At 70.2% G+C, this 56,319-nt stretch carries 52 protein-coding genes and 2 pseudogenes (2 of these 54 running past the window's edge); 28 read left to right on the top strand and 26 right to left on the bottom strand.

Annotation, left to right across the window (positions count from 1 at the left end; all coding sequences use genetic code 11):
* Positions 1-102, top strand: the 3' end of a protein-coding gene (locus ACWD26_RS12575) for an SRPBCC domain-containing protein (RefSeq protein ID WP_451269056.1). The gene continues 333 nt to the left of window position 1, outside the view; only the last 102 of its 435 coding nucleotides appear in the window; the start codon falls outside the window, past its left edge; it ends in the stop codon at positions 100-102.
* 309 nt (positions 103-411) lie between these two features.
* Here ACWD26_RS12575 and ACWD26_RS12570 read toward each other — a convergent pair whose 3' ends face one another.
* The 5 genes from ACWD26_RS12570 to ACWD26_RS12550 form a co-directional block, all read right to left on the bottom strand.
* Positions 412-819, bottom strand: a complete 408-nt coding sequence (locus tag ACWD26_RS12570; protein WP_451269054.1) for a four-helix bundle copper-binding protein — start codon at positions 817-819, stop codon at positions 412-414.
* Between the two features lie 165 nt (positions 820-984).
* Entirely contained in the window at positions 985-1,518 is a 534-nt protein-coding gene (locus ACWD26_RS12565) for a DUF4396 domain-containing protein (protein ID WP_451269052.1), read from the bottom strand.
* A gap of 259 nt (positions 1,519-1,777) precedes the next feature.
* Complete coding sequence (locus ACWD26_RS12560; protein WP_451269050.1) at positions 1,778-3,076, bottom strand: MFS transporter; 1,299 nt, start codon at positions 3,074-3,076, stop codon at positions 1,778-1,780.
* On the bottom strand, positions 3,073-4,197 hold the full coding sequence (locus tag ACWD26_RS12555) for a PLP-dependent cysteine synthase family protein (protein ID WP_451269048.1): 1,125 nt from the start codon (positions 4,195-4,197) through the stop codon (positions 3,073-3,075). The genes ACWD26_RS12560 and ACWD26_RS12555 overlap by 4 nt, the downstream gene beginning before the upstream one ends.
* A gap of 782 nt (positions 4,198-4,979) precedes the next feature.
* The gene (locus ACWD26_RS12550) at positions 4,980-5,429 is read right to left on the bottom strand and encodes a hypothetical protein (RefSeq protein ID WP_451269046.1); all 450 of its coding nucleotides are present in this window, start codon (positions 5,427-5,429) and stop codon (positions 4,980-4,982) included.
* Between the two features lie 185 nt (positions 5,430-5,614).
* On the opposite strand from ACWD26_RS12550, the gene ACWD26_RS12545 reads away from it, so the two are divergent.
* The 12 genes from ACWD26_RS12545 (at position 5,615) to ACWD26_RS12490 (ending at position 17,660) form a co-directional block, all read left to right on the top strand.
* On the top strand, positions 5,615-5,983 hold the full coding sequence (locus tag ACWD26_RS12545) for a BlaI/MecI/CopY family transcriptional regulator (protein ID WP_451269044.1): 369 nt from the start codon (positions 5,615-5,617) through the stop codon (positions 5,981-5,983).
* Positions 5,980-6,891, top strand: coding sequence for a M56 family metallopeptidase (locus ACWD26_RS12540; RefSeq protein ID WP_451269042.1), 912 nt, complete (start codon positions 5,980-5,982; stop codon positions 6,889-6,891). The genes ACWD26_RS12545 and ACWD26_RS12540 overlap by 4 nt, the downstream gene beginning before the upstream one ends.
* 147 nt (positions 6,892-7,038) lie before the next feature.
* Positions 7,039-8,064, top strand: a complete 1,026-nt coding sequence (locus ACWD26_RS12535) for an NlpC/P60 family protein (protein ID WP_451269040.1) — start codon at positions 7,039-7,041, stop codon at positions 8,062-8,064.
* A gap of 390 nt (positions 8,065-8,454) precedes the next feature.
* Positions 8,455-9,366, top strand: coding sequence for a DUF5134 domain-containing protein (locus ACWD26_RS12530; RefSeq protein WP_451269038.1), 912 nt, complete (start codon positions 8,455-8,457; stop codon positions 9,364-9,366).
* A 393-nt stretch (positions 9,367-9,759) separates the two neighbouring features.
* On the top strand, positions 9,760-10,056 hold the full coding sequence (locus tag ACWD26_RS12525; RefSeq protein ID WP_451269036.1) for a heavy-metal-associated domain-containing protein: 297 nt from the start codon (positions 9,760-9,762) through the stop codon (positions 10,054-10,056).
* Between the two features lie 106 nt (positions 10,057-10,162).
* The gene (locus tag ACWD26_RS12520; RefSeq protein WP_451269034.1) at positions 10,163-12,469 is read left to right on the top strand and encodes a heavy metal translocating P-type ATPase; all 2,307 of its coding nucleotides are present in this window, start codon (positions 10,163-10,165) and stop codon (positions 12,467-12,469) included.
* A 112-nt stretch (positions 12,470-12,581) separates the two neighbouring features.
* On the top strand, positions 12,582-13,727 hold the full coding sequence (locus ACWD26_RS12515) for a serine hydrolase domain-containing protein (protein ID WP_451269032.1): 1,146 nt from the start codon (positions 12,582-12,584) through the stop codon (positions 13,725-13,727).
* Positions 13,728-14,077: 350 nt separating this feature from the next.
* On the top strand, positions 14,078-14,527 hold the full coding sequence (locus tag ACWD26_RS12510) for a MarR family winged helix-turn-helix transcriptional regulator (RefSeq protein WP_451269030.1): 450 nt from the start codon (positions 14,078-14,080) through the stop codon (positions 14,525-14,527).
* On the top strand, positions 14,514-15,041 hold the full coding sequence (locus ACWD26_RS12505; protein ID WP_451269028.1) for an aspartate carbamoyltransferase: 528 nt from the start codon (positions 14,514-14,516) through the stop codon (positions 15,039-15,041). The genes ACWD26_RS12510 and ACWD26_RS12505 overlap by 14 nt, the downstream gene beginning before the upstream one ends.
* A gap of 273 nt (positions 15,042-15,314) precedes the next feature.
* Positions 15,315-15,869, top strand: coding sequence for a DUF6153 family protein (locus ACWD26_RS12500; RefSeq protein WP_451269026.1), 555 nt, complete (start codon positions 15,315-15,317; stop codon positions 15,867-15,869).
* 106 nt (positions 15,870-15,975) lie between these two features.
* Positions 15,976-16,641 carry a DUF305 domain-containing protein gene (locus ACWD26_RS12495; protein WP_451269024.1) on the top strand — a complete coding sequence of 222 codons (666 nt, stop codon included), beginning with the start codon at positions 15,976-15,978 and terminating at the stop codon, positions 16,639-16,641.
* Between the two features lie 140 nt (positions 16,642-16,781).
* Positions 16,782-17,660 (top strand): F510_1955 family glycosylhydrolase, encoded by an 879-nt coding sequence (locus ACWD26_RS12490; protein WP_451269022.1) that lies wholly within the window; start codon positions 16,782-16,784, stop codon positions 17,658-17,660.
* Between the two features lie 225 nt (positions 17,661-17,885).
* Here the strand turns inward: ACWD26_RS12490 and ACWD26_RS12485 are convergent, their stop codons facing one another.
* The 4 genes from ACWD26_RS12485 to ACWD26_RS12470 all read right to left on the bottom strand — a co-directional run bounded on the left by ACWD26_RS12485 (position 17,886) and on the right by ACWD26_RS12470 (position 19,997).
* Complete coding sequence (locus ACWD26_RS12485; RefSeq protein ID WP_451269020.1) at positions 17,886-18,524, bottom strand: VOC family protein; 639 nt, start codon at positions 18,522-18,524, stop codon at positions 17,886-17,888.
* Positions 18,525-18,688: 164 nt separating this feature from the next.
* Positions 18,689-19,180 (bottom strand): DUF2218 domain-containing protein, encoded by a 492-nt coding sequence (locus tag ACWD26_RS12480; RefSeq protein WP_451269018.1) that lies wholly within the window; start codon positions 19,178-19,180, stop codon positions 18,689-18,691.
* A 19-nt stretch (positions 19,181-19,199) separates the two neighbouring features.
* Positions 19,200-19,325 (bottom strand): DUF2218 domain-containing protein, encoded by a 126-nt coding sequence (locus tag ACWD26_RS12475; RefSeq protein WP_451269016.1) that lies wholly within the window; start codon positions 19,323-19,325, stop codon positions 19,200-19,202.
* A 9-nt stretch (positions 19,326-19,334) separates the two neighbouring features.
* The gene (locus ACWD26_RS12470) at positions 19,335-19,997 is read right to left on the bottom strand and encodes a class I SAM-dependent methyltransferase (RefSeq protein WP_451269014.1); all 663 of its coding nucleotides are present in this window, start codon (positions 19,995-19,997) and stop codon (positions 19,335-19,337) included.
* Between the two features lie 52 nt (positions 19,998-20,049).
* Here ACWD26_RS12470 and ACWD26_RS12465 point away from each other — a divergent pair, with 52 nt between their 5' ends.
* Entirely contained in the window at positions 20,050-20,712 is a 663-nt protein-coding gene (locus ACWD26_RS12465) for a TetR/AcrR family transcriptional regulator (RefSeq protein WP_451269012.1), read from the top strand.
* A 51-nt stretch (positions 20,713-20,763) separates the two neighbouring features.
* Here ACWD26_RS12465 and ACWD26_RS12460 read toward each other — a convergent pair whose 3' ends face one another.
* Positions 20,764-21,576, bottom strand: coding sequence for a hypothetical protein (locus ACWD26_RS12460; protein ID WP_451269010.1), 813 nt, complete (start codon positions 21,574-21,576; stop codon positions 20,764-20,766).
* A gap of 149 nt (positions 21,577-21,725) precedes the next feature.
* Entirely contained in the window at positions 21,726-22,145 is a 420-nt protein-coding gene (locus tag ACWD26_RS12455; RefSeq protein WP_451269009.1) for a hypothetical protein, read from the bottom strand.
* Between the two features lie 217 nt (positions 22,146-22,362).
* On the opposite strand from ACWD26_RS12455, the gene ACWD26_RS12450 reads away from it, so the two are divergent.
* Entirely contained in the window at positions 22,363-22,545 is a 183-nt protein-coding gene (locus ACWD26_RS12450; protein WP_451269007.1) for a hypothetical protein, read from the top strand.
* A gap of 150 nt (positions 22,546-22,695) precedes the next feature.
* Entirely contained in the window at positions 22,696-23,064 is a 369-nt protein-coding gene (locus tag ACWD26_RS12445; protein WP_451269005.1) for a hypothetical protein, read from the top strand.
* Positions 23,065-23,123: 59 nt separating this feature from the next.
* On the opposite strand, the gene ACWD26_RS12440 is transcribed toward ACWD26_RS12445, so the two are convergent.
* Positions 23,124-23,786: a TetR/AcrR family transcriptional regulator gene (locus ACWD26_RS12440; RefSeq protein ID WP_451269003.1), complete on the bottom strand. Its 663-nt coding sequence runs from the start codon at positions 23,784-23,786 to the stop codon at positions 23,124-23,126.
* A gap of 115 nt (positions 23,787-23,901) precedes the next feature.
* Between ACWD26_RS12440 and ACWD26_RS12435 the strand changes: the two genes are divergently transcribed.
* From ACWD26_RS12435 to ACWD26_RS12420, 4 genes are all read left to right on the top strand, one after another.
* The gene (locus tag ACWD26_RS12435) at positions 23,902-25,479 is read left to right on the top strand and encodes a DHA2 family efflux MFS transporter permease subunit (RefSeq protein WP_451269001.1); all 1,578 of its coding nucleotides are present in this window, start codon (positions 23,902-23,904) and stop codon (positions 25,477-25,479) included.
* Complete coding sequence (locus tag ACWD26_RS12430; RefSeq protein ID WP_451268999.1) at positions 25,476-26,909, top strand: DHA2 family efflux MFS transporter permease subunit; 1,434 nt, start codon at positions 25,476-25,478, stop codon at positions 26,907-26,909. Before ACWD26_RS12435 ends, ACWD26_RS12430 begins: the two co-directional genes overlap by 4 nt.
* A 169-nt stretch (positions 26,910-27,078) precedes the next feature.
* A complete protein-coding gene (locus ACWD26_RS12425; protein WP_451268997.1) occupies positions 27,079-27,546 on the top strand; it encodes a hypothetical protein in 468 nt (155 codons plus the stop codon).
* Between the two features lie 97 nt (positions 27,547-27,643).
* Complete coding sequence (locus ACWD26_RS12420; RefSeq protein ID WP_451268995.1) at positions 27,644-29,278, top strand: multicopper oxidase family protein; 1,635 nt, start codon at positions 27,644-27,646, stop codon at positions 29,276-29,278.
* A 163-nt stretch (positions 29,279-29,441) separates the two neighbouring features.
* On the opposite strand, the gene ACWD26_RS12415 is transcribed toward ACWD26_RS12420, so the two are convergent.
* Both ACWD26_RS12415 and ACWD26_RS12410 read right to left on the bottom strand, forming a co-directional pair.
* Complete coding sequence (locus tag ACWD26_RS12415; protein ID WP_451268993.1) at positions 29,442-31,247, bottom strand: PA domain-containing protein; 1,806 nt, start codon at positions 31,245-31,247, stop codon at positions 29,442-29,444.
* A gap of 268 nt (positions 31,248-31,515) precedes the next feature.
* Positions 31,516-32,970: an MFS transporter gene (locus ACWD26_RS12410; RefSeq protein ID WP_451268991.1), complete on the bottom strand. Its 1,455-nt coding sequence runs from the start codon at positions 32,968-32,970 to the stop codon at positions 31,516-31,518.
* Between the two features lie 158 nt (positions 32,971-33,128).
* Here ACWD26_RS12410 and ACWD26_RS12405 point away from each other — a divergent pair, with 158 nt between their 5' ends.
* Positions 33,129-34,004: an AraC family transcriptional regulator gene (locus ACWD26_RS12405; RefSeq protein ID WP_451268989.1), complete on the top strand. Its 876-nt coding sequence runs from the start codon at positions 33,129-33,131 to the stop codon at positions 34,002-34,004.
* Between the two features lie 166 nt (positions 34,005-34,170).
* Here ACWD26_RS12405 and ACWD26_RS12400 read toward each other — a convergent pair whose 3' ends face one another.
* The gene (locus ACWD26_RS12400) at positions 34,171-35,121 is read right to left on the bottom strand and encodes a hypothetical protein (RefSeq protein WP_451268988.1); all 951 of its coding nucleotides are present in this window, start codon (positions 35,119-35,121) and stop codon (positions 34,171-34,173) included.
* Between the two features lie 86 nt (positions 35,122-35,207).
* Here ACWD26_RS12400 and ACWD26_RS12395 point away from each other — a divergent pair, with 86 nt between their 5' ends.
* The gene (locus ACWD26_RS12395) at positions 35,208-36,308 is read left to right on the top strand and encodes an NYN domain-containing protein (RefSeq protein WP_451268986.1); all 1,101 of its coding nucleotides are present in this window, start codon (positions 35,208-35,210) and stop codon (positions 36,306-36,308) included.
* 461 nt (positions 36,309-36,769) lie between these two features.
* Here ACWD26_RS12395 and ACWD26_RS12390 read toward each other — a convergent pair whose 3' ends face one another.
* The 3 genes from ACWD26_RS12390 to ACWD26_RS12380 all read right to left on the bottom strand — a co-directional run bounded on the left by ACWD26_RS12390 (position 36,770) and on the right by ACWD26_RS12380 (position 41,311).
* Positions 36,770-38,209 carry an argonaute/piwi family protein gene (locus tag ACWD26_RS12390; protein WP_451268984.1) on the bottom strand — a complete coding sequence of 480 codons (1,440 nt, stop codon included), beginning with the start codon at positions 38,207-38,209 and terminating at the stop codon, positions 36,770-36,772.
* A 349-nt stretch (positions 38,210-38,558) separates the two neighbouring features.
* Positions 38,559-39,710, bottom strand: coding sequence for a DUF4365 domain-containing protein (locus ACWD26_RS12385; protein ID WP_451268982.1), 1,152 nt, complete (start codon positions 39,708-39,710; stop codon positions 38,559-38,561).
* 206 nt (positions 39,711-39,916) lie between these two features.
* Positions 39,917-41,311 (bottom strand): tyrosine-type recombinase/integrase, encoded by a 1,395-nt coding sequence (locus ACWD26_RS12380; protein ID WP_451268980.1) that lies wholly within the window; start codon positions 41,309-41,311, stop codon positions 39,917-39,919.
* A 238-nt stretch (positions 41,312-41,549) separates the two neighbouring features.
* Here ACWD26_RS12380 and ACWD26_RS12375 point away from each other — a divergent pair, with 238 nt between their 5' ends.
* Positions 41,550-42,077 carry a hypothetical protein gene (locus ACWD26_RS12375; RefSeq protein ID WP_451268978.1) on the top strand — a complete coding sequence of 176 codons (528 nt, stop codon included), beginning with the start codon at positions 41,550-41,552 and terminating at the stop codon, positions 42,075-42,077.
* 877 nt (positions 42,078-42,954) lie between these two features.
* On the opposite strand, the pseudogene ACWD26_RS12370 reads toward ACWD26_RS12375, so the two are convergent.
* The 6 genes and pseudogenes from ACWD26_RS12370 to ACWD26_RS12345 all read right to left on the bottom strand — a co-directional run bounded on the left by ACWD26_RS12370 (position 42,955) and on the right by ACWD26_RS12345 (position 46,755).
* Positions 42,955-43,850, bottom strand: a pseudogene (locus ACWD26_RS12370) (aldehyde dehydrogenase family protein).
* Between the two features lie 143 nt (positions 43,851-43,993).
* A pseudogene (locus ACWD26_RS12365) lies at positions 43,994-44,041 on the bottom strand (hypothetical protein); the annotation flags it as partial.
* 67 nt (positions 44,042-44,108) lie between these two features.
* Positions 44,109-44,543 carry a cupin domain-containing protein gene (locus tag ACWD26_RS12360; protein WP_451268976.1) on the bottom strand — a complete coding sequence of 145 codons (435 nt, stop codon included), beginning with the start codon at positions 44,541-44,543 and terminating at the stop codon, positions 44,109-44,111.
* Between the two features lie 13 nt (positions 44,544-44,556).
* Positions 44,557-44,859 carry a putative quinol monooxygenase gene (locus tag ACWD26_RS12355; protein WP_451268974.1) on the bottom strand — a complete coding sequence of 101 codons (303 nt, stop codon included), beginning with the start codon at positions 44,857-44,859 and terminating at the stop codon, positions 44,557-44,559.
* The gene (locus tag ACWD26_RS12350) at positions 44,856-45,926 is read right to left on the bottom strand and encodes an Ldh family oxidoreductase (RefSeq protein WP_451268972.1); all 1,071 of its coding nucleotides are present in this window, start codon (positions 45,924-45,926) and stop codon (positions 44,856-44,858) included. The genes ACWD26_RS12355 and ACWD26_RS12350 overlap by 4 nt, the downstream gene beginning before the upstream one ends.
* 100 nt (positions 45,927-46,026) lie before the next feature.
* The gene (locus ACWD26_RS12345; protein ID WP_451268970.1) at positions 46,027-46,755 is read right to left on the bottom strand and encodes a GntR family transcriptional regulator; all 729 of its coding nucleotides are present in this window, start codon (positions 46,753-46,755) and stop codon (positions 46,027-46,029) included.
* A gap of 381 nt (positions 46,756-47,136) precedes the next feature.
* Here ACWD26_RS12345 and ACWD26_RS12340 point away from each other — a divergent pair, with 381 nt between their 5' ends.
* Both ACWD26_RS12340 and ACWD26_RS12335 read left to right on the top strand, forming a co-directional pair.
* Positions 47,137-47,400, top strand: coding sequence for a CopG family transcriptional regulator (locus ACWD26_RS12340; RefSeq protein WP_451268968.1), 264 nt, complete (start codon positions 47,137-47,139; stop codon positions 47,398-47,400).
* The gene (locus tag ACWD26_RS12335; RefSeq protein ID WP_451268966.1) at positions 47,397-47,810 is read left to right on the top strand and encodes a PIN domain-containing protein; all 414 of its coding nucleotides are present in this window, start codon (positions 47,397-47,399) and stop codon (positions 47,808-47,810) included. The genes ACWD26_RS12340 and ACWD26_RS12335 overlap by 4 nt, the downstream gene beginning before the upstream one ends.
* 534 nt (positions 47,811-48,344) lie before the next feature.
* On the opposite strand, the gene ACWD26_RS12330 is transcribed toward ACWD26_RS12335, so the two are convergent.
* Positions 48,345-48,743: a (2Fe-2S) ferredoxin domain-containing protein gene (locus tag ACWD26_RS12330; protein WP_451268964.1), complete on the bottom strand. Its 399-nt coding sequence runs from the start codon at positions 48,741-48,743 to the stop codon at positions 48,345-48,347.
* Between the two features lie 1,004 nt (positions 48,744-49,747).
* Here ACWD26_RS12330 and ACWD26_RS12325 point away from each other — a divergent pair.
* Both ACWD26_RS12325 and ACWD26_RS12320 read left to right on the top strand, forming a co-directional pair.
* On the top strand, positions 49,748-50,734 hold the full coding sequence (locus tag ACWD26_RS12325; RefSeq protein ID WP_451269140.1) for a lysylphosphatidylglycerol synthase transmembrane domain-containing protein: 987 nt from the start codon (positions 49,748-49,750) through the stop codon (positions 50,732-50,734).
* A gap of 189 nt (positions 50,735-50,923) precedes the next feature.
* Complete coding sequence (locus ACWD26_RS12320) at positions 50,924-52,192, top strand: beta-ketoacyl-[acyl-carrier-protein] synthase family protein (protein WP_451268962.1); 1,269 nt, start codon at positions 50,924-50,926, stop codon at positions 52,190-52,192.
* 223 nt (positions 52,193-52,415) lie between these two features.
* Here ACWD26_RS12320 and ku read toward each other — a convergent pair whose 3' ends face one another.
* On the bottom strand, positions 52,416-53,450 hold the full coding sequence (ku, locus tag ACWD26_RS12315; protein ID WP_451268960.1) for a non-homologous end joining protein Ku: 1,035 nt from the start codon (positions 53,448-53,450) through the stop codon (positions 52,416-52,418).
* A 703-nt stretch (positions 53,451-54,153) separates the two neighbouring features.
* Here ku and ACWD26_RS12310 point away from each other — a divergent pair.
* Positions 54,154-56,319, top strand: partial view of an ATP-binding cassette domain-containing protein gene (locus ACWD26_RS12310; RefSeq protein ID WP_451268958.1) — the 5' portion only. The gene runs 228 nt beyond the window's last position; the window shows 2,166 of its 2,394 coding nt (coding positions 1-2,166); the start codon lies at positions 54,154-54,156; its stop codon lies off the right edge, out of view.

Genomic DNA, 56,319 nt, shown 5'->3' with positions numbered 1-56,319 from the left:
TTCACGCACATCATGGCCGATCCCTCGACCGCCGACAGCGCCTCCGGAGGCTGGCAGACGTGCCTGGACGAGCTCGAGGCGCAGCTCGAGACGGCTGGGTGACCGCCCGAGCCGGTGGGCCAGCCGCTGTCCGGCCGGTCACTGGCGAAACCAGATGGGGACGGCTGCTGCGGTGACGGTGCCGACGTGCGCTCATGGGCTCCTAAGGCAGGGACAGCAGGGGTGACGGCGGTTCCAGCGTTGTCAGTTCTCCTCATCGATATTTCCGGGCCGTTTGATCGCTCAGCGCTGCCAGGAACCGTCGACAAACGTTGTCCGCTCCCGCTTACAAAACCACGCACCTCCACGGCGGCCGATTTCCTGGGACGAGCGTCTGGCATGGGCACAGGGGCGTGAGCCCGTCTGATGGGGTCAGCCGAGCGCCTGGAGGAGGTCGTTGCACGCCTGCTCGCACGAGCGGCAGGCTTCGGCGCACAGGCGGCAGTGCTCGTGCATGTCGGCGTGTGCGGAGCATTCGTCGGCGCAGGCTGTGCATGCGGTGGCGCACGCGGTGAGTATCGCGCGGGTGATGTTGGCGTCATAGCCGGTGTGGCGGGACAGGACGGACGCCGCGGCGTTGCAGATGTCGGCGCAGTCCATGTCGGTGCGGATGCACTTGGTGAGATCGCCGACCATGCCCTCGGACAGGCAGGCGTCCGCGCACGCCGTACACGCCTGGGCGCAGGCGATGCATTCCTCGATGCACTTGGTGAGCTTCTCGCGGTCGACGTCACCGAGATCGGCCGGGTACGTGGCGAGCATGTCCTTGACCGTGGCCATCACAGATCGCCTCCTCTGGCTGCCACAGGCCGGCGGACCGGGCGGCCTGACTTCTTCGACGTGCGGCGCTGCACTTCCCGGATAGCCACCAGGAGGCGTGACAAACGCGCCTGGGGCGCCCCCTGATCAAGCGGGGCGCCCCACGTGCGTGCCGGTTCGGGCAGGTCAGTGGTAGGCGTGAACGACGGCGTGGCCCTTGCCGCGGCCGATCATCCACTTGTTGACCGGAGTGGTGATCAGGAAGGCGACACCGAAACCGCCCAGCAGGGCGGACCAGAACAGCCCGTCCGACAGATGGGCGTCCATCGCACCCGAGAGAGCGATGATCGCGTTGTCGACGAACTCCATCACCGCGATGGAGACGGTGTCAGCGGCCAGCGCGACCTTGATCGCGGACTTGAGGTCCAGGCCGACCCGGAGGACCGCGAACAGGGTGAAGGAGTAGCCGAAGAGGAACGCGAGGGTGATCGCCAGGACCATGGTGGGCACATTGCCCCACAGCAGGGCGGTGCCGATCACCATGCCGAGGATCTCGCCGATGGCACAGCCGGTCAGGCAGTGCAGCGTCGCCTTTGCCGCCGTCCCCCAGGACGCCCCTGCGTGCCCGCCGTGGTGCGCCCCCTGATCGGCGGGAGCGGGGTGGGCCCCGTGGGCGGCGTGGTCGTGCTCCGTGCCGGCGTGATGAGCGCTGTGGTCCATGACCTTTCATCCCCAATCCCGTCCAGTGTGACCCGTTCCCGGGCTCCACACCACAAACCATATACCCCCCGGGGGTATGGCTCAAGCGTTGCGCGGAACATCGGTCAGCGGGATCCGGGACTCTCACACCCCAAGACCGGGAGGCCCCGTAGCCGGTCCGCGGGGCGCCGCCGGCTTGGCCGGTCGGAGCGGAGCACGCTGCCCCGCAGGGGCGGGCGCTGTTTGGCGCCCGTCCCTGCTTCCCAGGACCGGTGGTGGGTCAGGCCACGACGGGCCGCGGCTCGGGTGTCGGGGTCGCCAGACGGCCGGTGCGGTGCAGGCCGTACAGGGCGGCCGCGCAGGCGAGGCCGAGCGCGACCAGGGAGATCCACGGCAACCCAGGCATGCCCGCCTCGCGGGCGGCGTCGAGCGCGGCGCCGGTGAGCAGGTTGCCGAGCGTGATGCCCACCCCGCAGATGGTGTTGTACAGCCCGTAGTGCGTGGCCACCAGGCGGTCACCGGCGAGGCGGACGATGGTGTCCATCTCGAAGGGGTAGGCGATCATCGTGCCGATCGCCAGCAGCAGCGCGGCGAGGGTCGGCGGGACCGCCGCGAGCAGCCACAGTCCGACGCCGGCTTCCGGTACGGGTACGGCGGTGGCCAGCAGCAGGGGTACGAACGCCAGGCCCATGGCCGCGAGCCCTCGGGTCAGTGCCTGGCCGGGCTCGTAGCGGGCCTTGCACCAGGCGGTCACCTTGGTCTGGCCGAGGATCGTGCTGAGTCCGGAGACCGCGAAGAGCGTCGCGACCGCCGCCGTGCCGAACTCGCCGTCGCCGCCGAGCCGGCGCACCTCCAGCGGCAGGGACAGGTAGACCTGGAAGGTGAGGACGTACGAGCCGATCATGGCTCCGGAGAAGAGCAGGAACGGCCGGTTGGCGAGGATGCCGCGCCACTGGGCGAGCACGCTCTCCCGGACCCGGCTCTCCTTCTTCTCGGTGTCCTCGGCCCGCCGGGCGGGCAGGGCGCGGATCTGCACAATGCTGAGCAGGGCGAAGATTCCGGCCGCAACCAGGCAGGTGATGCGGAAGTCCACCCCGGTCAGCACCATGCCCACCAGCGGGCCCAGCAGGATCCCGGCCTGGTAGAAGACGTTGAACAGCGCGAACGCCTCGACCCTGCGCTCCCCCGCGTCCGCGGCGAGATACGCCCTCACCGCCGGATTGAACAGCGCCCCGGCCAGCCCGGTCGCCGCGGAAGCGGCGATCAGCGCAGCGAGCGAGTCGACCAGCCCGAGCGTCGCGAAACCGACCGTGCGCAGCACACACCCGGCCACGATCATCGGCTTATAGCCGAACCGGTCGGCGAGCGTTCCGCCGACGAGGAACATGCCCTGCTGGCTGAAGTTCCGTACTCCCAGGATGAGTCCGACCAGCCAGCCGGCCAGTCCGAGCGTTCCGGACAGGTGGGCGGCCAGGTACGGCATCAGCATGTAGAAGCCGAGGTTGATGGTGAACTGGTTCACCATCAACAACTGGACACTGCGTTCGTACGTGCGTACCTGCGCAAGGGTGCCCTTCACCGGCCCTCCCCCTCCGCCGCGTCGGCCTCGGCGTCGTCCGACAGGTCGGTCAGGGCGAGCGGATCGACCACGGCGGTGCACCTTGTCCAGCGGGTGACCTCCTTCTCATCCACGCGGCCGATCACCTCCGGCTCGGGCGCGGGCGGGGAGTCGAGCAGGCCGTGGGCAGCGCAGTAGTCGTCGTCGAAGACCGTCCCGAGGTAGCGCTGCGGGCCGTCGGGGAAGATCGCCGCGATCCGGGTGTCCGCAGGCAGGGTGCGGGCGAGCCATCCGGCGGCCAGGGCGACCGCGCCCACGCTCCACCCGCCGGTGGCGTAGTGGGATGCGGCCAGCTGCCGGCAGGTCCACACCGCCTCGGCCGGGGCGACCCAGTGGACCTCGGAGAAGTTGTCGTAGGCGACGTTGCGGGGGTAGATGCTCGAACCCAGGCCCCGCATCAGCCGGGGCCGGGCCGGCTGGCCGAAGATGGTGGAGCCGACGGTGTCGACCCCGACCACCTTGAGCTCGGGGTAGAGCTGCTTGAGGACGCGGGAGACGCCGGCGGAGTGGCCGCCGGTGCCCACGCTGCACACCAGGACGTCGATGTGGCCCAGTTCGGTGGCCAGTTCCAGGGCGAGCGGGGTGTAGGCGGTGGTGTTGTCCGGGTTGTTGTACTGGTCCGGGCACCACGAGCCGGGGTGCTGCGCCATCAGCTGCTGGACGCGTTCGCGGCGCGCCTGCTGCCAGCCGCCAGTGGGGTGGGGTTCAGAGACCACGTTGACCTGGGCGCCGTAGGCGGTCAGCAGCCGGGTCATGGACATCTCCAGGCCGGGGTCGGTGACCAGGGTGACCGGGTGGCCGTAGACCATCCCGGCCAGGGCCAGGCCCAGGCCGAGGGTGCCGCTGGTGGACTCGATGATCCGGGCGCCGGGCAGCAGGTCGCCGCGGGCGCGGGCCCGCTCAACCATGTGCAGGCCGGGCCGGTCCTTGATCCCTCCGGGGTTGAAGCCCTCCAGCTTCGCCCAGAAGCCGCGGTCCGCGGGCGTCAGCGGCTCGGACACCCGCAGCAGCGGTGTGTTGCCCACCAGACCCGCCAGGGCGGATCGGTCCGGTGTGACGGTCGTGTTCGTCGGTGACTGCATCTCTTTCGCTCTCGCTCGATGAATGCGCGGTGCGTGCTCATCTCGCGCCACGGCTCCAAGGCGGAAGGTCGGTCTGGGCCTGTGGAGCCGTCGCGCGGCAGCCGGTTGGTGCAGACGGCTGCGGGCGGGAGGTCTAGATGCGCCACCGGGAGGTGCGGGCGAGTGCTATCCGTCCCGCGCGTGTCCTTCGCCGCTGGTACGGCTGACGAGACACGGGCCGCAATCCGAGAACCGCCAAGGAGCCGGCGAGCGCCAGCGTTCCTGCGTCGGCAGGCGGTTGCTCCGCTGCCTGGGTCGTCGTACGTACGACTCCGTCCGGCGCACACTCCTCGCTCTCGTGGTGCCGGTGGGGTCCGTGCGGCCCCGCATCGCCCACCGCCGATGCGGTGGCGGCGGCAGCCGGCCGGTGATTGTCTTCGGTCGGCCCGTGCGCGAAGGCGCACAGGCCGACCACCAGGAGCAGGCCGCAACGGATCAGAAAGACGAGCTGTCGGAGCCGATGTGAGGATCGGGCCCGCTGGGCATACGCGGGCGTACGGGAGTGTGTCGGCACAGGTCCTCCGTGCGTCCACCGCCTCTGTGTGCCACGGCGGCAGCCATGGCACACAGAAGAACGGCAGGCATGGGTGGGGGGGCAGGACGGCGTCGACGATGCAGACCGGGGATCCACGTCGGCGGGCACGGGATCCGGTCCTTGTCGCGCCGGGACTTCGGCGAACGCTCCACTGACCCGTGGCGAACGGGCGGGCCGGAGCGACCGGACGGGAGGAGCCAGCCGAGTCCTAGACCTGCTGAACCACGGATGATCTGACGGCTGCTGACGGCGAGACAGTAACCGCCGAGTCGCTGAGGCCACGCTTCACCGCGGCGCGCCCGGAAGCAGCCGATTCGCTAACCGAGGCAGCAAAGCATGGCGGTGTGAGGACCGGGCCCAGATGCGGTTGGGCGGACACGCACTGCTCGCCCGGATGCGACGAGCCGTGATCATCATGTCCGCCGCCCGCTGCGACAAGACGGGACAGCGCCTGTGTGTCCGTGGCGTCGTGGGCATCGTCGGGCGACATGGTGGCAGGCGCCACTGCGCTGGTCACCATATGTCCATGGATGCTCTCGGCGTTCACTGCGTGCGTGAACACGACGCCGAACAGCAGCACGGCCAGGCCCAGTACGCGCAGCGGACCCGCAGACGCACGGGCCCGCACGATGCGCGGGAGCGGCCAAGCCGTAATCATGCCGTGATCCTAGCGGCCCGTTGGGCTTGATCCACCAACTCCCCTGAAACAGCGCGTTAACGCGCCAGGCAAATGACCTGTTTGCTTCGGCGAGGGAGTGATGGCGGCCGACCGCGGCAGGCCACTGATCCGCCCAGGGAACGATCTACTATGTGGCTGCGTAGTGCGGCGATAAGGGAGCGACCATGCGGCGGCTGGGGGAACTTGAGGCGGAGATCATGGACCGCCTGTGGCGCTGGAAGCGCCCCGCGACGGTCCGGGAGATCGTCGACGACATCAACAAGCAGCGGCCGCTCGCCTACACCACCGTGAACACGGTGGCCACGATCCTCTACAACAAGGGCTGGCTGCTGCGCGGGAAGCAGGGCCGCGCCTGGGTGTACTCGCCCATCCGCACGCGTGAGCAGTACTCGGCCGCCCTGATGGAGGAGGCGCTCGGTGCCAGCGAGGACCGCCCCGCGGCCCTCGCCCACTTCGTGCAGCAGATGAGCCCCGCAGAAGTCGGCGCCCTGCGCGAGGCGCTGGCCACCGCCGAGCGGCAGGACGGTCCGTGAACGCGGCTCCGGTCCTGCTCGGTTACGCCGGGGCGGTCGGGTTCCTCGCCCCGCGGCTGCTGCTGCGCAGCGCCTGGCCGTATCGCGCACCGGCTCTTGCCGTGGCTTCCTGGCTGGCGTTGTCCGCGTCGTTCACCGTGACGGTCGCGCTGGCCGTGTACCAGCTCGCCGCCCCGACCGAGCACCTGCATGCCGACCTGATCGGCCTGCTGCACTCGTGCGGCCTGACGACCAGCACGGGCGGCCCCGATCCCACGGTGGCCGCGCGGCTGGCGGTGGTCCTGCCCGCTGTCGTGGTGCTTGTCGTCCTCGGCTCCTTCGTCTTCGAAGCGCTGCGGGGCCGGCGCACCCGGTCCCGTCACCGGAAGGTCCTGGATCTGGTGGGCCGCCGCTCTGCGCGGCTCGGCGCCACTGTCCTCGACCACGAGCTGCCCGCCGCTTACTGCCTTCCCGGGCACCGGCCGCGCGTCGTCGTCAGCGCCGGTGCCCTGCGGCTGCTGTCCGCCGGGCAGCTCGACGCCGTACTCGCACACGAACGCGCGCACATCGCCGGCCGTCACCACCTGGCCCTCGCCGCCACCGAGGCGTTCTCGAGGATCTTCGGCCCGCTTCCGCTGGCCCGGCACGGCAGGCAGCAGACGGCCGTACTCCTGGAAATGATCGCCGACGACCGGGCCCTGCGCCGGCAGCCCCGCGAGGTGCTCGCCGCCGCGGTGTACGGCATGGCGGCCGGAGCGGCACCCGCGGGCGCGTTCGCGGTGGGCGGCCCGAGTGCGCTGCTCCGTCTGCGCCGGCTGCTCACGCCGCAGCGGCGGCCACACGCCACACTGCGGGCCTCTGTAGCCGTGGCGACAGCGGCGGTGCCACTGATCCCGCTGCTCCTGGGCTGCGTGCACGTCATCACCTAATCAGGGCAAACCCTCCCGATTTTTCGGACAAGATTGCGATGCGAACTACGAAGCTACTAAGTTGCTCGCGAACTTGATCGACGCCACGGCACCGACCGAGGACGGCTCCCGCCGCCCGCCGCAGGTGAACAGAGGAGCTGTCGCAGGATGGGAACCCACCGCCGACCGAAGCCGCCGAGCCGCTCCCGGCTCGCCGTCCTGGCCGCAACGGCGGGGACCGTCTCCCTCCTGCCGACCCAGAGCCAGGCCGCGCCGAAACCATCCATCGACGAGGTGCGCCAGCAGGTCGCGGAACTCTACGAGGAGGCGGAGGCTCCGACCGAGGAGTACAACACCACCCTCGAGAAGAAGGCCAAGCTCCAGAAGGAAGCCAAGCGCGCCCAGGAGCAAGTAGCCCGGCAGCAGCAGGAGATCAACGAACTGCGCGACCAGATGGGCCCGATGGCCGCCGCCCAGTACCGCAACGGCGGCCTGGACCCCAGCGTGCAGCTGTTCCTCTCCTCCGACCCGGACGACTATCTCGACAAAGCGGAGAGGGCCGACCGCCTGAGCTCACGCCAGGTCTCCATGCTGAGCAGCCTGCAGGCTAAGCAGCGCGAACTCGCCCAGACCCGCACCGAGGCAGCCAGGAAACTGAGCGAGGCCGAGAAGGCCAGCAAGCGGCTCAGCGACAAGAAAGAGGAGATCCAGGGCAAACTCCGCGAGGCCCGAAAGCTCCTCAACAGCCTCACCGTGGACCAGCGCGCCCAGCTGGAGGCCAAGGAGGCCGCCGCCGACAAGGCCGCCGGCACCAGCGACAGCGCGGCCACGTACAACGGCCCCGCCAGCGGGCGCGCCCGTACCGCCATCGAGTTCGCCTACGCCCAGCTCGGCAAGCCGTACGGGTGGGGCTCGACCGGGCCGGACTCCTACGACTGCTCCGGGCTGACCGGCGCGGCCTGGCGCGCGGCCGGCGTCTCGCTGCCGCGCACCGTCCAGGAGCAGTACTCCGCGGGACGCAAGGTCGCGAAGTCGGACCTGCAGCCCGGCGACATCATCTACTGGTACAACAGCAGCCAGCACAACGGCATCTACATAGGCGACGGCAAGGCCATCCACGCGCCGCGCACCGGCAAGAACATCGAGATCACCCCCCTCAGTTACATGCCGTACTTCGCGGCCACACGCCCCTGAGCCGTGAGGCTGGGAAGGGCAGCCAGCCTCACGGCTCCCCTGCGCACGGCTCCCGTAGGGCCAACGTGCGCAGCAGACCGGGCTGCAGGCCGGGATTACGCCTTGCCCTAGCCGCCCCGACGGCGGGCGACTACGCACACCCTCCGCCGGCCTCCTCCAGGACAACGACGGCTTGCTCTCCGGCGCGCCCGCCATCGGGCTCGGCAGGCGGCTTTGGCGCTCATAAGCCAGTAGTCGTGAGATGCGGCCGCACGGGTCGCGCGAGCGAGAAGGTCCCGGCGCGAAACTCCGCGGGACCCGTGAGCACTCTCCCGCCCCGATACGTACTAAGGGTCCTAGCAGTTGAAGACCTTGCAGTGACGCGGGGGGGGGCGAACGGGAAGGGTGGAGATGGGAACTCTGGCTCTGAGCTGGTCCATTGCGGCGGTCGCCGCCCTCGTCGCCGCCGTCAGCGCGGTCAGCGTGATGACCACCAGCGGCGAGGCTCGGTTCGCGGCGGGCGGTGACCTGCTGATGGGCCTGTCCATGGCTGCGATGGCCCTGCCCGCGACGGTGGCCTGGTACGCGGAGTACGGCATGTGGTGGGCTGCGGCATTCGCCCTCCTGGGGCTCGGCGCCGTCGTGCTGGCCACCAGGCACACGCGCGAGCGCGGCTGGACATACGGCCGCCACTGGGTGCACCTCATTGTCGGCAGCGTGGGCATGGTGATCATGACGCTGGCGATGACGAGCACGTCCTCCGGTCCGGTACTCGCCCTCGGCCACGGGCACGCCATGGCCGGAATGCCGGGGATGGACCACGCAGAAGGCATGGAACACGCGGCAGACACGCAGCACACCGCCGGAACGCAGCACGCGGCCGGCATGGGGCACACGGGCGGCGTGGAGTCCATGCCGGGGATGAGCATGCCGGGCAGTGCCCATGCCGCCACCGCCGGGGCCGACACCTCGTCGTCCGCGATCTGGCGCTGGGTGATCGCCGCGCTCGCCGTCTACTTCCTGCTGTCGATCGCCGCGTCCGTGTGGCAGCGCGTCCGCGGGGCGAAGCGGAACAGCCTCGCCGATGGCCGCGAGAGCGGCCGGCGCCGCAACTGGGCCCGCTGGCTGCTCACCATGCCGGACACGGTCGTCGTGTACCTGGCGTCACTGACGCTCTCCGCGTGGGACAGGACCCGCACCGCGGAGCGGGGTCGCCACGGTGGCCGACGCCGCCGGATCGGCGCCGCGCCGGAGGCGGCGCTCGCCGCCCACATCGGCATGGGCGGAACCATGTCCGCCATGCTGCTGATGATGACCATGTGACGGTCAGGACACCCAGGACAGCCCTGGCCCGCCCACGGCACCCCTGCCGCGCTCACCAGTTCACCAGGGCAGGACGGCCCCCTTCACCGACCGCCACCAACCCCTCCCCCATCCAGGCCCCTCTCCGCAGCGACAGACGGCAGCACGGCGGCCTCATCGTCGTGCGCGAAACCCATTGACGCCCGCCGGTCCGCATGACCGCCCCCCTCAGTTGGCACGCCTGAACCGCTGAACCGCGCGGATCACAGCGAGGCTCATGCCTGCATGCCCACCCGTGTGGGCAGCACCACACGACAGGAATACCCCTGGGGGGTATATTGTTGACTCACGTGAGAGGGGCGGGGATCGAGCCTCTCCCGGAACGCCTACGCATCGACACCTGAGGAAGAAGTCATGACCGACCAGAAGACCTCCGGCTCCTGCTGCTCCACCGACGGCTCCTGCAACTCCGGTGCGGCATCCGACGCCCAGGGCGCGGGCGTCACCACCGTCTACAAGGTGTCCGGCATGACCTGCGGCCACTGCGAGGGCGCGGTCTCGCAGGAGATATCCGCGCTGGACGGCGTGAGCGCGGTCACGGCCGTCGCCAAGACCGGCGAGGTGACCGTCGCCTCCGCGGCCCCGCTCGACGAGGAGGCCGTGCGCGCCGCCGTCGACGAGGCGGGCTACGAGCTCGTCGGCACCGCCTGAGCCCGCCCCGGGGCCCAGCCCCAGGCACGCGATGTCCTCTCCGCCGGGACGTATCGCTCCGCTGATACGGACGCCGTACGTCCCGGCCCACCCCAGGAGAATCCCCATGACCAGCACGGCTCCCGAGACAACCGGAACGGATCCGCAGAGGGCGGTTCCCGGCCGGGCTTCCGCGCCCGCCGCCGAGGTCGAGCTTTCCATCGGCGGCATGACCTGCGCCTCGTGCGCGGCCCGCATCGAGAAGAAGCTCAACCGCATGGACGGCGTCACGGCGACCGTCAACTTCGCCACCGAGAAGGCGAAGATCTTCTATCCGGACGGGATCGAGGTCGCCGACCTCATCGCCACGGTGGAGAAGACCGGCTATACGGCCGAGGAGCCGCCGCCTCCCGCTCCCCCGGCCGGTGACGAAGGCGAAGCCAAGGCGGCTTCGCCCGCCGCGCACGGGGAGTTGGTCTCCCTGCGGCAGCGTCTGTTCGTGTCGGTGGCGCTCTCGGTCCCGGTCGTGCTGATGGCGATGGTCCCGGCCCTGCAGTTCGACAACTGGCAGTGGCTGTCGCTGACGCTGGCCGCTCCGGTCGTGGTCTGGGGCGCCTTCCCCTTCCACAGGGCCGCCTGGACCAACGCCCGGCATGGGGCCGCGACCATGGACACGCTGGTGTCCCTCGGCACGCTCGCCGCGCTCGGCTGGTCACTGTGGGCACTGTTCTTCGGGCACGCCGGGATGCCGGGCATGCGGCACGGCTTCGAGTTCACCATCTCCCGCTCGGACGGCTCCTCCTCCATCTACCTGGAGGCCGCGGCCGGCGTGACCACGTTCATCCTCGCCGGGCGCTACCTGGAGGCACGCGCCAAGCGGAAGTCGGGCGCGGCTCTGCGGGCGCTGCTGGAGCTCGGCGCCAAGGACGTCTCCGTGCTGCGCGGCGGCAAAGAAGTACGCATCCCGGTCGGGCAGTTGGCGGTCGGTGACCGCTTCGTCGTACGGCCTGGGGAGAAGGTCGCCACCGACGGCACCGTCGTCGAAGGCAGCTCCGCCGTGGACGCCTCCATGCTGACCGGCGAGTCGGTGCCGGTGGACGTGACCGTCGGCGACGCCGTCACCGGCGCCACCGTGAACGCCGGCGGACGGCTGGTCGTCGAGGCGACCCGGGTCGGCTCGGACACCCAGCTCGCGCGGATGGCGAGGCTGGTGGAGGACGCGCAGAACGGCAAGGCCGAGGTGCAGCGCCTCGCCGACCGGATCTCCGGCGTCTTCGTCCCCGTGGTCCTGCTGATCGCCGCGGCCACCCTCGGCGGCTGGCTCGGCGTCACCGGCGACGCGACCGCCGCCTTCACCGCCGCCGTCGCTGTACTGATCATCGCCTGCCCGTGCGCGCTGGGACTTGCCACCCCGACCGCGCTGATGGTCGGCACCGGACGCGGCGCCCAGCTCGGCATCCTCATCAAGGGCCCGGAGGTCCTGGAGTCCACCCGCCGCGTGGACACCGTCGTCCTGGACAAGACGGGGACCGTGACCACGGGCCGGATGCAGCTGCAGGACGTCTTCACCGCGCCGAGGGTCGACGAGGCGGAACTGCTGCGTCTGGCGGGCGCGTTGGAGCACGCCTCCGAGCACCCGATCGCCCAGGCCATCGCAGCTGGTGCGATCGAGCGGGTGGAGACGCTCCCTGTCCCGGAGAACTTCGAGAACGTCGCCGGACTCGGCGTGCAGGGCGTGGTCGATGGCCACGCGGTGCTCGTCGGCCGTGAGAAGCTCCTCGGTGAGTGGGTGATCGAGTTGCCCCGCGAGCTGGCCGAGGCCAAGGCCGCGGCGGAGGCCGAGGGGCGTACGGCGGTGGCTGTCGCCTGGGACGGCGAGGCACGCGGTGTTCTCACCGTCGCCGACGCGGTCAAGGACACCAGCGCCGAAGCGGTCGCCGAGCTGCGGCGGCTGGGTCTGAAGCCGGTCCTGCTGACCGGCGACAACCAGCTCGTCGCCGAGTCGGTGGCGCGGGCGGTCGGCATCGACGAGGTGATCGCCGAGGTGCTGCCCCAGGACAAGGTGGACGTGGTCAAGCGGCTGCAGGTTGAAGGCCGTACGGTCGCGATGGTCGGCGACGGTGTCAACGACGCGGCCGCCCTGGCCACCGCCGATCTGGGCCTGGCCATGGGCACCGGCACGGACGCGGCGATCGAGGCGGGCGATCTGACCCTCGTCCGCGGGGACCTGCGGGTGGCGGCCGACGCGATCCGCCTGTCCCGCAAGACGCTGGCCACCATCAAAAGCAACCTCTTCTGGGCCTTCGGCTACAACGTCGCCGCCCTGCCGCTCGCCGCCGCCGGCATGCTCAACCCGATGATCGCCGGAGCCGCGATGGCGTTCTCCTCGGTCTTCGTCGTGACCAACAGCCTGCGCCTGCGGTCCTTCAAGTAGCCGGGACCCCGGGTGAGGAACCTCAGATGACCGCGCAACACCGTTGACGAGAAGTGCCCGGCCGGCAGACCGGGCACCTCACGTACCCGAGGGAGGTCGAAAGGTGGGCGAGATGTCCGAGTTACCCAGCGGGACGGAGCACGTCACCCACGAGGTGGACGGGGAGAACATCGAAGGTTTCGCCGCGGACGGGTACGACGCCGTACGTGAGGTCTTCCAGCGGCTGGTGGACGACGGGCTGGAGACGGGGGCGGGCCTGTCGGTCTGGCGCGACGGCCGGGAAGTCGTCCGGCTGAACGCGGGGTGGGCCGATGCCGCACGGAGCCGTCCGTGGCGCAGCGACATCCTGGTCATGCCGTACTCCCTGTCGAAGGCGTTCGTCACGATCGCAGCCCTGGTGGCAGTGCGCGAGGGCGCGCTGACGCTGGACAAGCCGATCGCCACGCAGTGGAAGGCATACGGGGTCCGGGGCAAAGAGCGGACCACCCTGCGTCAGGTGCTCACCCACCGGGCGGGCCAGCCCCGCTTCCCGGCAGAGGCCGCGGGTCTCGACCTGCTGGACGACGCCGGGCTGCGGGACAGCCTGGCGCAGGCGGCACCGGAGTACGTTCCCGGAACGTCGCTCGGAGAGCACGCGCTGACCTACGGCCACCTGGTCGACGGCATCCTGCGCGCAGCGGCCGGAACCACCTTGGGGGCGATGTTCAACGACGTCGTACGGCCCGCACTCGATCTCGACGCCTTCTTCGGCGTACCGGACCACGCACTCGACCGCGTCGCCGACCTCGAGTACGCGAACCCCGACTGGCCGCAGCAGCTGCACGCCGCACCGTGGCTGCGGATTCCCGACGGCGCCCTGGACACGGCGCGGATGAACTCCCGGGCCGTGCGGCAGTCGGTGTTCGGCGCGGTCAACCTGCACACGACTGCCACCGCGATGGCCCAGTTCTTCTCCCACCTCACCTGCGAGGACGGGCCCGTACGCCAACTGCTGGGACCGCAGCTGCACACCGAACTCCTCACCTCCCAAGTCACCGACTACGACGAGGTCTTCGGCACCCGCATCACCTGGACGCTGGGCTTCGTCCGCGACAAGGGAAAGATCGCCAAAGGCGGCATCGGCGGCTCCGCAGCCTGGTGGTCGCTCCGCCACCGCCACGCCTGCGCCTACCTGACGCGCCGCCTGGACGACCACTCCCGGGCCGCCCAGATCGCCGCCGCCCTGGGTGACGACCTGACCGTGGTCGGCGAGGACTGAGCAGAAGCCCGCGGCGCTGCCCGCCGGGGCAGCGCCGCCGTGTCCAGGGGCATGACCCTGCCGAGCCACTTCCGGTCGCACGATGGGTGTCTCGTCGTACGGCTGGGGTGCCGTACGCCGGCCCGGCCGTACGGCAGCCATCCGCAGGTCATCGTGGCGGGAACGATGAGTGCGTCGCCGGGACCCACCTCCGCACGCTCGACGGGCTCCACTCACGCGGTCCATGCGGCCACCGCCGACGGCTGAACTGCCGATCAGCACGGTCCATCCCGTGGTTTACCCGTTGCAGTGGGCGCCGCCCCCTAGGCAAGTGGTTGTACGTTCGAACCTCTTGGTTGTATGGTCGAACCATGTCGAGGGATCGCAGGGCTGATGACCCGATCGTTCTCCAGAAGGCCCTAGGGAGTTTCATCCGCGCCTTCGGACTGCACCAGCCGGAAACCACACCCTGCGGCCAGCCGATCTCCGTCTCCGAGGCACACGCCCTGGGCGAGCTGGCCGAGGAAGGCGAACTGCGGCAGGTCGAACTGACCCGGCGGCTGCGGCTGGAGAAGAGCACCGTGAGCCGACTGGTCCGACAACTGTCCACCCGCGGCTGGATCGAACGCGTCCCCGCACCGGACGACGGACGGGGCGTCGTTCTGCGCCTCACCCCCTCAGGCCGGCGAGCCGCCCAGAACCTGGCAGAAGCACGACGGGAGCGCTTCTCCCGACTCCTTGAATCGATCCCGGCCCACGAACGGGAGGGCGTACTGCACGCCCTCGACGTCATGAAGGAGGCACTGGATGAGGAACGTTAAACGCCGGGCCCTGGGGGCGGCTGCGGCCGTGGCCGTCACCGGCGCGGCGGTGGCTGCGGCCCTGGCGTTCGGCGGATCGCAGCAGGATCCGGGCGACCGGCAGACAGATCGGCAGAAGGTGGTGGCCCAGCGAGGGCAGAGCGTCATGCCCTTCGATCTCGAACAGACCACGCACCGCTTCACCCCCACAGCGACGGGCGGAACCCAGGACGTCGTGGCCGACCAGCGCGGCGACGCCGAGCAGGTGGACCTGATACGCGCGCACCTGCGAAAGGAAGCCCAGGCGTTCAGCCGTGGGGACTTCTCAGACCCGGCCCGGATCCACGGCGCGGACATGCCCGGCCTCGCCGAACTACAAGAGGGCTATGACCGTTTCGAGGTGCGGTACGAGGAACGGGCGGACGGGGCCACCTTGACGTACACCGCAGATGATTCCGCGCTGGTCGACGCCCTGCACAGCTGGTTCGAGGCCCAGCTCGGCGACCACGGCGCACACGCCGAGCCAGGCCACTGAACTGACGGGCCCCAGCCGAAGGCTCCTGCAGCACCCTCAGGAGGGCAGGCCCGCGCGATGCCTTCCACCCTCGCATTGCCTGATCCGCCGCGCGCCCGCCGTCACGGCCACAGCCACCTCCGCGGTGGCCCTGGCCGCCTGCGACGTGAACGACCGCCTCTCCGTCAGTCGGGGCGGCCGCTGCAGCGGCGGCCCCGGTACACACCCCAGCAGTCGGCCCGTCGGCCACCGGGCTCCGTGATCGCCGCTTTGGGACGAGCCGGACCGACGCGGATGAGCGGATGGCTGTGGCTCGACGGCAGTCTCCGCGCGCGTTGGGTAGTGTCGGAGGGGCAGATCAGCAAGGGCCAGGGACGGGACTTCAAAATGCAGGCGAGCCGGTACGTACGCGCGGGAGGCGCCCTCGGGCACCTGCTGCTCGTCGTCGTGCTCGCGTTCGGCGTCTTCGCCATGCACACCCTGGGGCATCCCGACCACTCCTCCGGCTCCGCCATGAGCACCGCCTCCCACTCTGCGCCGATGGACGCGGCTGCCGCGGTCCACGACCCCATGAGCGCTCCCGCCGTCACAGGCACGGAGACGGCCGGCCATGCGGCGGATCCGTCGGACTCGTCGTCCACACACGAGCCCGGCATGGCAATGGACATGCTGTCGCTGTGCCTGGCGGTCCTCTTCGGCGCTTGGGTGCTCGCCACGCTCCTGAAGTCCGCGCTCGCCCGCCACCAGGAGTGGCTGGCGCGGCTGCTCGCCCAGGTCGCCGCCGTACTGCGGCCCAATCCCCCGCCGCGCAGACCCGATCTCACCCAGTTGTCGGTCCTGCGGCTGTAGGCCGAACCGCACTCGCGGGCGCGCACACGCGCGATCCCGCGACTTCGCGTACGCCCAAGCAGCCAGCAGAACAGCAACAGAACCGACATACGAGGTGACATCCACCATGACTGCCTTCACGCGCGCCCTGCGCCGCAAGCCCGCCCGCCGCCTCACCGCCGTGGGCCTCGTCACCGCCGGCGCCCTGTTCCTCGCCGCCTGCGGCGGCGACGACATGAGCGGCATGGACCACGGCAGCGACAGCAGCTCGGCATCCGCGACGGCGACCGACCAGGCCGGGGATGCCGGTAAGTCCGGGGACTTCAACGACGCGGACGTCAGCTTCGCGCAGATGATGATCCCCCACCACGAGCAGGCCCTGGACATGGCGAAGCTGGCCGACGGCCGCGCCTCCGACGCGGAGATCAAGGACCTCGCCACCAAGATCGAGAAGGCCCAGGACCCCGAGATCAAGACCATGAAGGGCTGGCTGGAGTCCTGGAAGCAGCCGACCGCGGCGGAGTCCATGCCCGGGATGGACCACGGGGGCCACGGCAGCGGCGACGGCATGATGTCCGAGGCGGACATGGACGAGCTCAAGGCCATGAAGGGCACCGAGTTCGACAAGGCGTTCGCCGAGATGATGATCGAGCACCACAACGGCGCGATCACCATGGCCAAGGACGAGCAGAAGAACGGCAAGAACGCCGACGCCAAGAAGATGGCCGGCGACATCATCAAGGGCCAGTCCGCCGAGGTCGAGCAACTCCAGAGCATCCTCGACCGGCTCTGAGCCCCGTCGACGCGCCGCACGGTCGGTCCGCGTCTCGCACCGCCCGGGCCCACACCGCAGGCCCGGGCGGTCGCCCCCTCCTTTCCGCCACGCGCCCGGTCGCCGCCCCTGAGCGCCCGCACAACTCCCTCCGAGGACCCATGAACCCGCGCCTTGCCGCCGCGGCAGCCACCGCCGCCGCACTCACCCTCACCCTGACCGCCTGCGCCGGCGGCGACGCCAGCACGGACGCCTCCGCATCTGCTCCCGGATCCGGCGTCACCGTGAGCCACATCCACGGACTCGGCCTGGACCCTGCCGACCAGCGCCTGTACGTCGCGACACACGAGGGCATCTACACCCCCGGCGCCAAGGGCAACCCCGCCCTGGTCGGCGACAGCAAGGACGACTTCATGGGCTTCACCGTGGCCGGTGCCAAGACGTTCTACGCCAGCGGCCACCCCAGCACCGGCGCGGCCGGCCCGGGCAACAAGGGACTGATCAAGAGTAGGGACGCCGGCAAGACGTGGACGTCGCTGTCGCTCTCCGGAGAGTCCGACTTCCACGCCCTCGAATACGCCCACGGCACCGTCTACGGATACGACTCCACCAGCGGCCTGCTCCGCACCAGCCAGGACGGCAGGACCTGGAAGGACGGGGCGAAGCTCCAGGCACTCGACATCGCGGTCAGCCCTGAGGACCCCGGCCTCCTCCTGGCCACCACCAGCGAGGGAATCGCCCGCAGCACCGACGGCGGCAAGACCTTCGCCGGGGGCGAGCAGCCGGTGATGGCCTTCCTCTCCTGGCCGGCGAAGGATGCGCTGTACGGCATCGACACCGATGGCGCATTGCACCGCAGCACGGACGGCGGGACCACATGGAAGCATCTGGCCGCAGTGCCAGGCGGTCAGCCCCAGGCGCTCACTGCCGTCGGGGCCAAGCACGTCCTGGCCGCCACCCAGACCGGGGTCTACGAATCGGAGGACGGCGGCAAGACGTCCACCAAGCGCCTCGCCGTCAAGATGAGCGCCGGGCACTGATCGGCGCGCCCCCAGCCGTACTACGCCCGGTCCAGTCCCGACTCCTCTACGCCAAGGCGAACAGCGGGCAGGGAACTGGCTGCCGGACGCGGACGCCGCCCCCGATCACCGCCACCGGCACCGGCACCGGCACCGGCACCGGCACCGGCACCGGCACCGGGGACTACAGCTCGCGCCTTGCGAGGGCGCAAGTGAACCGCAGCGAACTGCCTGGAGGGCAGAACGTCATGAGTCGGTGATGCCCAGCGTGATGGTGGCCCCGTCGAGGAAGCCGATCTCGACCCGCAGCGGGCCAGCGGTGCCCGGCACGGTGTGCAGGACGCGGGGCTGTCCGCCGCACCAGCGTTGAATGTCGCCGGCCGGGCCGGCCACGTCGATGCGGGTGACGCCACGGGGCTGGCGTCGGTGTGGGGCGCTGAGGGCGGGGAGGCCCTCCGGCCAGTGGATGAGCGAGGGCAGCCAGGGGCGGCCGATGGTCGCGGGGAAGCCGGCGAGCGTGTACGGCGGGAAGCCGGGGCCTTCCGAGGGTGCCTCACTCACCGGCGCGTCATTGGCTGCGGCGAGGTCGCGCAGGCGGGAGGCATCCTCGATCAGCACCAGCCAGGCCATCGGGACCAGGGGCTCCGAGGGGTGCGCGGCAAGAGCTTTCCTGTCGAGCTCGAGCAGCGGCGGGCCGCCGGGTGCGGGAGGTTCGCCGTTCGGGTAGTGGATCTCCAGCAGGCCCTGCCCCAGCGGTACGACGAGGTTGGACAGCCCCAGGCCGGGGATGGTTCGCCCACGGGCGATGCCCAGTCCGGTCTGGCTGAGCACCTGCTCGGCGTCGGCTTTGCTCCGGGCGGCCAGGACTACGTGGTCGATCTCCATCCGTCCCCCCTTCTCGAGAACGTGATGTGCACCCGGCGTGACCGTAACCCTTAGTGGAAGTGATTTTCAAGACTGGCTCTCGTTGGTCCGTCCGGCCTAGGGCTGCGGGGACCAAGGCGGAGACAGCCTCTTCCTCGGCTTCCATCCGCTTCTGTTCGGCACTTTCAGCGGTTCTTCGAGGCGCGATTGCGGCCGAAGGCGAACCCGCCCAGGACGGCGATCTTCACCAGGACGACCGCCAGGACGCCGCCGACGGCCCAGCCCGTCCACCGCCAGTTCGCCAAAAGCATCCCGCCGAGCCCCAGGTGTACGGCGAGTACCAGCGCGATGACGGCCGCCAGCGCTGCCGCCCTGCGGTACTTGCGGCGCGGCACGACTCCCCCGCCGGACACCTCGACCGTACCGACGACCTCAGCGGAACCCGCAGCAGCCTCGGTTCGCCGCCAGCTCACACCCAGCCCCTCGCGTCGGCCGAACCTCTCGACATGCCCGGCGACAAGGCCCTGAAGGCGCCTCAGATCCTCCTCGTCGGCGGCTTCGACACGCAACGTCAGGACGCCCGCGGCGGTTCCCAGAGTGATCCGGCCCCAGGGCAGGCCGACTTCCCCCTCCGTGTCGGACCATTCGACCTGCGCCTGCTCCGCCACGGTCCACATGTCGCGCAGCGCCTGCGCGTCACCGCCCTGGTGGGCGTGCGGGCGGTGGCCGAGGTGGCGGCCCTTTGTCGGAGAAGTGCTTGCAGAGCTGGACGAGGTAGCGGCTGGGGCGCTCGGTCTCGACACGGGCTTCGGCGATCGGCATGGAGTTCCTTCAGATGCGGGTGAGAGCCACCAGCCACGCCCGGACGCCGTCCGGGTCGGTGGTGATGTCGATGATGGAGGGTTCGATCGAGTCGACGTGCCATCCGTCGGCGAAGGCTGCTTCGATCTCGGCCCGGGTCAGCTTGTGCACGCGCCCCCACTCGCCCTGCTGCCGGTCGCTGAAGCCGGGCATGAAGCAGCGGCCGCCCGGCGGCACGACCGACCGCAGGGATTCGACGTAGGCGACGCGGTCGTCGCCGTCGAAGAGGTGGAAGAGCCCGCAGCCGAGCACGGTGTCGAACACCTCGCCGAGCTCGGCCAGTTGTCGGGCGTCGTGCCGCAGGAAGCGCACCGCACGGCCTCGGGTGCGCGCCTTGTCCTCGGCCGTGCGCAGGGCGTTCGCGGCCAGGTCCACGCCGGTGGCGTCGAGGCCGAGCTCGGCCGCCATGAGGGCGTGCTCGCCGGTGCCGCAGCCGGCGTCCAGGACTCGGCCCCGCAGAGCACCGTCCTCGGCGAGGGCCAGGAACGCCGGCTGGGGACGGCCGATGTCCCACGGCGGCCGGGTGACATAGCCCCGATACCCGGGGGGCGAGTCGGGTCGGCCATGGTCGTCCCTCCCGTCGAGCGTGATCGTCCGGGCCTCTGTGACGACTCCAGCTTTATCGAGACACATTGTCACTTCCAATCCAGAGTGTCACAGCTTTGCCGGACCGTATGCTTGGGCCGTGCCCAAGCTGTGGACCGAGACGATCGACGCGCACCGCGCCGCCGTACGCGACGCGGTCCTTCAGACCACCGCGGCACTGGTCGCCGAACACGGGCTGACATCGGTGACGATGTCGCGGATCGCCAAGGACTCCGGGATCGGCCGCGCGACGCTGTACAAGTACTTTCCGGACGTCGAGTCGATCCTGCTCGCCTGGCACGAGCGCCAGATCGGCCACCACCTCGACCACCTCGCCGAAGTCCGGGACCGGACCGAGGGCGCCAGTGAGCGGCTCGAGGCCGTGCTGCGGGCGTTCGCCCTCGTCTCCCACGAGTCCCGCAGGCACCACGACGGCGACCTCGCGGCGTTCCTGCACCGCGACCAGCAGGTCACCGAGGCCCAGCGGCGACTCCACGGCATGGTCAGCGACCTGCTGGCCGAGGCCGTACCAACCGGCAGGGTCCGGGACGACATCGCACCCGACGAGCTCGCCGGCTACTGCCTGCACGCCCTGACCGCGGCCGGTGGCCTGCCGTCCAAGGCCGCGGTCCACCGGCTCGTCACGGTCACCCTGGCCGGGCTGCGGCCCGACCCCACCGGACCCGCGGAACACGGCTCCTCACACCCGCCGCACCACCACGAGCACCACTCCGCCCACGGCCATCACCCGGCCAGTTCATGAGCAGGGTCGCCGTACTCGGCTGACCCCACCGGGCACCGGCCTCGCGCACGATCAGTGGCCGTGGCCGTCCTCCGCGTGCCCGGCCTCCTCGGACGCGGGCGGGACGCTGGTCTGCGACGCACCGGACGTCGGAGTCCGGCCTCCGGATTCCTCGCCATGCCCTGTCCCGGCTTCCTCCGGCGCTTCCGCCTCCCCGGTCGTCTCCTCGCCGTGGCTGTGCCCGCCGCTGCCCGACTCGGCGGCCATGCCGTCGGCGATACCGCGCAGGCCGACGAAGGCCAGGGCGGCAGTCACCAGGATTAGCACGCCCGCCGGGCCGACGATGCTGCGCCACCGCGCCGGCTGGTACCGCAGGACGTACGCGATGAAGGACAGGGCCAGCCCGAACGGGATCAGCATCGCGGCCCGGGCGGGAAAGTCCTCGAAGTGCTGCAGCCCGCCGCTGAGCATGCCGATGCCGAACGACAGCGCGAGCGAGGCGGCCACGATGCCCAGCACCCTGGTCGCGCCGGGGCGCTGCTTGCTGAGTACGAACTCGTTCAGGACGGTGGCGAAGAGGAAGACAGCCGCGCCGACGACGGCGATGAGTGTGTAGCGGGCGGGGTCCAGGGGGTGGTGGACGATGGCGCCGCTGATCAGGCCGGCACCGACGAACGTGGTGGCGTAGCCGAGGTAGTCACCGAGCAGGGGTGTGCGCTTGGGTGCGCGTCGGCGGCCGCGCCGCCGGTCCGCGCGGCGCGGGGACATATCCGGCTCGGCCGGAAGCGGGGCGCGTCGCGCGGGCGCGGGGTGCGGCTCGCAGGGCTGCGGGGCCCGTCGGGACGCGGGCATGGCGGTGCGGTCGGCGAGGTCATGCTGGGACACGGAGGACGCCTTTCAGCGCAGGGCCGGTGCGCGGGTGCGTCGAGCCGGCCCGTGGGAGCGTGGACGGTGACTGGGAAGAGAGCGCCGGGCAAACCCGCTCGGCACTCATGGCGCGACCCCGTGGGTGCGCGCGTCAGTTCACCGTCGGCCTAGATCCGCAGCACCGACAGCCGCGCCCGTGCCGGGCCTCCGCCGGGATCCTGTGCCACTTCGGCCCCGCCCGCGAGGTGTGCCATACCGGTCCACGTCGATGTGCACGAAGGCGGGAGCAGCCACAAGCCGCTCGGGATCAGCGCGAGGCAGTCGGACGCAGGCGTCCCCTCGGTTTGGGCACGGTGCTGCGCGTCGTCGTGCTCCAGGACTGCGGCTGAGGCGTCCGGGTTCTGCGGGAGAGCGGCATCGTCGGCGAGGGCGGCGTGCACCTGAGGGGAGTGCGCCACCGCGTCGGACGCCGACACGCCGCCGTGCGCCCCGGCGTGGCTCAGGGTGTGCAGTACGCCGACGCCGAGCAGCAGGGTGAGCAGTACGAGCCGCAGGGCTACGCCGCTCGCCTTCATACCGCCGCTCACCCGTCCCGCCAGCCTGTCCGGCGCCTGTGCAGGCGCTGATCGTCACTCTTGGCGGCATCACCCTACCCATGGCACGGCGCTCCGGGATGCCGGGGCCGTACACGCACGCGCGATCGCACCATCGATACAAGGTGGATTGATAGAGACGTGCTGTATCGATAAATCTGGCCGCCTCAGCAGTACCCGACATGCACGCCGAAGACAGGACACCACCGGCATGACCGACTCACCGTCCGACCCGGGCACCGGCACGACATCCGACCACGGGCCCGCTCCCGCCGCTCCCCGCTGGGTGAAGGTGTCCGGCGCTGTCGCGGTAGCGCTGATCGTCCTGTTTGTCGTGCTGCACCTCACCGGCAGCGGGTTCGGCCCGGGCATGCACTCGGGCAGCGGTCACTGATGGCGATGCCGCCCCGCCTGCGCAAACTCGCGCTCACCGCGCACATCGCGGCCTCGGCGGGCTGGCTCGGCTCGGTCGCGGCCTTCCTGGCGCTCGCCGTGGCCGGCCTCGCCGGCCGCCCCGGAGTCACACAGGGCACAGGGCGCCTATGTGGCCATGGAGATCACCGGCTGGTACGTGATCGTCCCGCTGGCGTTCGCGTCACTGCTGACGGGGCTGGTTCAGTCCCTGGGCACCACGTGGGGGCTGTTCCGCCACTACTGGGTGCTGGCGAAGCTGGCCCTGACCGTACTCGCCACCTTCCTACTGCTGCTGCACATGCAGGTGGCCGGCCATGTGGCGGACGCGGTCACGGCGACGGTCGCGACCGGGACCGGCCTGGGCGGGATGCGGATCCAGCTCGTGGCCGATGCCGGTGCCGCCGTGCTCGTCCTGCTGGTGACCACGGGACTGTCGGTGTACAAGCCCCGGGGCGTGACCCGGTACGGATGGCGCCGACAGCAGGAGCAGCGAGCCTAGGCAGCGGTCGCGGCCCTTCGACTCAGGGGCAGGCCCGGGTCCGGGCCTGACCTGCCGCATCACCCGCGGGGGTCTGCCGCCTGCCGTGGGCCGTAGTGCCCCAGGAACATGTCCACTCCGCCGACGATGAGGCGGCCGGTGAGGTCGTCGTCGATGCGGGTTCCGTAGGTGCTGAAGACCATGTGGGGGAAGACCAGCAGCGCGTACAGCTGGATGATCGCGGCCTGGAGATCTGGGATGACCAGCCGCCCCTGGTCTGCGAGCGCGCGCAGGGCGCCGGCGACGGCCGGGTGATGGCCCTCCGGGCCGTGCCCCTGCCAGGCGCGGCCGAGTTCGGGGAAGCGGTGCTGCTCGGCGGCGACGAGGTTGCGCAGGGCGATGACGTCCTCGTTGGTCCTGACGGCGTGGACCCAGGCGCGAGCAGCCTCGATGAGTGCAGTCCGCAGGTCGTCGGCCTCGGCCAGCCCTTCGAGCGCGGCCGATGAGGCGTGGCCGAGGGGTTCGTCGAGTGCGCTGGTGATGACCGCGGTGAACAGCGCTTCCTTGCTGCCGAAGTGGTTGTAGACGGTCACCTTGGACACGCCCGCCTCAGCGGCGATGGCATCCATCCCGACACCGAACCCGTCCCTCAGGAACAGCTCGCGCGCCGCCCGGACGATCGCCTGCCGCTTCTGTTCGGCGCGGGGGCCGCTGGGGGGTGTCTTCACGCTGTCCACGCTCATGAGTCGATCCTAGCAATTGACTGAACTGAACAGTTGAGTTCATATGTACTGAGCCGTACAGTTCAGTTGTAGGCGGAAGCAGCCTGGGTCCGCCCCTGCCCCGGGAGAAAATCTCGTGCCCTCCACCTCGCATCTGGCCACCACCCCACCGGCTTCCGGCGCTCCGCCCGGCACCGCCAACCGGTGGCTCACCCTTGCCGTGCTCAGCGTGAGCCTGCTGCTGGTGGGCCTCGACACCACCGTGCTGAACGTCGCCCTGCCCACCCTGGTGAGCGAACTGGGCGCATCCACAAGCCAGTTGCAGTGGATCGTCGACAGCTACCTGCTGATGTCCGGCAGCCTGGTGCTGTTCTGCGGGAGCCTCGCCGACCGGCTGGGCCGCAAGTGGGTGTTCCTGACCGGGCTGGCCCTGTTCACGGCCGCCTCCGTGGCCGCCGCGTACGCGGACTCGGTCACCGCGCTGATCGTGGCGCGCGGAGCGATGGGCGTCGGTGAGGCACTGATCATGCCCGCCACGCTCGCGATCATCGGGCACGTCTTCCCGCGCGGCGCCGAGCGCACCAAGGCGATAGGCATCTGGTCGGCGGCGGTAGGCGTCGGCACCGTGATCGGGCCGATGGTCGGCGGCTGGCTGCTCAGCGACTTCTGGTGGGGCTCGGTCTTCCTGATCAACCTGCCCATCGGGATCGCCGGCCTGGCCGCGGCGGCCTTCCTGGTCCCGAACTCGCGGGCGCGGGAAGCCCGGCGGCTGGACTGGGCCGGTGCCCTGCTGTCGGTGGCGGCCGTCGCGAGCGTGTTGTGGGCGGTGATCGAGGGACCGGATCGCGGCTGGACCAGTCCTGCCGTGCTGTCCGTCTTCGCGGCGGGTGCGCTGCTGCTCGGCGCGTTCATCGCTTGGCAGCGCAGGAGCTCCGCTCCGATGCTGCCTCTGCGGATCTTCCGGCACAGGGCCCTGGCAATCGGTGATGTGCTGATCCTGGCGGGCGCGTTCGCGCTCATCGGCACGCTCTTCGTCGTCGTGCAGTACCTGCAGTTCGTCCTCGGCTACAGCGCCGGGCAGACCGGGCTGCGGCTCGGCCCGGCAGCGCTCGCCCTGCTGGTCGCCGGGCCGCTGGCGGGCGTACTGGTGCCGCGTATCGGGCTGCGGACGGTGTCGTCGGCCGGGCTCGCGCTGCTGCTTGCCTCGGCCGCCGTTCTCGCCACCACCGGGGCGGGTGACGGATACGGGCGGGTGCTGGTGGCGATGCTCCTGCTCGGCGCGGGGGCCGGGTTCGTCATCACCTCCACCAGCGACGCGATCGTCGGTTCCCTGCCGGAAACGGATCTCGGCGTCGGCTCGGCCACCAACACCGCCGCGCTCCAACTCGGCGCTGCGACCGGCGTCGCGGTCACCGGCAGCCTGCTCTCCGACCGCTACCGCAGCGGCCTCGCCAGGGATCCGCACAGCGCCCCCGTCCCGGCCGACGTGCTCGCCTCCGCCCAGGAGTCCCTCGGCACGGCGCTCACAGTCGCCCGGCACCTGCCAGGGGACGCCGGGCCCGCTTTCGCCGACGCCGCCCGCCGGGCCTTCGTCGACGGCCTGGCCCCGGCCATGTCCACCGGAGTCGGCATCACCGCCCTCGGCATCGTCGTCGCCCTCGTCTTCGCCCCTTCCCGAACCGCCTCCGCCTCTCGCGACAAGGACTCGTCATGACCCATTCCGCCACGGGCGCGCACCACGCGCCGGAACACCACCAGGCGCAGGCCGATCCGCACCGCTGGGCGGCGCTCGCCCTCATCTGCGTCGCGCAGTTCATGCTGATCCTCGACGTCACGGTCGTGAACGTCGCCCTGCCCGACATGGCCGCCGACCTTGCCCTCGACCGGGCGACGCTGACCTGGGCCGTCACCGCGTACACCCTGTGCTTCGGCGGTCTGATGCTGCTCGGCGGCCGGCTGGCCGACGCCTTCGGCGCCCGCCGCACGCTCCTGGCCGGGCTCGCGGTCTTCACCGCCGCCTCGCTGGTCACCGGGCTCGCCGAGAACGCGCCCATGCTGCTCGGCGGCCGGGTGGCGCAGGGCGTCGGCGCCGCCCTGCTCTCCCCCGCCGCGCTCTCGATCGTCACCACCACCTTCCAGGGCACCGAGCGCAACAAGGCGCTCGGCGTGTGGGCCGCGATCGGCGGCACCGGCGCGGCCGCCGGAGTCCTGATCGGCGGCGCGCTGACCGAGGGGCCGGGCTGGCAGTGGGTCTTCTACGTCAACGTGCCGGTCGGCCTCGCCGTCCTCGCGGCCCTGCCCGCCCTCGTCCCCGCCCGCGCACCGCAGCCGGCCCGGCTCGACCTGCCCGGCGCGCTGCTGGTCACCGCGGGCACCGGCTCGCTCATCTACGGCCTGGTGGAGGCCGGGGACGCAGGCTGGGGCAACGCCGCCACCCTGCTGCCGCTGTTCGCCGCGGTGATGCTCTACGCGGGGTTCGCCGCGGTCGAACGCGCGAGCCGGGCCCCGCTGATGGACCTGCGGATGTTCACCCGGCGCCCGGTGCTCGCGGGTGCGTTCCTGATGCTGATGGCCACCGCGTTGCTGATCGCGTACTTCTTCCTCGGCTCGGTCTACCTCCAGCACATACGGCACTTCGGTCCGCTGAAGACCGGTCTGCTGTTCCTGCCGGTGGCCGTGGCGACGGGCCTCGGCGCCCACCTCGCCTCCCGGCTCGTCGGGCGGATCGGCAGCCGCGCCGTCGCCGTGGCCGGCATGGCCATGGCCGCTGCCGGATCCGTGCCACTGACCCAGCTGTCCGCCGGCGGGAGCGTGTACGCGGGTCTGCTGCCCGGCTTCGTCGTCGCCTTCCTCGGCCTCGGCGGGGTCTTCGTCACCGCCACCACCACCGCGCTGGGCATGGTGGAACACCATGAGGCGGGCCTCGCATCCGGAGTCGTCAACACCTTCCACGAGGTGGGCGGTTCGATCGGCGTGGCGGTCGTCTCCACCGTCGCCGCCTCCGGCATCGACTCCGGCGCCGTCGGTGGTTTCACGGACGCCTTCACCGTGTGCGCCGTCGCAGCGGCGACGAGTGCGGTGGTGGCGCTGGGCCTCGTACCGCGCGGCAAGCCACAGATGAGCGGCGGCCCGCACGTGCACTGAAGCATCATCACGCCGGCAGGGGAAGCGGGGATCAGGACTGGCTCCCGCTTCCCCAGGCATCGTCCGGCCCCTTGGCTGCATGGGCTTCATGGGTGGACTCCGCCGGGAGCGGTATACCCATGCGGGGTATATTGTGGCGACCCACGCTCACAGCAGATACGGAAGCGCGATGACGGTGCGGGAGTTCCCGTGGTTGCCCACCGGCGGAGTCATCCGCTGGGTACGCGGCATGTTCGTCACCCTGTGCGCCGTACTCGCCGTACTCGTGCACCATGACCTGTCCCACGTCCCGGTCGCCTCGGCTTCTGCCACTTCCGAGCGCGCCCCGGTCGCTTCGGCGTCCGCCATGGCCAGGCACGCGATGCATCATTCGGCGCCGATGTCCGCCCCGCACGCGCAGACGGACTCGGCCGGGGAGAACACGCTGACCGGTGGCCCGGACGGTGCGGCCTGCTCCTCGATGGTCATGCAGCACTGCTCGACGGCGAACGTCACCGCCGTACAGATCGCGGCGCCGTCCGAGTCTCCGATCCCGGCTGTCCCCATCCAGTACGCCACCGTGGCAGGCGTGGACCTCGCACGCTCCGTCAGTCGCGCGCCACCAGACCTGTCCCTTCTCTCCCAGCTGCGCATTTAGGCCGTGCCCAACGGCTCCCCGCGTCCCCGCGACGCAAGCGAGCCGTGTCCGGACACAGCCCGAACGCCCCTTTGCGCACTGAGAAGAGAACCTTTTCGTGAACAGCCTCAACCGTCGTTCCGTCCTGCTCGCCGGACTGGGCGCCGCAGGCACCGGCGTGCTCGCCGCCTGCAGCAGCAACAGCTCCAGCAGCCCCTCCCTCGTCAGCCCTTCCGGTTCCCAGGTCACCCGCACCGAGAAGAAGCGGGGCGGCACGGGCAAGGCGCACCGCCTCAACCTGACCGCCGCGCCCGCCGTCCTCGACCTGGGCGGCGGCACCACGGCCAGGTCCTGGGCCTTCAGCGGCCAGGCCCCCGGCAAGGAGATCCGCATCTCGGCCGGCGCCACCCTCGCCGCCGAACTGTCCAACCAACTGCCGGACAGGACCCCGACGTCCATCCACTGGCACGGCCTCGCGCTGCGCAGCGACATGGACGGCGTGCCGCCGGTCACCCAGACGGCTGTGCGGGCCGGAGCCAGCTTCACCTACCGGTTCATCGCCGACGCCCCCGGCACGTACTTCTTCCACCCGCACGTCGGCGTCCAGCTCGACCGCGGCCTGTACGCCCCGCTGATCGTCGAGGATCCCAAGGAGCCACTGTCGTACGACGACGAATGGGTCGTCGTCCTCGACGACTGGCTGGACGGCGTGACCGGCACGCCCGACGAGGCGTTCGCCGAAGTCAGGCAGGGCATGGGCGGCATGGACATGGGCGGCTCCGACGATTCATCCAGCTCCTCCTCGTCCGGCCACGGCATGGGGCACATGGGCGGGATGGACATGGGCGGCGAAGGCACGGACGGGGCGAGCCCCGCACCGTCCGCGTCCGGCTCCTCGGGCGACGGCATGTCGATGAAGTTCATGCTCATGGGCGCCGAAAGCGACCTTCTCGGCGGCGACGCCGGAGACGTGAAATACCCGTACCACCTGATCAACGGACGGGTGCCGGCAGACCCTGCCGTCTACACCGGCAAGCCGGGCCGACGCGTACGCCTGCGCATCATCAACGCGGGCGGCGACACCGCCTACCGGGTGGCGCTCGGCGGCCACAAGTTGACCATCACCCACACCGACGGCTTCCCCGTCGAACACCAGCAGGTCGACACCCTGCTCATCGGCATGGGCGAGCGGTACGACGTCCTGGTCACCCTCGGCGACGGCGTCTTCCCGCTCGTTGCCCTCGCCGAGGGCAAGAACGCGAGCGGCATGGCCCTGGTACGCACCGGCTCAGGCAGCGCGCCGAAGCCGACCGTACGGCCGAAGGAACTCGACGGCAGGATCCTGACCGCCGCCCAGCTGCGCGCGAGCGACGACGTGCGGTTCGACGCGAAGAAGGCGGACCGAGTCCACCGCATCGAACTGACCGGCGGCATGGACAAGTACAGCTGGGCCATCAACGGCAAGCGCTACGACATGGACGACCCGACGGCGAACCCGCTCCTGATCGAGGAGGGCCAGCGCGTCCGTCTCGACTTCGTCAACACCACCGACATGTGGCACCCCATGCACCTGCACGGCCACACCTACCAACTCGGCAGCTCCGGCCCGCGTAAGGACACCACCATCGTGCTGCCCAAGAAGACGGTGTCCGTCGTCTTCGACGCGGACAACCCCGGCCACTGGATGCTCCACTGCCACAACGCCTACCACGGCGAGGCCGGAATGATGGCCCTCGTGGCCTACCGGGCCTGAGCCTTCGCACCCATACGCCGGGGCGGAACCCGCGGGTCCCGCCCGGCCTTCGGGTTACCCGGCCTGGACGTATCGCGAAGCCGCGGACTGACGATCCGGGCTGAGGCAGAGCAGGCCCGGAGCCGGGGTGAAACGGCTCCGGGCCCGTTCTGCTTGATCACATTCAGCGGCCGGTGTACTGGAAGATATAGAGCCCGTAGTCGCGGTCGGAGGCGGCGACGTACTCCCTTCCGAAATGGTTGAAGGTGTCGACGCCCCAGAAGTTGCTGCCGTCCTCGTCGATGAAGCGGCCGACCTCCACCAACTTGTTGTGCTTGACCTTCGCGACGCGGAAGCCGCCCGCGTAGTACGAGAAGTACGCGAGGTCGGGCCGCACATGGGAGGCGGCAACCTCGTGGATGGACAGGTCACCGAAGCCGGAGGCGTACTCCGGGTCGTGCGCCTCGTCGATGGCGTAGGTGTCCAGCTCGGTCATCTTCCCGCGCTCGTTGCGGTACAGGTGCGCGTAGCCCCAGCCGTCGAAGGAGGAAGAGAAGGTGAGCCGGTCACCCTTGGTGCCGATGTCCGCCGGCAGGGAGGCCGGGCCTGTCCCGGCGAGGCAGTCGTCGTTGCTGTAGGGCTGGTCGAAAATGGCGAAGCCCTGGCCGCGCGGGGCGACGCCGAAGGTCGGCAGGGTGCCCTCGACGGCCATGCCGTCCTGGGTGTCACAGGCGTCGGTTCCGGCGCGGTTGAAGACGAGGACCGCGTCGTAGCCGCCCGCGGCCTCGACGTTGGCGACCTTCTCGGTGTAGGCGCACACGCCGCGTTCGACGACGGCGATGTCCACGACGGCAGGGTCGCCCGCAGGGACGGCCGGGCCGCCGTTGCAGGCCAGGCCGACGTAGGTGGTGCCGCCGGTGACGGTCCGGCCTTCATCCAGGGGGATGCCCTGCCCGGCGTTGACAGTGATGTCGTCGTCGGTGTTGCGGGCAGCGACCTGGTACGGGGCGAAGTCCTCGTCGGCGGCGATGACATAGCGGTTGTCGAGGGTGAACTCCGCCTGGTGGGCGTTGCCTTCGGGCGCCACGTCCAGTCCGCTCTCGGCAGCCTCGGGGTCGGGGTCGGTGAAGTCGGTGTCGCCGAGGTACTTGATGTTCTTCGGGTCGGTCACGTCGACGGCGATGTACCCGGCGTCCCAGTACGAGGCCAGCAGCACCTGACGCCCGCGGATCTTCTTGACCACCATGTCGTGGAGGAAGATCTCCCCCAGGTTCTCCGGCGCCGCCTGCACGATCTGCGGGAACGTCTCCGTCAGGTCGTACTCCGCGACCAGTCGCGGATTCGCCGGGTCGGTGATGTCCATAAAGTCAGTGTCGGCGGCTTCCTGGTTGTCGACGATCACGGCGTACGCCTTGTCGCCGGCGTCCCAGGCGAAGACGCTGTGGATGTCGTTGGCCTTCTCGGTCTGCTCACCGTCCAAGGTGAAGTCGCCGACGCCCTCGGCCAGCACCTTGGGCTTGGCGGGATCGGTGACGTCGTAGAGGTTCATGCCGCCGACACCGCCGTCGCCACAGACCTCGTTGTTGCTGACCAGAACGTCACCGGTGAAGGCGGGCGTGGACAGACGCACGGTCTGTATGCCCTCGCCGGGAGCGCTGCCGGCCGGTGCCGGGATGAAGCCGACGACCTTGGGCTTGCTGGGCTTGCGGATGTCGACGACGTGCACGCCGGTGTTGTCACAGCCCACTCCGCCCCAGGAGGCGAGATAGGCGTATCCCTTGTAGACACCGACATCGGCGATCTTGCCTTCGGTCACGTTCGGCAACTTCAGCTTGCTGACGAGACGGACGTTCTTGTCGGTGGCCGGGAGGTGCCCCTCCTCGCCGCCGTGCTGGTGATCGTGATCGTGAGCGGGGCCCGCGTTGTCGATGGCACTGTCGTCGGCGGGGACGGCGTCGTGTCCATACGCGGTGCCGGTGAGGCCGGTCACAGCAAGGACGATCGCAGTGACAAGGCTGGTGCCGGCCCGTCTGTGGCCTTTGTGCATGGTTCCCTCTACTGGGACTGGTCGGGTCCCCCGAGGCAGATGCCGGTCGAACTACCGGCACCGGCAAGCTACTTGACACTTCAAGAGAGTGGACCGCCTGCAATGTGGCCGTATCGCGGGGAAGTTGAGGGAACAGCGTGTGCGTGTGCTCCAGGTGAGCCGGAGGGCGCTGGCGACGTAGCCGGGCTGTCGAACGCGTGATTACGTACCGCTACCCGTGCTTGGCTGGAATTTCGCGCGTGTCCTCCGTGGAACCGGAGCGGCCGCTCCCGAGCAGGATGGCGATGAGGAGAGCTCCGAGCGCGAGGAGGGCGGAAGCGATGGTGAGTGCGAACGAGAAGCCTTCGGTCGCGGCGAGCAGCGCGCCGTCCGAGTCGGCCAAGGCGTCGCTGCGGCGTGTGCCCAGCGCGACCAGTACCGCCAACCCCACAGCACCGCCGACCTGTTGGACGGAGCTGAGGACGGCCGAGCCGAGACCGGCGTTCTCCTCGGTGGTGCCCGTGACCGCGGCGACCGTCAGGGCGGGCAGGCTCAGGCCGCATCCAAGGCTCGTGACGAGCATGCCGGGCAGCACGCCGGACGCGTAGCCGTCGTTCGGCGCCACGCCGGACAACAGGAGCAGGCCGGCTGAGCTGATGAGGAAGGACATGACGAGAGTCCGGCGCATCCCGAGTCTGATCACCGCGTGGGAGGAGAGCCACATGCCTGCGAGGATTCCGGCGCCGTAGGGCAGGTAGGCGACGCCGGCCTCGAGCGGATCGTAGCCGAGCACGGTTTGCAGGTGGATCATCAGCAGGAACGCCATCGCGTAGAAGGCGGCGGAGAACAGCAGAGTCATGCCGTTGGCTACCGCGCGGGTCCGGAAGGACAGGAACGACAACGGCACCAGCGGCTCGGCGGTGCGCGACTCGACCGCGAGGAACAAGGCGGTCAGGACGACGGCAAGGAGCAGGGGCCCCACGAAGGCCACGTCACCCCAACTCGACTCCCCGGCCTGGAGCAGACCGTAGACCAGGGACAAGACGGCGCCGGTGCCCAGTACCGCACCGGGTACGTCCAAGCGCGTCCGCTGTGTGGCCCGGCTCTCGCCGACGAGGCGCGGAAGCAGCAGCAAGGCCACAACGGCCACAGGCAGGTTGATCAGGAAGATCCAGCGCCAGGAGGCCAGGCCGGTCAGTGCACCGGAGATGACCAGGCCCATCGTGCCGCCCAGCCCCGCGATGCCGCCCCAGATGCTGAGGGCTTTGGCGCGCTCCTCGGCACCGGGGAACAGGAGTGTGATCAGTGACAGCGCGGCCGGGCCGGCCATGGCCGCGCCCGCGCCCTGGGCGAACCGCCCGGCCACGAGCTGCCAGGGTTCCTGGGCGAGCCCGCAGGCGAGGCTCGCCGCACCGAACAGTGCCACGCCGCTGAGAAAGACGCGTCGGCGGCCCAGCAGGTCGGCTACGCGGCCGAACAGCAACAACAGCCCGCCAAAAGCGAGGAAGTATGCGTTCACCACCCAGGCCAGGCCCGAGGCGCTGAAGCCGAGGTCGTCCCGCACGCTGGGGAGCGCGACACTCACCACGGTGTCATCGAGGACGAGCATGAACTGCACGAAGCACAGCACGATCAGCGCTGGCCGACGGCGGCCGACGGTTGTGGCGAGCGGGGATTGCGACGTCATGAAGGGCATCCCGTCCGCCTGGCCAGCACGTTCGTACGGCGATAGCGCCCCTTGTGCGAAGGGTTGATTGGCATGCGACGACGCTATGCACCAACCTCGCTGGCCACAGTCCGCTATGAGGCCACGTCATATCGCATTGGGGCCATAGGCTGGGACGTATGGTCGAGCGTGTCGCATGCGCAGCCCCACCTGGGGTGGGGGCGATCGTCGTCGGGCAGTTTCCTTTGTCGTCGGGGCAGTGGATCCCCCCGCACAGTCACCCGCAGCACCAGCTGGCCTGGACTCGACGCGGTGTGCTCGGCGTCGCCGTCGACGACGCCTATTGGGTTCTGCCGCCCACCCGGGCGCTGTGGCTGCCCGCGGGCGTCGTCCACCGGACCGGTGCGACCCGCGATGCGGTGCTGTGCAGTCTCTACCTCGAACCGGACCGGTGCGGTCTGAACTGGACGGAACCCACGCCGGTCGGTGTCGACGGGCTGCTGGCCCACCTGATCGCCTACCTCAGCCGCCAGGACCTCGCCGATGACGTGCGACTGCGCGCCGAGGCGGTCGTACTGGATCTGCTGCACCCTTTGCCGACCACGCCCATCGATGTGCCGCATCCCGTCGACGAACGCGTACGTGCCGTGGCTGACGCGCTGCTTGCCGATCCCGCCGACCCGCGGAGCCTGGAGGCGCACGCACGGGCCGTCGGAGTGAGCCGACGCACCCTGACACGGCTGTTCGTCCACGACACGGGCATGAGCTTCGACCGCTGGCGTACCCATATGCGGCTGCGGGCCGCTCTGCCCCTCCTCGCCGAAGGCCGGCCCGTGTCCCTCGTCGCACACGCCGTGGGATACACGACGCCGAGCGCCTTTCTCGCGGCGTTCCGCCGAACCGTCGGCACCTCCCCGGGGCGCTACCTCAACGGGGACGCCGTGCTTGAGGCGTCTGATACGAGCGCGCCAGCGGAAGTCGAGGAGGAGTCGAGGCCGTGCCACAGCGAAGGCGAGAAGGGAGCGCAGTTTGAGTCGTCGCGCGCACCGCAATGAGTCGGCCTCCCGGTCACGGATGCCGGCAACCCGGCATGGCCGTCGAGGCTGATTACCTGCGGTCAGTTCACGGAAGACCTTCTCCGTGCGGTCGCCGTCTACTGAGGCGTCCGCCAGCGGCAGTGGGTAGGTGTCGGCGGTACGCGATGATCATGGTGACCGTGGGTCAGTGCTGGTGATCGCCGCTGTCCGTCCCGCCAGCGGGCCCCGGCGGCTCTTCGCCGCTCTCTGCAGCGTGGACGGTGAAGGCCGCGGTGCGCACGGTGTCCTCGTGCTGGAAGTCCAGGAAGAGGCGGTATGCCCCGGCGCTGGGGGCGGTCGCGGTGAAGGAAATGTCCGGGCCGGGCCTGGTGGTGCCGTCGCCGGGCGCGCCGTGGGGATGGACGTGCAGGTAGGCCAGATCGCCGGAGCGCAGCGCCACGAGGTGGCCGTAGGCGCCGAGGTAGGGCTGCAGGTCGGTGACGGGACGGGCCTGCTTGGAGACCGTCAGCGTCAGCTCCTGGGCAGAGCCGGGGCGCAGTCGGCCGTCGAGGATGACGGTGCAGTCGTCGACTTCGGCGGTCCGGGACGGTGCGGGCAGGGCTTTGGGCCGGTAGGTGCCGGAGGCCGCAAGGTCGGCTCCGAGGGTGAGGTTCTTGCTGCCCTCGGCAGCCGGGGTGAAGTCGGCAAAGGCCCGGTAGTCGCCTGCCTCGGGCAGCGTGATGGTTGCGCTCCACGTGCCGTCCGCAGCGCGGGTGGGGTGCAGGTGCTGGTAGGTGGACAGGTCGCGGGAGGCGACGATGAGGTGCAGCTCCTTGCCGTGCTCTGTGCGGTAGGCAGTGACAGGCCGGCCTTCCTTGTCGCGGATGGCGAAGCGCAGCTCAGCGCGTCGGTCCGCTTCCAGGTGGGGGGTCTTCAGCTCAAGGGTGTAGCCGCCGTCGGATGATTGCAGCCCGCCGGCTGGAGGCGCTTCATGGGCGCTGGCCTGGTGACCGTCCGCATGCCCTTCCGACGGCTTGCGGGTGGGATGGCCGGCAGGGTCGACCACAGCCGCGATGACGGCGCCCAGGGCGTAAGCGGCGCCGAATACGACGGCGAAGGAGGCGGCGAACGTGGTGATCTTCGTTGCGGTGTTCATGGCATCTCCTGGGATGCGTCCCTAATTGGCAGTGTGGTGTGCGGCGACGGCTGTGTCGCGCCGACGGCTTCCCTGCCCATCGCTGGGTGCCCGATCGCCGCCGCGCGGGCGATCGGTTCGGCTTCAGCGCGGAGTCCGCCGCGACCGGGAATGGCGAGGGCCGCCTGGCGCCGGTGGCAGCCGGCCCTGAGGTGAGTCGTGTGTGGGAAGGACCCTTGCGCATCAGCAGCAGGGTGATGAGTCCGCCGGCGGCTGCTGGTGCCGTCGTCATGGCGTTCTGGCTTCGAGCCAGAAAGAGACCCGGTCGCCCAAGTCGGCCGGATCTCCGCAGTGCCGACGGGGCAGCGATTCGTCGATGGATACGAGGCACGGCGCCCGCTGGCGCGCGTGTTTCGCTCAGCTGTGGTGCCGGCCGTGCTCGCGCTGCGAAACTGGCGGTACTGATCGACGCCGACAACGCCAAGCCCTCGGCCCTGGAAGAACTGCTGGCGGAGGTCGCCAAGTACGGGACCGCCCACGTCAAGCGTGCCTACGGCGACTGGACCGGAACCCAGCTGAAGGGCTGGAAGGACCAGCTGCTCGCCCAGTCGATCCAGCCGATCCAGCAGTTCGCCTACACCACCGGGAAGAACGCCACCGACTCCGCCATGGTCATCGATGCCATGGACCTGCTGTACGCGGGGCGCTTCGACGGGTTCTGCATCGTCTCCAGCGACAGCGACTTCACCCGCCTCGCGGCCCGAATCCGCGAGTCCGGCCTGACCGTATACGGCTTCGGCGAACGCAAGACGCCGAAGCCGTTCGTCGCGGCATGCGACAAGTTCATCTACACCGAGAACCTCAAGAGCACCACCGCCCCGGCTGAGGCAAAACCAGCCGCGCGGGCCACGGCGGTCAAGCTGAAGGGCGACACCGCGCTGGTCAACCTCCTTCGCCAGGCAGTGGAGGCAGCCTCTGACGACGACGGCTGGGCCCCCCTCGCGAGCGTCGGCCACATCATCACCAAGCAGCGCTCCGACTTCGACTCCCGCACCTACGGTTACACCAAGCTCAGCGACCTCCTGGCCGCCACCACTCTGTTCGAGATGGACCGCCGCACTCCCGGCGGCGGGAAGACGACCGTCATCTACGCCCGCGACAAGCGCCACGCCGGCAACGGTCCCAAGCAGGCGGTGCCAGAGGACTGATCTTCCGGCACTGCTCAAACCCCTGTCGCGGCCCGCGGCCCCCCTAATCCACTCACTGGTCCACCAGTCACAGAACGTCGCAGATCCCCGGGTTCTGCCGGCGTCACGGTGTCGATTTGGGCTTGATGTCGCCGATATCATCGATGACATTTATGCCATATATAAAGAATACGATGAGCGCTGCCAGAAAGAGCAATATTTCACAGATCCACGGCACTCTGAGGCGCCACTGATAAATGTGTTCACCCTTGTGGGAGACGCCAGTGAGCACGTGCATCGCTATGAGGCCAGCAGCGACCGTCAGGAGAAAAAGGAGCCAGGAAACCCATAGTAGAGTTCTGTGCTCACTCTCCGCATTCAGCGCCCATTTATCGGAGCGTGTGGCTGCGCCGGGGATCGGTCCGCAGGCTGTCGCCCAGCCGAAACATGCTCTCGCATCTGCAGTCGTCCGGCGGTTTGCCTTACATGTAGTGGGCGTAGCGGGTGGCGACAGCCTGGTCGGGCGGGCAGAAGCGCAGGACGGACCTGACCTGCTTGGCGGTGCGCAGGGTGACGGGGAGCCGTCCGTCCAGACGGGTCTGGTTCCAGTTCATCTTGGTCAGGGCAAGGACTTCGACCGCCAGTTGGCGCGGGTCCCGGGCGGGAGTGACGGGTCTGATGCCGATCGGGCGCGGAATGTACATGCCGGGGTAGGTCCGGTAGAACTCGATGCTGCCGGTCGCGTACAGCGCGAGTTCGCGTTCGCCGAGGACGGCGAGGGTGCCGCGCAGGGGCGGTGCGTCGCCGGGGCGGAAAGTGGCGGCTCCTTCGCTGCTGGTGATCCAGCTCATCTCCAGCGTGTCGATGAACCGTTCGTCCGCGGCGTCCTGGAAGCCGCCTGTCTCCTCGCCGGTGAAGGCCGAGGTCTTGTGCAGCACGATGCGGGCGGGCGCGGTGTGGTGTTCGCGCCGGTAGGAGTCCAGTGCCTGGAGCAGGAGGGCATGTGCGTCGGCGCGCGCCAGGTGGGGCTGGCGGTCGGTGCGGCTGATCCGTGCCGGTCCTCCGCGCACGATCACTCCGTCCCCGCGTTCGTTGAAGACCTGGGCGACCGAGGTGTTCAGGGCGGTTCTGTCGCCGCTGCGGTAGAACGCGATGCCGACGTAGCACGTGGTCAGATCGGCGGGGTTGCGCAAGAGGCGCCAGGGGACGCCGCCGGCCTTGTAGTAGAGGGCGACGTGGAGGTTCCAGGCGCGGCTGGCCTCGTCCTGCCGGCTGTGGCCCTCGGGAGGGCGGGTCGCTTCGTCCCAGGTGCTGCGGCGGATGATCTGGATGGGCTGGCGCAGGTTCAGCAGCCGGGCTTTGAGCAGGTCGTGGAAGTTGGCGAACTGGGCCAGCGGGGGATCGTCAGGGGCGTCCTGCGAAGGATCACAGGATGCGTCCGGACGGCCTGATGATCGGCGGCTCGTCTCGACGAGCTGCTCGGGTCTGGCGACCAGGAGGACGTCGACCCGGTTCTCGTCGGCCAATGCCGTGATCTCTTCCGCGTAGATACTCACGGCCTTGGTCAGGGCCGCTGGCTGTTCGGCGGTCTCGATGGCGCGCAGGTCCCGGCTGCTGATCGCGCGTGTGTTGCGGTCGCTGAAGACCAGGGTGGTGTGCAGGCCGCGGTCGGTGTCGCATCCGGGGAATTCCGGGAAGAGATGCGGGTACTGCTCGTCCTTGGCCGCGATCGGCTCCCGGCAGCGCTCCAGCCACCGGCGCAGCCCGTCGAGTTGGTCCGTGGGACCGACCAGGCCGACGCGGATCGCTCGGGGAGCATCGGGCGCGCCGAGATCGGCGGGACCGTAGTTCGTGATGCCGAACCGAGGGTCGATGTGCCGGGCCGCGCCACCGAATTCCAGCTCGGGTTCGTCAAGGATCACGGAGTACATCACTGGCCTCGCCTCGCGCTGTTCGTTCCTCCCCGACGGGATGTCCGTCGCCCGGCGGACCTGGCCTTGTTTGCAGGGCTCCTTCGCCGAGGAGCGCCGGCGTCGCCGTCGCTGTCCCCGCCCTGGAGCAGGCTGAGAAGATCCTGGGTGTCCGTGTCCGCGGCGGCCAGCACGGTGTCCAGGCTTTCCTGTCCCCCGGCGGACGGGTCGTGGTCGTCCTCGGGTGCGGCGCCGGACGGAGCCGGTCCCCACCACCGGTCGTCGATTCCCCGGTCAACGGTCATGGTGGCGAGTTCGCCGAACTGTACGGGCCGTGGTTCGGTGAACAGGTCGGCGTGGTTCAGGTAGTTGGCCCACACGCGGGTCCAACCCCGGACAGCCGGGTGCCGGTCCAGGCGTTTGATCCCGGCGAGCAGCCGGTCCGCGTAAGGGTGCTCGGTGTGACCGTCGGTGGTGAAGCAGTAGTCCGGCTCCAGCTGGCAGTACCAGACTCCGCCCAGGCGCCGGAACCGTGTGCGCAGCGCGGCGTGGTGGTAGAAGCCGACGCGCTGCGGGTCGGACTTGGAGGCGTGCGGCCCGAACACGGTCCGGCCCCGTGATCCCGGTCCCTGCCGGCCTTACGTGGCCCCAGACGCGAGGTCGCCCGGAAGTGCATGTGTTTGCGGTCCTTGTGCCACCGCAGGTCCGGGTAAGAACCCTGAACGGTCCGGGAGAGCAGGTCAGCGAAGCGGTGCTGGGTGTCCAGATCATCGCTGTCCGCCCACTCGACGGTCTCGTGGCGCTCGGGGTCTCCGGCGCAGAGCACCCGCAGGGGCGAGTCCCGCAGGCTGTGGAACGACAGGACCAGTCCGTCCCGCAGAATCCAGCCGGACGCGCGCTGCCCCTGCGCGTCCAGTGCGGCGCCGGCCGCGCGGTAGTCGGTGAAGGCCGCAGGGGCCAGATGCACCGTCGGCGGCATCTCGGTGACGGGCAGCAGGTTCGTGGTGAGCACTTCGGTGATCGGCGCGGGCCGCAGGTACAGGCCCGCCGTCCGGGGCACGGCAAGATGAAGCAGTGCCTGGGCTGCGTCCCGGTCGAAGCGCTGGGTGTGCTTGTCGATGTGCACGACGCGCTTGGCACGGCTGACCGCGTCCGGGAACGCCGCCTTGACCTCCGTCCACCACGCCTCGTCGCTCTCGGGGTGGGAGAAGACCAGGATGACGGGCGAGTTGCCGGACAGCCAGTGATCAAGATCGCGCTGGTCGCAGACGTAGTGGAACGCGTCGTCCGTCTCACCGGAGAAGCGCCGGTCCTGGGCCTTGCTCTGGACCAGCAGGGTCAGATTAAGAACGGCCCCGCTGCCGGGTTCCACCAGGTCGATGTGCCCGTCGATGCCGTGATCGACCCGCCGGGGATGAAAGAGGTGGCCCATCTCCAGGCACCGGCGTTCGACCAGGGCGATGCCCTTCTCCCCGATGAACGTCTGGCGCGTCACGGTCTTGCGATCAGCCATCACCACACCCTCCCTGCTGGACACAGCACGGCTACGAGCCACCGGCCGAGCTGCTGCTCAGTCAGGCTACGCGGCACCACTGACAACCGGGTCCGAGCACATCCCGGGGCCCCACAGGGCCCAGCCGGCGGTGTGAGGGGCATCCAGCGCTTCGAGGTGAACCTGGCGGATTTCTCCCGCGCCCGCTTCAGCTCGGGCGCGGGGAGCTACGCCTCGAACTGCTCATCAGGCTCGGGTGGCCGGTCGTAGGCGCTCAGGAGTCCTTCGATGCGCTGGTTGTTGATGGACTGCCGGTCATACAGGCACTTCGCGTACCGGGACAGCAGGACCTCTACGCTGTTACCGGCCCGCTGGGCGACCTCAGCCGGGTCGGCCCCCGCGCACAGCCATGTAGACAGCGCCGAGTGCCGAAGGTCGTACGGCCGTTTCGCGAGCGGGGTGTTACCGAGGGCGGGTGGCAGGGCGAGGGCGCGGGGCTCGTGCCAGACCCGGTTGTAGGGGGTGTAAGTGATGATCCGGCCCTGCTCGGTGAAGAACAGCTGGCCGTCGTCTGCGGTCCCGAAGGTGGCGACGTGGTCCCTCCACATCGTCACCAGGTGCGGCGGCAACGGCACCACCCGTGTCTCTCCCGGCGGGCGGTTCTTCAGCCCGCGCTCGTCGTGGAACTTGCCGGTGTCGGTCCACCGTTTGCCCGCCTGCGGCAGCGTGCGGTGCAGGATCAGCCGCCCCCAGCCGGTGCGGGGCAGGCGGCAGTCCGGCAGCGCCACCGCGACCGCCTCCTCCGGGCGCAGGCCGGCGTAGTACATGCCGGCGAAGAACCCGACCAGCCGACGGCCCCGGGCTCGCCGATAGCTGCCCACGTAGGAGACGGCGTCCAGCAACTCCCGTGCCTGGTGAGGGTTGGCCACCACCCGCGGGTCCACCGAGACCGACGGCTTGGGGACCCGCCAGCGGATCTTCTCCAGCGGATGACTGCCCAACTCGCCCCGCTCCACGGCGTAGTGGAGCGCGTGCACCAGCACCTTGCGCTTACGGCCCATCGTCTCCACCGCCGCCTCGCCCCCATCGAGCTTGCGACGCAGCGACTCCAGCACATCACGCGCCAGAACCGGATCGTGCAGGTCGACCAACGGCCGGGACGCCTTCACCACCCACTGCAGCACCAGCCGGTCCTCCGCCGGCAGCTCCCGCTGCTCCGGCCCGGGCACAACGAATGCCCAGTGCCGCAGGGCGCGGCGCAGCAGCTGCCCCTTCGGCCGACCTGGCATGTCCCAGCACATCGCCATGGTGATCGCGGTGAGCGCCTCGCTGACCTCGTCCCGGGTCTTCGCTGCCCTGCCGGGCCAGTGCGCCCGCGCGTACTCGGTCGCGAAGGCGTACCAGCTCAGCTTGGACGGACCCCGGGGACCGGGCATAGGGCTGGCACCCTGAGCCAGGCCCGCGCGGATGGCCCGCACCAGCTCCGCACCGAACTCGCCCGCCATGTCCGCGACCGCGCTACCGCGGCCCTGAGGTGTCTCGCCGGGCGGCTGCGCCGGGGATTGGCCCTGTGTCTGTTCGGGGTCCGGTGTGGCACCATTTTGATGCTCATTCGGGTCCATGCCCGCCTCCTTTTGATCGGCGGGGCATGACTGCCCGAATTGCCCATTCGAACATCCCCCAGCACGGGTGCACTCGGATCACGTCGGGTTGACGGACGGAGATCACCAGATGATCGGGATGGCTTCTGATCGCGGGAGATTGGCCTGGCTATGTCGACGAGAACCGACGGCAACGCGGTGGAACCCGCCGGATCGGCGGAACCGAACTGATCACTGTCGCCGAGGGCCGGTGATCAGTATGTTCGTCTCACTGGAGGCTCGGGTGTGGGACGTCAAGGGGGATGCGGTGCTGGACGTACTGGTGACAACAGCCGCTGGTGCGCTTTCCGCAACAGTGGGCGTGCTGGTCGGCGGTATCGTCACACGTCGCGCTCAGGATCGTCACTGGATACGCGATCAACAACTCGCTGCCTATCAGGAACTGTTCAGCCACTACGCCAAATTCACCATGGAGCTCAGAAGAGCGCATGCCGACCGGCGCGGATGGGATTACGACTGGGGCGACTGGAGCGCGACCTTGATGCGCGTGAGCCTGATTGCTCCCACAGAGGTCGCGGTGCAGATCGATGATTTCGGCAGCGCCATCAATTCCTTTCTGGACCAGGTGGCACGAGGGGAACGCAACCCGCTGCACAACCCGCTGAGTTCCGAGGAGTTCGAGCAGGCCAGACAGGCACCCGCCCAGGCACAGGTGAGGCTCGTCAACGCCATACGACGCTCGCTGAGCAATGACGACAAGGGACTGCCCTTCGGGATCGGCGGGTAGGGCATAGCGCACTCCGCCGTATGCTCCGAGATGGACGGACCTGTGCGTCACCTCGGGTGCACTGGTCAATGCGCCGAGACCAGGACGGCCCACTGGTCGCCGTATGGCGTGTAGCACGCGATCCCCGGTTAGGGAAACCGGGGATTCTCCGCACGATTGGAGATCCACCGCCACGCCCTGTCCGCCACGCTGAAAGGCCGCACCCCAAACCAATCCCACAACTTCACACGACAGCCGTCTGCATTCATGACCAGGTGCGGCCACCCCTCGCGCATGCTCCGGGGGCCAGTCGACTCACCTGCGCTCTGCATACCCGAGGGCTTTGATGCATCCCAGCCCCCGCTCGAGCACGCCCAGGCGAAAAGGCTGAGCGGCGCTCTCTCGGCCTTGCTGCGCGCCGACCGGACCGAGCCAGCCCTCACCCGTCGAGTCTGCAGCCATCGGCAGAACCCACCCGGGCCCAGCGCAGCTTCAACGGCGCGAATCAGGACAGGGCACCTGCCCTGCGTATACGGGGTCGACGACGGCCTCCCGCGCGGCCCTGCCGGAGGTCGGTGCACCGGATCACACGCTCCAGGGCATCCAAGGCCGGAAGCCGTGGGGCACGCGTCAATCGCCGTTCACCCCAGCCCTCGCGTTCGGGACCGCCCTCACCGAGCCAAGCGCACACCGGCGCACTCCGCTTGCCCGCGCGCTCCCGACCGCCTCCCTGTTCGATTGAAGGGAGGCATTATGCCCCCTACCCTTGGTCAAGGAAGTCGTGATCTCCATCACACGGCATGGACCCACGATCACACCCGGACAACTAACCCAAGAAGGTTAAATAGGGCATTTCTTCTTCGTGGGCTATTTGTGGGACGACGGGCCTGACAAGGCGTCAGAGGGGCCGCCGACCAGGGGAAACGTGTGATAATCCAACGGCCTCCGGAGCCGTGTGCGCAGGTTCGAATCCTGCCGGGGGCACCCAGTATGAGGTGTCCAAAGACCCCGTCACCAGCGGAAACGCTGAGGCCGGGGTCTTCGCGTATGTGCAGGCGTGTGCCGCTCGGAGCGGGCGTATGTCGGGGGCTGTGGACGAGGCGGGCATGCCCGGGGCGGTGCCCCCCAGGACGGTCGGCTGGTAGAAGCAGCCGTCGTCGGGGAGCGGATTGCCTCCCGTCAGCAGGCGGGCGCCGGCCGCGACGGACTCCTCGACCTGCCTCTGGATCGCCGCCCGTAGGTCGTCCCGGGCGAGCGGGCCGACCTCGGTGTCCCGGTCGCTCGGGTCGCCGCCGCGCAGGGCTTCGACGTTGGCCACGAACGCGGCGGTGAAGGCGTCCGCCACGGGGGTGGTGACGATGAACCCCTTCGCGCAGACGCAGCTCTGGCCGGAGTTGGTGAAGCGCGCCTTCACTACGGCCGCTGCGGCCGCTGCGACATCGGCGTCGTCCAGGACGATGAAGGCGTCCGAGCCTCCCAGTCCAGTACGGACTTCTTCGCCGCGCGCCCGGCCACCGCGCCGACCGCGGCCCGGGCCCGGTTGCTGCCGGTCAGTGTGACGGCGGCGACGCGGTCGTCCTCGATGAGCCGCGCGGTGACCTCGGGCACGTCGTCGTCGGCGATGACCAGCGTGGTCACCAGATGTTCGGGGAAACCGGCCTCGACGAAGAGCTCCTGCAGGGCGATGGCGCTGCCGGTGACGTTGGCGGCGTGCTTGAGCAGGCCCCCGTTGCCCGCCACCAGGGACGGGACGGTGAAGCGCATGACCTGCCAGACGGGGAAGTTCCACGGCATGACGGCCAGGACCGGGCCGACCGGCTCGTAGGCGACCCAGGCTTCGGCTCCGTCGATGTCCACACGCTCGTCGGCCAGGATGCCAGGACGCGGGCCAAGTGACCGGTGCGGTCGGCCGGTTCTGTGACGGGGACCCGGGCCCAGGCGTGGGCGGCGGCGTGGGCTCGCTCTACAGCCGTATGGATCCGTTCGGTATCCCAGGCTTCGTACTCGGCGAGGGGCTGCCCCGTGGCGGGGTTGCCGTCCGGATGGTGGCGCTCATGAGGTGGGGGCCCCTCCCTTGTCGCTCTCGGAGAGGTGCTCGAAGGTCTCGCCGGTGGCGGTGATGGTGCGGGTGACGTCCCGGCCGCCGTAGACCCAGTAGATCCGCATGACGCCCTCGCCCCGGTTGAAGAACCGGTGCGGCATGCCGGCCGGCACCCAGGTGGCCTGACCGGGTTCCAGGTCGAAGAGCTCGCCGTCGATCTCGGCCGTCGCCTCGCCTTCGAGGATCAGGACCGACTCCTCGACGTTGTGGCTGTGCAGGGGCAGGCCGGTGCCGGGCTGGAAGACGGTCTGGCCGGTGGTGATGACGGCCTTCTCGGAGTTCCACCTGCCGACGTAGGGGATGGTGGAAACCCCGCCGCCGCGGTCGAAGCGTTCGACCTCGTCGGGACGGATGAGCAGGTTCGGCTCAGCGGGATCGGCGCACATGCGGCGGCTCCGTTCAGGGGTGGTGGAAGAGGCGGCGGGAGAGCGTGTTGACCTGGCTGCCGGGGACGACGTACTTCGCCGCCGCCTCACGCCAGACCTTGAAGTGGGGTGCGGAGCGGTGTGCCTCGACGGCTGCCTCGTCGTCGTAGATCTCGTGGAAAACGAAGTGGTGGTCGTCTTCCAGATCGCAGACGACGTCGAAGGAGCGGCAGCCGGGCTCGTCGGTGAAGGAGCGTTCGGCGTTCTCCTCGATGGCCTTGAGGAAGTCGTCACGGCACCCTGGGACGACCTGGAGGGACACGGTCAGCGTGATCAAGAGGGCAGCTCCTGCGGAGTACTGGGGGTGGGCAGGGGTACGGCGGTGGCTTCGGCGATACGGGTGAGGGAGGCCCAGGTGTCGTCGACGAGGGTGATGCCCTCGGTGTGCAGGCGCTCGGCGGTGCGGGCCTCCGGCTCCCCGGGGACGAAGATCTCGGCCGTGCCTGGAGCGGTGGGGGTGGCCTTGGTCCCCTCGATCAGGGTCTCCATCCGCCCCTCGAACTCGGCCGGGTCGGCCATCGATGCGATGTCGACGCAGATCAGCAGGTGACCGACGCCGCTGCGGCCCGTGGGGCGGTAGGGGCCGACGACCGCCGAGCCGAAGGCGCTACCGGTCAGCACGCCCGCCAGGACGTCGAACATGAAGGAGATGGCGTAGCCCTTGTGGCCGGCCATGGGCAGGATCAGCCCCTCGATGGCGCGGCGCGGGTCGGTGGTCGGCACGCCGTCGGTGTCGGCCGCCCAGCCGGCGGGGACTGGCTCGCCGCGCTCCTTGGCGTGGTGGATCTTCCCGCGCGCCACGGCGGTGTTGGCGATGTCCATCACGACCGTGCCGTAACGGCCGCCCGGCGCGGCGATCGACCACGGATTGGTGCCGATCCGCTTCGCCCGGCCGCCCCAAGGGGCCATCGCCGGACTGGCGTTGGTGGCCAGCAGCGCCACACAGCCTCGCTCGGCGGCCTTGCGGGTGAAGTACGCGGCCGTACCGAAGTGCCCGGAGTTACGGACTGCGACCGCGCTGATCCCGTGCCGACGGGCGCGCTCCACACCCCACGTCACCGCACGGTCGGTGAGCACCTGACCGAGGCCGTCGCACCCGTCCACGACCAGGACTGCGCCGTTGTCGGTCACGACCTCGGGGGCGGCGACGGCGGTGGTCGCGCCGCTCGCGAGACGACGGAGGTACCAGGGCAGTCGCAGCATCCCGTGCGACGGATGACCCCACAGCTCCGCGGTCACCAAGGTGTCCGCGAGCAGGCGGGCGTCCGCGCCAGGAACCCCGTGGACTTCTGTGGTGGCGGCGGCGAACCCGAGCAGGTCGGCGGCGCCGACGGTATGCGCCATGAGCGGCCGCCCCTCGCATCGACAAGCACTGTATCCATGCCTGTATACAGGAAGCTTCGTGCGGAAACCACTGGCACGGTGATCACAGCCGAAGTGCGGGCTACTCGTTGGCGACATCCAGTTGGACGTGCGCGCCGCTCGCGAGATCCCGCCCGGTCAGGCTGTCGATGAGCGCTTGGAGGGTCTGGGCGAGGTGGTGCCGGCAGGCCGCCTCCGCCGCCTGCGCGTCCCCCTGCACGATCGCCTTCAGCATCGCGCGGTGCTCCTCCAGCGAGGTCAGCATGCGTCGCGGACCGCTGTGCGACAGATGCCGCAGCCGTACGGTCTCGCTGCGCAGGTCACGGATCGTGCGGGCGAGGTAGGAGTTCCGACACGCGGCGATGACGGCCTGGTCGAAGCCCTCGGTCACCTCGTAGAACTCCTGGTAGGACCGCGCCTGCGCGGCGGCGTCCAGCGCACGGAAGGACTCGTCGAACTCCTCCAGCCGCTCCAGCAGTTCACGGAACGGCACCAGTACGCGTTCGTCGGCCGCCCCCGCCGTCGCGACCGACGCGGCCGCACGGGGCTCCAGCAGCATCCGGAAGTCGAACAGGGCCCGCACCCCGCCCAGCGAGATCGCGGCCACCCGGGCCACCTCCCCCGGCACGAAATCGACCAGCCCCTCCCGGGCCAGCCGCCGGATCGCCTCCCGCACCGGCGTCCGCGAGGCACCCAGCTCCTCGCCCAACTGGACCTCGCTCAGCTTGGCTCCCGGCCGCAGCCGCAGCGACTCGATGTCACCCTTCAGCCGCTCGTAGACCGCCTCACTCTTACCGGTTGCCCGAGCCATGGAACTCCTCGTCGATCCAGCCGCACACAAGCTTGTATACAGGCTAGCGGGGACATCCGCCCAAGAGTTCGCGCGGAAGAAGGGTGCCCCCACCTGACGGCGCTTGGCCCGTTCGACCTGGCACAGCGGGGGGAGGGCCGCCTTGATGCCACCGGCAACGGGGCCGTGGCCGGGCCTGCCTCGGCGGCTGCCCTGCGCGCGGCGGCCGGCGGCGAGTGCGGCTGAGCCCGGCCGTTGCACCGGTCCGTCCGGGGATTCCCGTCCCTCCGGGGATTCCCGCAGGGCCAGGTCACCAGCGGGCGGGTACCCGCCCGACCTCATCCGAGCGGGTCAGAGTTTCCGCCCACGCCAACCGGGAGGATGAGCGGTAGGATACGTAGCATGAGTGAGCCTACCGGCAAGTACTCGATCACTATGCCGCGAGACATCGCCGAAGCTGCCCGGGCCCGCAGCGGCCCCTCCGGCCTGTCCGCCTATGTGGCCGCAGCCGTCGCCCGCCAGATCGAGCGCGACAACCTCAACGAACTCATCACCGTCGCCGAGGCCGAGCACGGGCCCATCACCGACGAGGAGATCCAGGCGCTGCGCGACCAGCTCCACCAGGCCCGTGACAACCAGGCGGCGGGCGGAGCGAGCGCCGCGTGAGCCGCTCCCCCGCCGTCCCCGGCGGCACTCTCGTCCTGGACAGCGAGGGACTGGCCAAGGCCGTCCTCCGCGAGCGTAGTGTCACCGCCTGGCTCGCCCTTGCCCGAGCCGACGACCTGAGGGTGATCACGTCCGCGGCCACCCTGGTGGAAGTGGTCCACCCCCGGATCAACCGCCCGGCCCTGGAGTGGACCCTCTCGCGCCTCGTCGTCGAACCGGTCACCGAACCCATCGCCATCCACGCCGCCGCGCTCCTCGCCGACGCCGGCCTGCACGGCCACAAGTACGCCATCGACGCCATGCTCGGCGCCACAGCCCTCGCCGCCCCCGGTCCGGCTACGGTTCTCACCTCAGACCCCGAGGATCTAACCGCCCTGTGCGGCTCTCGCATCACCGTCATCAAAGTCTGACGCCGGCATCCGAGAGGGGTGCACCGGCGGCAGTAACTTCGGAGCGTCCGCCGCAAGGCCAAGGTCCCTGACCTGGGAAAACCTTGGGGAATACAACATCCTCCGGAGCCGTGTACGCAGGTTCGAATTTTGCCGGGGGCACTCGGATCAAGACCCTGACCTGCAGGAATGCAGACCAGGATTCAAGCTGATGCCGGCGGTGCAGCCGCTTCGCGACACCGGCATGACGGGTGTGGGCAGCATGGTCGAGTGAGTGGTCCGGGCCGCCGCTCGGTCTTCTTGATCTTCCCCACCGTCAGGGACGCGCTCGCGGAGTTCCGCGACAACGACCAGAGCGTGTGGTTCGCCGGCCGCAGCCTCGGTGGCGCACTGGCGATGCTCGCCGGGCTGTCGCCTGTACCTGGAGGAGCCGCGCCTGCAGGCCGACGGCATCCACACCTACGGGCAGCCCCGCACCTGCGACCGGCTTCCGACGGGACCTGTGGGGCAGTGGTGGAGTGAGGGAGAGGGCTCGCCGGGGTGGAGGGCCGTGCGTCAGGTGAGGCCGGTGCGGCGGGCCGGTGGGGTGAAGACGTAGAGGTCGAGAATGGGGGGCATGGGGGCTACGCCTGGGCCGCCGGACTGTACCCAGGTGGCTATGTCCTCGGTGGCCTCGGGGTCGTTGACCAGGCCCAGCCAGACGGGGCGGGCGCCGGCGGCGCGGCCTGCGGCGGAGGGTTGGACCACGATGACGTTGGCCTGGTCGCAGGCGTCCAGGCAGGTGGAGATGCGGGTCGGGACGAGGGCTTGGAGGCGGGTCGTCTGGGCCTCGTGATCCACGCCGGGGAGTTTGGGGGTGCCGCAGCAGCAGTCTCGGCAGACTGTCACTCGGCTGGGGGTGGAGAGCGGCAGGGTCGGAGCGGCTGGGGCCGGGTTCGTCCGGGCGGGGGTCACCGGGGTGTGGGGTGGGTGGGAGTGGGGTGCATCGGGTGGCCTCGTGGGGGTGGCGAACTGGGCTTTTCTGCGGGGAGTTTACTCGTCCCCTCCGCCCCTGCCCGGCCCGTCACCTGGGGCTCCGCCCCTTCGAACCCGGCCTTTCCGGCGCGTTGTGGCTTGTCGCGCAGTTCCTCGCGCCCCCAAGAAAGACGGGGCCACGGGCACGGGCGGATGTGCTGGCGGTGATCGGGGGCGGGTGGGCGGGGGTGACTTGTGTCTCATGTGAGGTGGGTGGACTTCGGGGGGTATTGCGGTAGAGCGGCTGCTCGGAGGGTGTGTCGTCGTTCTGGTGGTGGCAGGAGTTCGGTTGGTCAATACCGGGGAGTCATTTGGGGTGGGAACGGTCCTGGGGTTCCCTTCGTTCTTGACTTGCCCTGCCTCCGCCGGTGCGGTCCCCCGCCGTACCGGCGCGACGCGGAAGGACGACGTGCCCTTTGTTCCCGCTCCCGCTCGACGCGCCGCCCCCCTCGCGGCCCACCCCGTCCCCGGTCCCCGATCCCCTCTCCCTGATACCCAGCCCGGCCCCAGCCCCGGACCTCACCCACGTCCCGGGCCAGGCGTCGGCCGCCGACCGCATGGCTGTAGGCGGCCCCACCGCGGCCGCCGACTCGGCCTGCGACTCGGCCTGCGATCTCACGCCCGCCCTCGGCTCGCCCCCGGCCCCGGGCCCCGCCCCCGTCCTGGGCGCGCCGTCGGCTCCTGACCTCGTCGCGGTCTGCGACCGGGCGCCCGGGCCCGCCCCTGTCCCCGACCTGACCTCAGTACCGGACGCGGCCCCGGTCGCCGGTCCCGCCCTTGGCCTCACCTCCCCGCCGGGCACGGCCCCAGCGGCCGGTCCCGTCGCCGTCTCCGGTCCAGCACTCGGTCGCCCGCCGGTCCCGGACTCGGCTCCTGCCCCCGGCGACGTCGCCGTATGTGACGGGGACGTAGGCCAGGCGGCGGACCCGTGCTCCACTCGCGCCCTGGCTTTTGTTCCCGCCCGGGTCCAGCGGTTCCTCCCCTCCCGTTCCCCCGTGACCGCCCGGCGGTTCCGGCTCGCTCTCACCCTGTTGCCGTTGCTGCTGCTCGGCATCTGGGCGGCGGTCGACTGGCGGACGGTCCACGACGGTGCGGTGCGGCTCGCCTCGGGCGATCCCCTGTGGCTGCTGGCCGGGGTGTTCTTCACCGGCCTGTGCTCGGTGGCCTCCGCTTGCGTACGGCAGGGGGCGGTGCCGGAGCGGTTGCCGCCGGGGCAGCTGCTGGCGACGCAGTTCGCCGCCGGGGCCGCCGGGCACGCGCTTCCGGGCAACATCGGCGCCCACGCCGTCGTCCTGCGCTTCCTGCGGGGCCGTGGCATCCCGCTCTCCCGCGCCACCTCCTCGCTCGCCCTGTACTCGGCGGTCAAACCGGTCGCCAAGACGCTGGTGATCCTCGCCTTCGTCGTCGCCTTCCCGGGCACGCTCCGCCTGGCCGAGCTCCTCCCGGAAGGCGAGACCCTCGCCCTCGTCGGGGCGATCACCGCCGTCAGCGTCGCCGCCGTGGTCACGCTGATCACGACCGTACGGCCGTTGCGGCGTCCCCTCATCGGGGGGCTGCGCACCGCGCTCAACGACACGCGGGTCGTGCACAGCCGGCCCGTGCGCGCGGTCGCCCTGTGGGGTGGGGCCGCCGCGTTCCCCCTGTGCCAGGGGGCCGTCGTCGCCTCGGTCGGGTCGTCGCTCGGGCTGCCGCTTTCCTGGCCGCAGATGCTGTTCGCCTACCTCGTCGCCAGCACGGCCGCCGGTGCGGTGCCCGCACCGGGTGGGCTCGGGCCCATGGACGCGGCGCTCGTCTTCACCCTCGTCGCCTTCGGCGCGCCCGCGACGCTCGCCACCACGACGGTCATCGGCTACCGCGTCGTCACCGTCTGGCTCCCCCTCCTCCCGGGCACGCTCGTCCTGTCGGCGTTGGTGCGGGCGAAGGTCCTCTGAGCAGGGACGACGGCCGGGCGAGGGGCGGGCGGATCAGTCCGGCCAGGGGGCCTGACCGAGTCCGGCCAGGGGGCGGGCTGATCAGTCCGCGCCGCTCCGTGGCCGCGGCCGCGTGCAGGCAGCAGTTGAAGGGGGAACTAACTCCGCGGCAGGAGTTGTGTGCGGGGCTGGGTGGAAGGGGGCTGGGTCATGTCGTACTCGGTGGGGCGACGGGTGGTTGTCACGGGGCTGGGGGCCGTTACGCCGTTGGGGGTGGGCGTGGGGGCGCTGTGGCAGGGGTTGCTGGAAGGGCTGTGTGGGATACGGGAGTTGGACGGGGAGGAGTTCGCGGAGTTACCCGTGCGGGTGGCGGGGACGGTGCCCGTGGATCCCGCCAACCTGCTGCCCCGGCCCCGGGCGCGGCGTATGAACCGGGCCGCGCGGTTCGCCGTGCTGGCGGCGCGGGAGGCGTGGCGGGACGGGGGGTTCGCTGACGGGGGTACGGCGGAGAGCGGGATCGATCCGGAGCGGGTCGGAGTGTCCGCCGGGGCGATCCTCGGTGACGCGTCGGTTCTCGTGGCCGGGGACCGGCAGTTACGGGACCGGGGGCCGCGCGGTGTCTCCCCGCTCACCACGCCGCTGTGCGTGCCCTCGCAGGCGGCGTCGCAGATCTCGCTCGACCTCGGTATCACCGGGGAGGCGCGGACCGTGACCAGCGCGTGTGCCTCCGGGACCGAGGCGATCGGGCAGGCGGTGGACCGTATCCGGTACGGCCGGGTGGACGTGGCGCTCGCGGGCGGGGCCGAGGCGGTGGTGACTCCGGCGATCATGGCGTCGTTCGCGGCGATGCGGGCGCTGTCGCGGCACGGCCTGAACGGCGGTGGGCAGAGCCCGTCGCGTCCCTTCGCCAAGGACCGGGACGGGTTCGTCAACGGTGAGGGGGCCGGGTTCCTGCTGTTGGAGGCGGAGGAGCACGCGAGGGCCCGGGGTGCCCGGATCTACTGCGAGGCCGCGGGGTGGGGGCTGTCCGCCGACGCGCATCATCTGACGGCTCCGGATCCGTCGGGGGCGGGGGTGGCGCTCGCGTTGCGCCGGGCGCTGCGGGACGCGGCGGCGTCGCCTGCGGATGTCGTCCACGTCAACGCGCATGCCACCGCCACGGTCGACGGTGACCTCGCGGAGGCCAACGCGCTGGCCGGGGTGTTGTCGGGGCGTCGGGTGCCCGTCACGGCGGTCAAGGGCAGCCTCGGGCATCTTCAGGGGGCCGCCGGTGCGGTCGAGGCCCTCGTCACCGCGCTGACCCTCCACCACGGCGTCATCCCTCCGACCATCGGCTGCGCCGACCAGGACCACGCCATCGCCCTCGACCTCGTCACCGCCGCCCCTCGTGCTCTCCCCGCCGACGGCGACCTCGCCCTCAGCAACTCCTTCGGCTTCGGCGGTCACAACGCGGTTCTCGCGCTGCGTCGTGCGGCGTAGTCCCCCTCCCCCCAGGTCGGTCGTGGTCAGGTGTTCAGCCGGTCGCGGTCGGACGTCAGCCGTCGGGCGTCAGCCGTCGGACGTCAGCCGTCGGACGTCAGCCGTCGGACGTCAGCCGTCGGGCGTCAGCCGTCGGGCGGGCGGAGGCAGGCGTCAGCCGGCAGCCGTCCGGCGTCAGCCGTCAGCCGTCAGACGGCAGCCGTCACGCGTCACGCGTCACGCGTCACGCGGAGCGTTTGCGGGTGGCTGTCTTCTTCGCGGGGGTCTTCTTGGCCGTGGACTTGGTCTCCGCGGACTTCGCCGCCGTCGTTTTCCTGGCGGCTGATTTCTTGGCGGCGGTCTTTTTCGTGGGCTGGGTGGTCTTCGCTGTCGACTTCTTCGGGGACGCGGCCGTCTTCTTCGTCGTGGTGGTGGACTTCTTGCCGGCGGGTTGTTTCGGGGTGGGGCGGGAGGAGAGGGGGGTGATGTCGGCGACGTCCTCCCCTCGGGACTCCTTGGCTTCGCGGACGCTCTTCTCCAGGGCGGCCATGAGGTCGAGGACCTTGCCGCCCGGGGCCGGGGCGGGGGCGGTGGGCGGCTCCTCGCCGGAGGCCTTCGCGGCGATGAGTTCCTCGACCGCCTCGCGGTAGTCGTCGTGCAGGGATTCGAGGTCCACCTCGCCGAGGGTGTCCATCAGGGCGTCCGCGAGGTCGAGTTCCTTGTCGCGGACGGTGACGCTCGCGTCGGGGGCGACCCCCTCCGTCGTACGGATCTCGTCCGGCCAGAGAAGCCCGTGCATGGCCAGCACGTCGTCCACCACCCGCAGCATGCCGAGCCGCTCGCGGCCCCGCAACGCGAACTTGCAGATGGCGACCTTTCCGCTGCGCTTGAGCGCCTCGCGGAGGAGGGTGTACGGCTTGGCGGCGGGGACGCCGTTCGCCGCGAGGTAGTACGCGGCGTCCACCTGGAGCGGGTCGACGCTCTCGGCCGGTACGAAGCCCTCGATCTCGATCGTCTTGGCCGTCGGGATGGGCAGCGACGCGAGGTCCTCGTCCGTGATCGGGATCATCGTGCCGTCCGCGTCCTCGTACGCCTTGCCGATCTCCCCCTGCGTCACCTCGCGCTCCTCCAGCTCGCAGACCTTGCGGTAACGGATGCGGCCGCCGTCCTCCAGGTGGATCTGGCGGAAGGAGACGGAGTGGCTCTCGGTCGCGTTCACCAGCTTGATCGGGATGCTGACCAGGCCGAAGGAGATGGCGCCGTTCCAGATGGATCGCACGAGCAGCACGCACCTTTCGGGTCGTAGCCGTAGGGCATGTCTCCCCCGCCCCCGACCGCCCTTCCGGGCCCCGACCACCCCTCCGGGCTTCCCACACCGTAACTCCGACCGATCACGCCCGCCCGTCGACCGGCCACCGGTCGCCCAGGGCGACAGCAGTCCCTGTACGTCAGCAGTCCCTGTACGTCAGCAGTCGCCTGCACGACACCAGCCCCCGTACGGCCGGCAGCCGCCTCGTACGGCCGCTTCACCGGACCGGTCAGGATTCGAGAAGCGTGGGTGGGCGGGCCGCGCCTAGCGTGAAGGTCATGGGGCGACTCCCAGGGCTGGAGTCGCAGGCCAGGACCGTCGGAGTGCGGAGCCCGGGTCAGGAGCCAGCTCCGAAGGCTGGAGTCCGGGATCCATGTTCGGCTCGGAGGCTGGGGCCCGGGGGCGGCGCACAGCCCCTCGTCCACTCGGCCCCTACCACCAGACGCGTACCGCCGACCCGGCCCCGTACACACCCACCAGACCCGCACCACCAACCCACGCACCGAGCGACCGACCGGCCCCCCACCGCCACCGTCGACCAAGTGAACACTCGGCCTTCGCCGAGACCGCACAGCAGGCGCACAACCGCACGTACTGTTCCAGCAGATCGGATGTGGTCAGGCGACGCCGGCGGGGACCGCGGACGCGGCTCCGCCCGACAGATGGAGGAACGATGACCAAGGCCACGCGGACGAGCGCGCAGACTCCGGGGCCGCACGCCGCCGACAGTCATGATCTGATCCGGGTGCACGGGGCGCGGGAGAACAATCTCAAGGACGTCAGCATCGAACTCCCGAAACGCCGGCTGACGGTGTTCACCGGGGTGTCCGGCTCGGGGAAGAGCTCCCTGGTGTTCGACACGATCGCCGCGGAGTCGCAGAGACTGATCAACGAGACGTACAGCGCCTTCCTTCAGGGCTTCATGCCCAACCTGGCGCGGCCCGAGGTCGACGTGCTCGACGGGCTGACCACCGCGATCACCGTGGACCAGCAGCGGATGGGGTCCGACCCGCGCTCCACCGTCGGCACCGCCACCGACGCCAACGCGATGCTGCGCATCCTCTTCAGCCGACTCGGCGAGCCGCACATCGGCCCGCCCGGCGCGTTCTCCTTCAACGTCGCCTCGGTCTCGGCGAGCGGCGGTCTCACGGTCGACCGGGGTGCCGACAAGACAAAGACCCAGAAGGTGACCTTCAGCCGCACCGGCGGCATGTGCACGCACTGCGAGGGCCGGGGCTCGGTCTCCGACATCGACCTCACCCAGCTCTTCGACGATACGAAGTCGCTGTCCGAGGATCCGTTCACCATTCCCACCTACACCGGGGACGGGTGGGTCGTGCGGGTCATCGCCGAATCCGGGTTCTTCGACAAGGAGAAGCCGATCCGTGAGTACAGCAAGAAGGAACGGCACGACTTCCTCTACCGCGAGCCGACCAAGGTGAAGATCAACGGCGTCAACCTCACCTACGAGGGGCTGATCCCGAAGATCCAGAAGACCTTCCTCTCCAAGGACCGCGAGTCGATGCAGCCCCACATCCGGGCCTTCGTGGACCGCGCGGTCACCTTTACCGAGTGTCCCGAGTGCGACGGCACCCGGCTCAGCGAGCTGGTCCGCTCCTCCCGGATCGGCAAGGTCAACATCGCCGACGCCTGCGCGATGGAGATCCGCGACCTGGCGGAGTGGGTCCGCGGAATCGAGGAGCCCTCGGTGGCGCCGCTGCTGGCCAAGCTCCAGCACACCCTCGACTCGTTCGTGGAGATCGGCCTCGGCTATCTCTCGCTCGACCGCGCCTCGGGCACGCTCTCCGGCGGCGAGGCGCAGCGTACGAAGATGATCCGCCACCTCGGGTCGTCGCTCACCGACGTCACGTACGTCTTCGACGAGCCGACCATCGGACTGCACCCGCACGACATCCAGCGGATGAACAACCTGCTGCTGCGGCTGCGCGACAAGGGCAACACCGTGCTGGTGGTGGAACACAAGCCGGAGACGATCGCCATCGCCGACCACGTCGTGGACCTCGGCCCCGGCGCCGGTACGGCGGGCGGCACCGTCTGCTTCGAGGGCACCTTGGAGGGGCTGCGCAAGAGCGACACCGTCACCGGGCGTCATCTCGACGACCGGGCCGCCGTGAAGGAGACCGTGCGCAAGCCCACCGGCACGCTCGCCATCCGGGGCGCGACGGCGAACAACCTGCGCAACGTCGACGTCGACATCCCGCTCGGTGTGCTCACCGTGGTCACCGGTGTCGCCGGCTCCGGCAAGAGCTCGCTCGTGCACGGCTCGATCCCCACCGACGAGGGCGTGGTGGCGGTCGACCAGACCCCGATCCGGGGCTCCCGGCGCAGCAACCCGGCGACGTACACCGGTCTGGCCGACCCGATCCGCAAGGCCTTCGCCAAGGCCAACGGTGTGAAGCCGGCGCTGTTCAGCGCCAACTCCGAGGGTGCCTGCCCGACCTGCAACGGCGCCGGCGTCATCTACACCGATCTGGCGATCATGCAGAGCGTCGCCACCCCCTGCGAGGAGTGCGAGGGGAAGCGGTTCGAGGCGTCGGTGCTGGAGTACCGCTTCGGTGGGCGTGACATCAGCGAGGTGCTCGCGATGTCGGTGACCGAGGCCGAGGAGTTCTTCGGCTCGGGTGAGGCGCGGACCCCGGCGGCCCACAAGATCCTGGAGCGGATGGCGGACGTCGGGCTCGGCTACCTCAGCCTCGGCCAGCCGCTGACCACGCTGTCCGGCGGTGAGCGGCAGCGGCTGAAGCTCGCCGTCCGCATGGCGGAGAAGGGCGGCGTCTACGTCCTCGACGAGCCGACCACCGGCCTCCACCTCGCCGAC

This window comes from Streptomyces sp. NPDC002787 (genome assembly GCF_053592095.1).
The sequence above is the reverse complement of the archived record's forward strand: the minus strand, read 5'-3'. Positions and strand labels throughout refer to the sequence as shown.

Excerpts from the sequence above, each read along its gene's own strand:
- ACWD26_RS12570 (WP_451269054.1), bottom strand. The coding sequence starts at position 819 with ATGGCCACGGTCAAGGACATGCTCGCCACGTACCCGGCCGATCTCGGT.
- ACWD26_RS12565 (WP_451269052.1), bottom strand. The coding sequence starts at position 1,518 with ATGGACCACAGCGCTCATCACGCCGGCACGGAGCACGACCACGCCGCC.
- ACWD26_RS12555 (WP_451269048.1), bottom strand. The coding sequence starts at position 4,197 with ATGCAGTCACCGACGAACACGACCGTCACACCGGACCGATCCGCCCTG.
- ACWD26_RS12550 (WP_451269046.1), bottom strand. The coding sequence starts at position 5,429 with ATGATTACGGCTTGGCCGCTCCCGCGCATCGTGCGGGCCCGTGCGTCT.
- ACWD26_RS12545 (WP_451269044.1), top strand. The coding sequence starts at position 5,615 with ATGCGGCGGCTGGGGGAACTTGAGGCGGAGATCATGGACCGCCTGTGG.
- ACWD26_RS12535 (WP_451269040.1), top strand. The coding sequence starts at position 7,039 with ATGGGAACCCACCGCCGACCGAAGCCGCCGAGCCGCTCCCGGCTCGCC.
- ACWD26_RS12530 (WP_451269038.1), top strand. The coding sequence starts at position 8,455 with ATGGGAACTCTGGCTCTGAGCTGGTCCATTGCGGCGGTCGCCGCCCTC.
- ACWD26_RS12525 (WP_451269036.1), top strand. The coding sequence starts at position 9,760 with ATGACCGACCAGAAGACCTCCGGCTCCTGCTGCTCCACCGACGGCTCC.
- ACWD26_RS12520 (WP_451269034.1), top strand. The coding sequence starts at position 10,163 with ATGACCAGCACGGCTCCCGAGACAACCGGAACGGATCCGCAGAGGGCG.
- ACWD26_RS12515 (WP_451269032.1), top strand. The coding sequence starts at position 12,582 with ATGTCCGAGTTACCCAGCGGGACGGAGCACGTCACCCACGAGGTGGAC.
- ACWD26_RS12510 (WP_451269030.1), top strand. The coding sequence starts at position 14,078 with ATGTCGAGGGATCGCAGGGCTGATGACCCGATCGTTCTCCAGAAGGCC.
- ACWD26_RS12505 (WP_451269028.1), top strand. The coding sequence starts at position 14,514 with ATGAGGAACGTTAAACGCCGGGCCCTGGGGGCGGCTGCGGCCGTGGCC.
- ACWD26_RS12500 (WP_451269026.1), top strand. The coding sequence starts at position 15,315 with ATGAGCGGATGGCTGTGGCTCGACGGCAGTCTCCGCGCGCGTTGGGTA.
- ACWD26_RS12495 (WP_451269024.1), top strand. The coding sequence starts at position 15,976 with ATGACTGCCTTCACGCGCGCCCTGCGCCGCAAGCCCGCCCGCCGCCTC.
- ACWD26_RS12490 (WP_451269022.1), top strand. The coding sequence starts at position 16,782 with ATGAACCCGCGCCTTGCCGCCGCGGCAGCCACCGCCGCCGCACTCACC.
- ACWD26_RS12485 (WP_451269020.1), bottom strand. The coding sequence starts at position 18,524 with ATGGAGATCGACCACGTAGTCCTGGCCGCCCGGAGCAAAGCCGACGCC.
- ACWD26_RS12480 (WP_451269018.1), bottom strand. The coding sequence starts at position 19,180 with ATGTGGACCGTGGCGGAGCAGGCGCAGGTCGAATGGTCCGACACGGAG.
- ACWD26_RS12475 (WP_451269016.1), bottom strand. The coding sequence starts at position 19,325 with ATGCCGATCGCCGAAGCCCGTGTCGAGACCGAGCGCCCCAGCCGCTAC.
- ACWD26_RS12470 (WP_451269014.1), bottom strand. The coding sequence starts at position 19,997 with ATGTGTCTCGATAAAGCTGGAGTCGTCACAGAGGCCCGGACGATCACG.
- ACWD26_RS12450 (WP_451269007.1), top strand. The coding sequence starts at position 22,363 with ATGACCGACTCACCGTCCGACCCGGGCACCGGCACGACATCCGACCAC.
- ACWD26_RS12440 (WP_451269003.1), bottom strand. The coding sequence starts at position 23,786 with ATGAGCGTGGACAGCGTGAAGACACCCCCCAGCGGCCCCCGCGCCGAA.
- ACWD26_RS12430 (WP_451268999.1), top strand. The coding sequence starts at position 25,476 with ATGACCCATTCCGCCACGGGCGCGCACCACGCGCCGGAACACCACCAG.
- ACWD26_RS12425 (WP_451268997.1), top strand. The coding sequence starts at position 27,079 with ATGACGGTGCGGGAGTTCCCGTGGTTGCCCACCGGCGGAGTCATCCGC.
- ACWD26_RS12410 (WP_451268991.1), bottom strand. The coding sequence starts at position 32,970 with ATGACGTCGCAATCCCCGCTCGCCACAACCGTCGGCCGCCGTCGGCCA.
- ACWD26_RS12405 (WP_451268989.1), top strand. The coding sequence starts at position 33,129 with ATGGTCGAGCGTGTCGCATGCGCAGCCCCACCTGGGGTGGGGGCGATC.
- ACWD26_RS12400 (WP_451268988.1), bottom strand. The coding sequence starts at position 35,121 with ATGAACACCGCAACGAAGATCACCACGTTCGCCGCCTCCTTCGCCGTC.
- ACWD26_RS12385 (WP_451268982.1), bottom strand. The coding sequence starts at position 39,710 with ATGGCTGATCGCAAGACCGTGACGCGCCAGACGTTCATCGGGGAGAAG.
- ACWD26_RS12380 (WP_451268980.1), bottom strand. The coding sequence starts at position 41,311 with ATGGACCCGAATGAGCATCAAAATGGTGCCACACCGGACCCCGAACAG.
- ACWD26_RS12375 (WP_451268978.1), top strand. The coding sequence starts at position 41,550 with ATGTTCGTCTCACTGGAGGCTCGGGTGTGGGACGTCAAGGGGGATGCG.
- ACWD26_RS12360 (WP_451268976.1), bottom strand. The coding sequence starts at position 44,543 with ATGTGCGCCGATCCCGCTGAGCCGAACCTGCTCATCCGTCCCGACGAG.
- ACWD26_RS12350 (WP_451268972.1), bottom strand. The coding sequence starts at position 45,926 with ATGGCGCATACCGTCGGCGCCGCCGACCTGCTCGGGTTCGCCGCCGCC.
- ACWD26_RS12345 (WP_451268970.1), bottom strand. The coding sequence starts at position 46,755 with ATGGCTCGGGCAACCGGTAAGAGTGAGGCGGTCTACGAGCGGCTGAAG.
- ACWD26_RS12340 (WP_451268968.1), top strand. The coding sequence starts at position 47,137 with ATGAGTGAGCCTACCGGCAAGTACTCGATCACTATGCCGCGAGACATC.
- ACWD26_RS12320 (WP_451268962.1), top strand. The coding sequence starts at position 50,924 with ATGTCGTACTCGGTGGGGCGACGGGTGGTTGTCACGGGGCTGGGGGCC.